This is a genomic window from Pseudomonas sp. S3E12 (assembly GCF_001702295.1).
Lineage (GTDB): Bacteria > Pseudomonadota > Gammaproteobacteria > Pseudomonadales > Pseudomonadaceae > Aquipseudomonas > Aquipseudomonas marginalis.
Genome location: NZ_MBDT01000022.1, coordinates 173,015 through 230,685, shown reverse-complemented (window position 1 = coordinate 230,685; position 57,671 = coordinate 173,015). Strand labels below are relative to the sequence as shown.

The window sequence follows — 57,671 nt, the reverse complement described above, 5'->3', positions numbered from 1 at the left end:
TGCTGATGACCGCCCACGGTGCAGTGGAACGTGCCGTGGACGCGATGCGCCAGGGCGCCGCGGATTACCTGGTCAAGCCCTTCGAGCCTAAAGCCCTGATCGAGCTGGTGGCACGTCACGCCCTGGGGGTGATCCCGGCCAACGAAGGCGAGGGCCCGATCGCCTTCGAGCCGGCCAGTGCACAATTGCTGGAGTTGGCGGCCCGTGTGGCGCGCAGTGACTCCACCGTGCTGATCTCCGGCGAGTCCGGCACCGGTAAAGAGGTGCTGGCGCGTTATATCCACCAGCAGTCGACCCGCGCCCAGCAACCGTTTATCGCCATCAACTGCGCGGCGATCCCCGACAACATGCTTGAAGCCACTCTGTTCGGTCATGAGAAAGGTTCGTTCACCGGGGCCATCGCGGCCCAGGCGGGCAAGTTCGAGCAGGCCGATGGCGGTACCATTTTGCTGGATGAAATCTCGGAAATGCCCTTGGGCCTGCAAGCCAAATTGCTGCGGGTGCTGCAAGAGCGCGAAGTGGAGCGGGTGGGTGCGCGTAAGCCGATCCAGTTGGACATCCGTGTGGTCGCCACCACCAACCGGGATCTCGCCGGCGAAGTGGCGGCGGGGCGCTTTCGGGAAGACCTGTTCTACCGCCTCTCGGTGTTCCCCCTGGCCTGGCGCCCGCTGCGTGAGCGCCCGGCAGACATCATTCCGCTGGCCGAGCGCCTGCTGAACAACCACGTCAAAAAAATGAAGCACGCCCAGGCGCGGCTATCAGCGCAGGCCCAGGCCTGCCTGGTGAGTTATCCATGGCCCGGCAACGTGCGGGAATTGGACAACGCCATCCAGCGCGCGCTGATCCTGCAGCAGGGCGGCCTGATCCAGCCCCAGGATTTCTGCCTGTCCATGGGCAGTGGCGCGGCGCCATTGCCGACGTTGGCGCCCGCGCCGGTGGTTGCAGAGGCTGAATCGGCCGGTGCCCTCGGCGACGACCTGCGTCGCCGCGAATTCCAGATGATCATCGACACCCTGCGCGCCGAGCGCGGCCGGCGCAAAGAGGCCGCCGAGCGCCTGGGCATCAGCCCGCGCACCCTGCGCTACAAGCTGGCGCAGATGCGTGACGCAGGAATGGATGTGGAAGCGTATCTATTCGCCACGTAACCGGTAAGAAGGTCGACAATGTTTGTCGCCTTTTCTTACGAGCTGATGCGGATCTGGCACCCTTGTTGCTACCTCCCCTAGTAATCGCTGCGTAGTGTCAAAAAATTGCAGGTTGGAGAGAGAAGGTCATGAGCCAGGGTATTGAGTTCAATCGGTTGATGTTGGATATGCGCGCCATGCAGATGGATGCCATGGCTCAACCGAAATCCGTCGCGCCAGCGCCGGAATTGGGCCAAAGCAGCTTCGCCGACATGCTCGGCCAGGCCATCAACAAAGTCAGTGATACCCAGCAAGCGTCCAGCCAGTTGGCCAATGCGTTCGAGATCGGCAAAAGCGGCGTGGACCTCACCGATGTGATGGTCGCCTCGCAAAAGGCCAGCGTTTCCTTTCAGGCCCTGACCCAAGTGCGTAACAAGCTGGTTCAGGCCTATCAAGACATCATGCAGATGCCGGTTTAAGGGCGAGATTTAAGTCATGGCAGAAGCAGTCTCCGACAACGTACCCGCCAAGACAGACGGCAAGCCGCCGCTGTTTGGCCTGTCGTTCCTGGAAAACCTCTCGGAAATGACCATGCTGCGTCAGGTGGGCCTGATGGTCGGCCTGGCTGCCAGCGTGGCGATTGGTTTTGCCGTGGTGTTGTGGTCGCAGCAACCCGATTACCGGCCGTTGTACGGCAGCCTGGCGGGCATGGATTCCAAGCAGATCATGGAAACCCTTGCCGCCGCCGACATCGCCTACACCGTGGAGCCCAACTCCGGCGCCCTGCTGGTCAAGGCCGACGATGTGGCCCGTGCGCGCATGAAGCTGGCCGCCGCCGGCGTGACCCCGTCCGACAGCAATATCGGTTTCGAGATCCTCGACAAGGACCAGGGCCTGGGGACCAGCCAGTTCATGGAAGCCACCCGCTACCGTCGTGGCCTTGAAGGCGAGCTGGCGCGCACCATTTCCAGCCTGAACAACGTCAAGGGTGCCCGCGTGCACCTGGCGATTCCGAAAAGCTCGGTGTTTGTGCGCGACGAGCGCAAGCCAAGTGCGTCGGTATTGGTCGAGCTGTTTTCCGGCCGCTCCCTGGAGCCTGGCCAGGTCATGGCGATCATCAACCTGGTGGCCACCAGCGTTCCCGAACTGAGCAAGTCGCAAATCACCGTGGTCGACCAGAAGGGCAACCTGCTCTCCGACATGGCCGAAAACTCCGCGCTGACCCAGGCCGGCAAGCAGTTCGACTACAGCCGCCGCATGGAAAGCATGCTCACCCAGCGCGTGCACAACATCCTGCAACCGGTGCTCGGCAATGACCGCTACAAGGCGGAAGTGTCTGCCGACGTGGACTTCAGCGCCGTCGAGTCGACCTCCGAGCAGTTCAACCCGGACCAGCCGGCCCTGCGCAGTGAGCAATCGACCAGCGAACAACGTACCGCCAGCAATGGCCCGCAAGGTGTGCCGGGTGCCTTGAGCAACCAGCCGCCGGCCCCTGCCTCGGCGCCGCAAACCACCGGTGGCGCCGCAGCCACCGCGGGCGCGATCCAGCCTGGCCAGCCACTGTTGGATGCCAACGGCCAGCAGATCATGGACCCGGCCACCGGCCAGCCGATGCTCGCGCCGTACCCGGCGGACAAGCGTAACCAGTCCACCAAGAACTTCGAACTGGACCGTTCCATCAGCCACACCAAGCAGCAGCAGGGTCGCGTCAATCGCCTGTCGGTGTCGGTGGTGGTGGATGACCAGGTCAAGGTCAACGCCGCTGACGGTGCTGTAACACGTGCACCGTGGAGCGCCGACGAATTGGCGCGCTTCACACGCCTGGTGCAGGACGCCGTTGGTTTTGACGCCAGCCGGGGTGACAGCGTCAGCGTGATCAACATGCCGTTCTCCGCCGAGCGTGGCGAAGTGATCGCCGAAGCGGCGTTCTACACCCAGCCGTGGTTCTGGGACATCGTCAAGCAAGTGCTGGGTGTGTTGTTCATCCTGGTGCTGGTGTTCGGCGTGCTGCGCCCGGTGCTCAACAACATCACCGGCAACGGCAAGAAACAACTGGCGGCCTTCGGTGGCAGCGATGTCGAGTTGGGTGGCATGGGCGGCCTGGACGGCGAACTGGCCAACGACCGCGTCAGCCTCGGCGGCCCGCAAAGCATCCTGTTGCCGAGCCCGAGCGAAGGCTATGACGCGCAGTTGAACGCAATCAAAAGTCTGGTAGCAGAAGACCCGGGCCGTGTGGCCCAGGTCGTGAAAGAGTGGATTAACGCAGATGAGTGATCGAGCCGCTGTTGCCAAGCTCTCCCGGGTCGACAAAGCCGCAGTCCTGCTGCTGTCGCTGGGGGAAACCGACGCCGCCCAAGTGCTGCGCCACATGGGCCCCAAAGAGGTCCAGCGGGTGGGCGTGGCCATGGCGCAAATGCGCAATGTGCACCGCGAGCAAGTCGAACAGGTGATGAGCGAGTTCGTCGAGATCGTCGGCGACCAGACCAGCCTGGGCGTCGGCTCCGACAGCTACATCCGCAAGATGCTCACCTCGGCCCTGGGCGAAGACAAGGCCAACGGCCTGATCGACCGCATCCTGCTGGGCGGCAACACCAGTGGCCTGGACAGCCTCAAGTGGATGGAACCGCGCGCGGTCGCCGACGTGATCCGCTACGAGCACCCGCAGATCCAGGCAATCGTGGTGGCCTACCTCGACCCGGACCAGGCCGGTGAAGTGCTTGGCCACTTCGACCATAAGGTGCGCCTGGACATCATCCTGCGCGTGTCGTCGCTGAACACCGTGCAGCCGGCGGCCTTGAAGGAACTCAACACGATTCTCGAGAAACAGTTCTCGGGTAACTCGAACGCCTCGCGCACCACCTTGGGTGGTATCAAGCGCGCGGCCGACATCATGAACTTCCTCGACAGCTCGGTCGAAGGCCAGTTGATGGACTCGATCCGCGAGATCGACGACACCCTGTCCGGCCAGATCGAAGACCTCATGTTCGTGTTCAACAACCTCTCCGATGTCGACGACCGTGGCATCCAGGCGTTGCTGCGCGAAGTGTCCTCCGACGTGCTGGTACTGGCCCTCAAGGGCTCGGACGAAGGCGTCAAGGAGAAGATCTTCAAGAACATGTCCAAGCGTGCCTCCGAGCTGTTGCGCGACGACCTGGAAGCCAAGGGGCCGGTGCGCGTCAGCGACGTGGAAACCGCCCAGAAAGAAATCCTCACCATTGCCCGCCGTATGGCCGAAGCCGGAGAAATCGTTCTCGGTGGGAAGGGCGGCGAAGAAATGATCTAAGGCGCTCCCCATGTCGAACAAAGATGAGGCGCCCAGCGATCTGATTCGCGCACGGGACGTCGGTGGGTTCGACATCTGGTCGTTGCCCAGCTTCGATCCGCATGTGCCCGAGCCCGAGCCGGAACCGGTTGAAGAGCCGCCGGTGGAAATGGAAGAAGTGCCGCTGGAGGAAGTCCAGCCACTGACCCTGGAAGAGTTGGAAAGCATCCGTCAGGAGGCCTACAACGAAGGCTTTGCCGCTGGCGAGAAAGACGGTTTTCGCAGCACTACCCTCAAGGTGCGCCAGGAGGCCGAGGCGGCGCTGAGCGTAAAGCTGGAGAGCCTGGAGCGTCTGATGGGGACGTTGTTCGATCCCATCGCCGAGCAGGATTCGCAAATCGAAAAATCCATGGTCGGCCTGGTACAGCACATCACCCGCCAGGTGATCCAGCGCGAACTGGTGCTGGATTCCAGCCAGATCGAAAGCGTGATGCGCGAAGCCCTCAAGTTGTTGCCCCTGGGCGTCGGCAATGTGCGGCTGTACATCAACCCGCAGGACTTCGAACAGGTCAAAGCGATGCGCGAGCGCCATGAAGAAACCTGGCGCATCGTCGAAGATGCGGCGCTGCAGCCTGGCGGTTGCCGGGTCGAGACCGAACACAGCCGCATCGATGCCACGGTGGAAACCCGCATCAGCCAGATCATGGCCAAGCTGCTTGATCAACAACACGAGCAGGCACTGAACCCGGCCGAGCCGGACCTGAGCGTGGACCTGGACGCCCCCGATGCGCCTTGATCGCACCAGCTTCGCCAAGCGCCTGGGCGGCTATGCCGAGGCCACCGAATTGCCCGGCCAGCCAATCCTCGAGGGGCGCCTGTTGCGCATGGTCGGCCTGACCCTCGAAGCCGAGGGCCTGCGGGCCGCCATGGGCAGCCGCTGCATGGTGATCAACGACGACAGCTACCATCCGGTGCAGGTCGAAGCCGAAGTGATGGGTTTTTCCGGCAACAAGATTTTCCTCATGCCCGTCGGCAGCCTGGCCGGCATCGCCCCCGGCGCCCGTGTGGTGCCCCTGGCCGACACCGGTCGCCTGCCCATGGGCATGAGCATGCTCGGCCGGGTGCTGGACGGCGCCGGTCGCGCGCTGGACGGCAAGGGCAGCATGAAAGCCGAAGACTGGGTGCCGATGGACGGCCCCACCATCAACCCGCTCAACCGCAACCCCATCAGCGTGCCGCTGGACGTGGGGATTCGCAGCATCAACGGTTTATTGACGGTCGGCCGCGGCCAGCGTCTGGGCCTGTTCGCGGGTACGGGGGTGGGTAAGTCGGTGTTGCTCGGCATGATGACGCGCTTTACCGAGGCCGACATCATCGTGGTGGGCCTGATCGGCGAGCGGGGCCGCGAGGTGAAGGAGTTCATCGAACACAGCCTCGGCGAAGAAGGCCTCAAGCGCTCGGTGGTGGTCGCATCCCCTGCGGACGATGCGCCGCTGATGCGTCTGCGCGCGGCCATGTACTGCACACGCATCGCCGAATATTTTCGCGACAAGGGCAAGAACGTCCTGTTGCTGATGGACTCCCTCACCCGTTTCGCCCAGGCCCAGCGGGAAATCGCCCTGGCCATCGGCGAGCCCCCGGCCACCAAGGGCTACCCGCCGTCGGTGTTCGCCAAGCTGCCCAAACTGGTGGAGCGCGCCGGTAATGCCGAGGCCGGTGGCGGCTCGATCACCGCGTTCTACACCGTATTGTCCGAAGGCGATGACCAGCAGGATCCCATCGCCGACTCGGCGCGGGGCGTGCTCGACGGCCACATCGTGCTGTCACGGCGTCTGGCGGAGGAGGGGCACTACCCGGCCATCGACATCGAAGCATCCATCAGCCGGGTCATGCCGGCGGTGGTCACGCCGGAGCATATGGCCCGCGCGCAGCAGTTCAAGCAGTTGTGGTCGCGTTATCAACAGAGCCGCGACTTGATCAGCGTCGGCGCCTACGTGGCCGGCGGCGACCGCGACACCGACCTGGCGATCGCCCTGCAACCGCAGTTGGTGACTTATTTGCGCCAGGGCCTCAACGACAAGATCAGCATGGGTGAAAGCGAAGCGCACCTGGGTTCGATCTTCGCTCCTGCGCCGGGCGGCTAAGCCATGGCCAACAGCCGCGCTGCACGCCTGGCCCCGGTGGTGGACATGGCCGAGAAGGCCGAGAAAACCGCGGTCCAGCGCCTGGGGTATTTCCAGGGCCAGGTGCGCTTGGCGGAAAGTAAGCTGGGCGACCTGGAGCGCTTTCGTGGCGAGTACCAGCAGCAATGGATCGAGCGCGGCACCCAAGGTGTGTCGGGCCAATGGCTGATGAGCTACCAGGGCTTTCTCAATCAGCTCGAGACGGCCGTCGGCCAGCAGCGCCAAAGCCTGGCCTGGCACCAGAACAACCTCGACAAGGCCCGCGAGAGCTGGCAGCAAGCCTTCGCCCGCGTCGAGGGCCTGCGCAAACTGGTGCAGCGCTACATCGACGAAGCGCGGGCATTGGAAGACAAGCGCGAGCAGAAATTGCTCGACGAATTGTCCCAGCGCCTGCCGCGCCAATCACAATACTGACGGTTGCCCGCCTGCCACATTTGGTCTGTCGTGTTGCTGGTATCCCATTCGCCTGCTACACCTTGTGTCTATGCCTATGACAAGGAAGCAGTCGCATGTCAATTGAGTCAGAAGTATCCCTGGACGGGAAGAAGTTGACGATCGCAATCAAGGGTCGGTTCGATTTCAGCAGCCACCAGACGTTTCGTGATGCTTACGAGCGTTTCTACAAGGTGCCTGAGTCGTATGTGGTCGACCTGAAGGAAACCACTTATATGGACAGTTCGGCCCTGGGCATGCTCCTGCTGTTGAGGGACCACGCCGGCGGCGAGGAGTCGGAGGTCCAGGTGATCAACACCAACCCCGATGTGCGCAAGATCCTCGCTATTTCCAACTTCGACAAATTGTTCGACATCAATTGAGCGCCCTGGCCCCCGCGGTTGAGCCGCTGACGATCCTGATCGCCGAAGACAGTGCCGCCGACCTGCTGTTGCTGTCGACCATTGTGCGACGCCAGGGGCACCAGGTGCTCACTGCAACCAATGGCGAGGAGGCCGTTGAGCTATTTGCGCGCGAGCGCCCGCAACTGGTGTTGATGGATGCGATCATGCCCGTGATGGATGGCCTGACCGCCGCGCGGTGGATCAAGCAGTTGGCGGGGGAGGAGCTGGTGCCGATCATCTTCCTCACGTCCCTGCGCGAGAGTGCCGCCCTGGCCGAGTGCCTGGATGCCGGCGGTGATGATTTCCTGCCCAAGCCCTATAACCAGTTGATCCTGGCGGCCAAGATCAATGCCATGGACCGCCTGCGCCGGCTGCAGGCGACGATGCTGCAGCAGCGCGACCAGATCGCCCGGCACCATGATCACTTGCTGCATGAGCAGCGGGTGGCCAAGGCGGTGTTCGATAAAGTCGCCCATTCCGGCTGCATCAACGCGGCGCCGAATATCCGCTACCTGCAATCGCCCTATGCGCTGTTCAACGGCGACCTGCTGCTGGCGGCGTATACGCCGTCGGGCGACATGCACGTGCTGCTCGGCGATTTCACCGGCCATGGCCTGCCGGCGGCGGTGGGCGCCATGCCCCTGGCGGAAGTGTTCTACGGCATGACTGCCAAGGGCTACGGCCTGGCGCAGATCCTGCGGGAGATGAATGCCAAGCTCAAGCGCATCCTGCCGGTGGACATGTTCTGCTGCGCCACCTTGCTGTGCCTGAGCACGCAGCGGCGGGTGGTGGAGGTGTGGAACGGCGGCATGCCCGAAGGCTATGTGCATGAAGTCGCCAGCGGCAGGCGCACGCCGCTGCAGCCGCGGCATTTGCCGTTGGGGGTGCTGTCGGCTGAGGCGTTTGATGATCGCACCGAGGTCTGGCCCATGGCGCTGGGTGACCGCGTGTTCCTGCTCTCCGATGGTGTGCTGGACACCGCCGACGCCAATGACCAGCTGTTTGGCGTCGAGCGCTTGCAGCAGGTGTTTGCCGCCAACCGTGAGCCCGACCGGCTCTTCGACGACATCGAGCGCGCCCTGGCGGCTTTTCGCGGGGAGGCGCGGGACGATGTCAGTCTGGTGGAAATCATCCTGCAACCCGGGCAGCCGCTGCGTGCGACCGGGCTGCTGTATGCCGACAGCGGCCAGACATGCCCGCTCGATTGGTCGGTGAGTTTCGAATTTCGGGCCGAGACCCTCAAGCGTTACAACCCCTTGCCCTACCTGCTGCAACTGCTGCTGGAGATCCAGGGGCTGCGCGAGCAGAGCGGGGCGCTCTACAGCGTCATGGCCGAGTTGTATTCCAATGCGCTGGAACATGGCGTGCTGGGCCTGGACTCGCGGCTCAAGCGCGATGCCCAGGGGTTTGCCGAGTATTATCGCCAGCGCAATGACCGCCTGGCTCAGTTGAACAGTGGCTATGTGCGCGTGCATGTGCAGGTGGTGCCCACCGAGGCGGGCGGCAAGATGACCCTGCGCCTTGAAGACAGTGGGCCAGGGTTTGACGTGGAGCAGGTGCTGGCCCGGCCGCTGGACATCGACGGCCTGTCCGGTCGAGGCCTGAGCCTGGTGCGTCAACTGAGCAGCCAGGTGCGCTGGTCCGACGGAGGACGCAGTGTCTGCGTAGAGTTTTGCTGGGGGGCTCTGGCATAATCCGCCGATTCTTGATCAAGGAGCGAGCAAGTGGCTGAGATTCATATGGACCCGGACGTGTTGTCGGGTTTGCAGGAGGTCATGGAAGGCGAGTATCCCAAGTTGCTCGATACCTTCCTCGATGACTCCCAGAAACGCGTCGAAGCGCTGCGCAAGGCGCGGGACGACGCCAAGGCACTGGGGCGTATCGCCCATAGCTTCAAGGGCAGCAGTGGCAACCTCGGCGCAGTGCGGTTGGCGCACCTGTGCCAGCGCTTGGAGGCGGAGTCCGCTGAGGCCGCGGCGGACCTGGGGGCGCTGGTGGACCAGATCGATCATGAGTTTGCCTTGGTGAAGCCGATGTATGAGTCGGAGCGGCAGCGGTTCCAGATTTGATTCCATCCGTGTGAAAACCTGGCCCGACTCTTGCTCTACCTCCTGATACTGCATCCCCGATCCCCATGCAGTGGAGACCTTTATCTATGCCAGTCGCCCCGAATTCGCTTCTCCAGGCTGCCCCTGCGGCCAAGCCTCAAGCGCCTGCCGTCAATCCACCGGCAGTGGCTGCTGACCCACGGGACAAGGGCCCTGGCTTCGCTCAAGTGTTCGCCAGCCAAGGTTCAAAACCTACGGTCAAGGCTGATGACAACTCGGCCAAGCCCACGCGGGACAAGCCTGCCGATGCCAGCGCCAAGCCTGCGGCGGGCAACGACAAACCTGCCGCCGCCACGCCAGCGGTTGCCGATAGCGGCAATACCTTGCCTGCCAAGCCTGCGGCATCGTCCGACGACACTGCCAGCAAGGATGACGCAGCACCTGTGGATCCGGCCCTGGCGCAGCAGCCTCCCGTGGACCCGGTGGTCGACCCGGCATTGATTGCCACGGTCACCCCAGTGGTGGTGCCAGTGCCGGTGGAAACTCCGGCCCCCGCAGCCGCTGCCAAGGATGACAAGGCCGCACCCGTGGTTGCAGCGCCAATCGCAGCGACCGAGGACGCCACCCCGGCCTTCGACCCTGAGGCCGACCCCCTGGACGCCATGCCGGCCGTACGCCTGGCAATGGAGCAGGGCGGGCATGTGTCGGCCAGCAGCCAGGCACCGGCCAAAACCGCCCCGACGACCACCCAGGACCAGCCAACCGCCGCCCAGAATTTTGCCGTCGGCCTGGCCACCATGGTCGACCAGCAAGCCACCAAGGACAGCACGGACCAGGGCGGCGACAAGGCCTTCAGCGGCTTGATCGAAGGCGGCCTCAAGGACTTGAAGGAGGCCAGCAGCGACACCCGCGTCGATGACTTCGCCAACCGCCTGGCCGCATTGACCCAGGCGGCCACGCCGAAAACCGCGAATGCCTTGCCGCCGGTGACGAATGCGCCGCTGGCCATGCACCAGAGCGGCTGGACCGACGAGATCGTCAACCGCGTGATGTATCTCTCCAGCGCCAACCTCAAGTCGGCGGAGATCCAGTTGCAACCGGCCGAACTCGGGCGCCTGGACATCAAGGTCAACATGACCGCCGACCAGCAGGCCCAGGTCAACTTCATGAGCGCCCACCCGGTGGTGCGTGAAGCCCTGGAAAGCCAGTCCGGTCGCTTGCGCGAGATGTTCGCCCAGCAGGGCATGGGCCAGGTGGATGTGAACGTGTCCGACCAGTCCCGTGGCCAGGAGCAGCAGCAACAGCAGGCGCAGACGGGGGGCGTTAGTCGCAGCGGGCGGGGTGGCGACAGCGGCGACAGCGGCAGCCACATTGATGTGGCCGAAGCCGTGGCGCCGGTGACTTCGACGGTGATCGGCTCCAGCGCCGTCGACTACTACGCCTGATGTGAGCCTGGCATAGGCCAAAATGTGGGAGCGGACTTGCTGTGGTGGGTAGGCTTGCTGTGGTGAGCGGGCTTGCAGTGGTGAGCGGGCTTGCCCCGCGCTGGACTGCGCAGCAGTCCCATTGTCGGTGAACAAGCCCACCCACCACAGCACCCTCCCTTCCACATTTTTTGTGGCGTTCCTCTGTCTGCGTTCAGCCAGACAACTCTGGCATAACACTTGCTCTTGCCTTTCCGTAGATCTATGAATCCCCGAATAGTGACGGATTATTGGCATGGCGAAGAGCGACGACGCAGCAAAAGCACCCGCACCCGCAGGCAAAGGCAAGCTCAAGCTTATCCTGATGATTGTCGTAGGCCTGCTCCTGGCCATCGGCGCCTCGGTGGGCGGCACCTGGTACATCATGCACAGCAGTGCCAGCAAGCCGGCACCTGCCGCCGAAACCGCCACTAACGCCAAGCAACCGGCAATCTTCGAGCCGATGCTTCCGGCCTTTGTCGCCAACTTCAACCAGAACGGTCGTCAACGCTACCTGCAGGTGAGCATCACCTTGCTGGCGCGTAACCAGTCGGACCTGGATGCCCTCAAGGTGCATATGCCGGTGATCCGCAATAACCTGGTGATGCTGTTCTCCGGGCAGAGTTTCGACACCCTGGCCACCCCGGTGGGCCAGGAAATGCTGCGCCAGAAGGTCACTGCCAGCGTGCAGGAAGTGGCCCAGAAGGAGCTCGGCAAAGTCGTGATCGAGCAGGCGCTCTTCACTAATTTCGTATTGCAGTAGGATCACCCCATGGCCGTGCAGGACCTGCTGTCCCAGGATGAAATCGACGCGCTGTTGCATGGCGTCGACGACGGTCTGGTACAGACTGAAATGGCTGCCGAGCCCGGCAGCGTCAAAAGTTATGACCTGACCAGCCAGGATCGCATCGTCCGTGGACGCATGCCGACCCTTGAGATGATCAACGAACGTTTCGCCCGTTACACCCGGATCAGCATGTTCAACATGCTGCGCCGCTCGGCGGACGTGGCGGTGGGCGGCGTGCAGGTGATGAAGTTCGGCGAGTACGTGCACTCGCTGTACGTGCCCACCAGCCTCAACCTGGTCAAGATCAAGCCATTGCGCGGTACCGCGCTGTTCATCCTCGACGCCAAGCTGGTGTTCAAGCTGGTGGACAACTTCTTCGGCGGTGACGGCCGTCACGCCAAGATCGAAGGCCGTGAATTCACCCCCACCGAATTGCGCGTGGTGCGCATGGTGCTGGAGCAGGCCTTCATTGACTTGAAGGAAGCCTGGCAGGCGATCATGGAAGTCAATTTCGAGTACATCAACTCGGAAGTGAACCCGGCCATGGCCAACATCGTCGGGCCGAGCGAGGCCATTGTGGTGTCCACGTTCCACATCGAGCTCGATGGCGGTGGCGGCGACCTGCACGTGACCATGCCGTATTCGATGATCGAGCCGGTGCGCGAAATGCTCGACGCCGGTTTCCAGTCCGACCTGGACGACCAGGACGAACGCTGGGTCAAGGCCCTGCGCGAAGACCTGCTGGATGTCGACGTGCCGCTGAGCGCCACCGTGGCCCGGCGCCAGTTGCGCCTGCGGGATATTTTGCACATGCAGCCGGGGGACATTATTCCGGTCGAATTGCCGAACGAAATGATCATGCGCGCCAACGGCGTGCCGTCGTTCAAGGTCAAGCTGGGGTCCCACAAGGGCAACCTCGCTTTGCAAGTGGTTGAGCCGATCAACCGTCGCTGATCCCTATTTATGAATGTTTGCTCCGCCGAGGACATGTAATGGCTACCGAACACGAAAACACTTCCGCCGAAGACCAGGCCCTGGCTGACGAGTGGGCTGCGGCCCTGGAAGAGACCGGCGATGTTGGCCAGGACGATATCGACGCACTGCTGGCCGCTGATGCCGCCACAGCACCAGCGGGTAATCGCCTGCCCATGGAAGAGTTCGGCAGCGTGCCGAAGAACAACGACCCGGTGACCCTCGATGGGCCGAACCTCGACGTGATCCTCGACATCCCGGTGTCGATCTCGATGGAAGTGGGCAGTACCGACATCAACATCCGCAACCTGCTGCAACTCAACCAGGGCTCGGTGATCGAGCTGGATCGCCTGGCCGGTGAGCCGCTGGACGTGCTGGTCAACGGCACTCTGATCGCCCACGGCGAAGTGGTGGTGGTCAACGAAAAGTTCGGCATCCGCCTGACCGACGTGATCAGCCCAAGCGAACGCATCAAGAAGTTGCGCTGATATGAAACGGCTGATGGTGGGACTGTTCGCCGCGCTGCCATTGGCGGCGTGGGCGGCGGAGCCGGTGGCCCAGGTTGCCGCTGCGCCCGTCGGCGGCAGTGTCGGCGGGCAACTGACGCAGCTGGTGCTGGGCCTGTTGCTGGTGGTCGGCTTGATCTTCGTGTTGGCCTGGCTGATGCGTCGCGTGCAGAGCATCGGCCCGGGCAATGCCCAGGTCATCGAAATGATCGGCTCGCGCGCCCTTGGCCCGCGAGACCGACTGGTGCTGGTGCAAGTGGGCGAGGAACAGATCCTGCTGGGCATTACCCCCGGCCGAATCACGCCGCTGCACGTGCTCAAGACCCCGGTGCCAACCACCCAATCCCAGCCCGCCACGCCAGAATTCGCCCAGCGCCTGATGGAATTGCTGGGCAAGGATCAGAAGGATAAGAAGTAATGCGCGTTTTATTGACGCTCATGCTGTTGCTGGCCGCGCCATTGGCGCTGGCCGCCGACCCGTTGTCGATCCCGGCGATTACGCTGGGTACCAACGCGGCGGGGGCCCAGGAGTATTCGGTCAGCCTGCAGATCCTGCTGATCATGACCGCGCTGAGCTTTATCCCGGCGTTTGTCATGCTGATGACCAGCTTTACGCGGATCATCATTGTGTTCTCGATCCTGCGTCAGGCCCTGGGCCTGCAGCAGACGCCGTCGAACCAGATCCTCACCGGCATGGCGTTGTTCTTGACAATGTTCATCATGGCGCCGGTGTTCGACAAGGTGAACCAGCAAGCCCTGCAGCCGTACCTGGCCGAGACCATCACGGCTCAGGTCGCGATTGACCGGGCGCAAGGGCCGATCAAGGATTTCATGCTGTCGCAGACCCGCTCCAGCGACCTTGAGCTGTTCATGCGCCTGTCCAAGCGTACCGACATCGCGACGCCGGACCAGGCGCCGCTGACCATCCTGGTGCCGGCGTTCGTCACCTCGGAACTGAAGACCGCGTTCCAGATCGGCTTCATGATCTTTATCCCGTTCCTGATCATCGACCTGGTGGTGGCGAGCGTGCTGATGGCCATGGGGATGATGATGCTGTCGCCGCTGATTATTTCATTGCCGTTCAAGATCATGCTGTTTGTGCTGGTGGACGGTTGGGCGCTGATTATCGGCACGTTGGCCGGCAGTTTCGGAGGGGTGTGATGTGTTAGGTGAAGCAGCATGACCCCAGAAGTTGCCGTCGACCTGTTCCGTGAAGCACTGTGGCTGACCACCGTGATGGTTGCCGTGCTGGTGGTGCCGAGCCTGTTGGTGGGCCTGCTGGTGGCGATGTTCCAGGCCGCGACCCAGATCAACGAACAGACCTTGAGCTTCCTGCCGCGTCTGCTGGTGATGCTGATCACCCTGATTGTCGCCGGCCCGTGGCTGGTGCAAACCTTCATGGAATACATCCTGCAGCTGTACGGCAGTATTCCGCAGTTGATCGGCTGACCCGATGCAGTCCTTGCTGGCATTGACCGACACCCAGATCAGCACGTGGGTAGCCTCGTTCATCCTGCCGTTGTTCCGGGTGACGGCGGTGCTGATGAGCATGCCGGTGTTCGGTACTACCTTGGTGCCACGCCGTATCCGCCTGTATTTCGCCGTGGCGATCACCGTGGTGCTGGTGCCGGGCCTGCCGCCGATGCCCCCGGTCAACGCACTCGACCTCAGTGCCTTGATGCTGATTGCCGAGCAAATCCTGATCGGCTCGCTGCTGGGCTTTTCCCTGCAACTGTTCTTCCAGGCGTTTGTGATTGCCGGGCAAATTATCTCGATCCAGATGGGCATGGGCTTCGCGTCCATGGTCGACCCCACCAACGGCGTGTCGGCAGCGGTGATAGGGCAATTCCTGACCATGCTGGTGACCTTGTTGTTCCTGGCCATGAACGGCCACCTGGTGGTGTTCGAGGTGTTGACCGAAAGCTTCACCACCTTGCCGGTAGGCTCCGGGCTGGTGGTCAATCACTTCTGGGAGCTGGTGGGGCGTCTCAGTTGGGTGCTCGGTGCCTCGCTGTTGCTGGTACTGCCGGCGATCACGGCCTTGCTGGTGGTCAACATCGCGTTTGGCGTCATGACCCGCGCGGCGCCACAGCTGAATATTTTCTCCATTGGTTTCCCCTTGACCCTGGTGCTGGGCATGGGGATTTTCTGGGTCGGCCTGGCTGACATTCTCAATCAGTATCAACCGCTGGCGACCGACGCCTTGCAGTTCTTACGTGATCTGGCACGGGCGCGCTGAGCCATGGCCGAGAGCGAGAGTGGTCAGGACAAGACAGAAGACCCCACGGAGAAACGTAAAAAGGACTCCAGGGAAAAGGGCGAGATTGCTCGCTCCAAGGAACTCAACACCGTTGCGACCATGATGGCCGGGTCCGGTGCCTTGCTGATCTATGGCGGTGGCCTGGCGCTGGACTTGATGGAGCTGATGAAGCACAACTTCACCTTGCCCCGCGATGTGTTGCTCAACCCCGGCTCCATGGGCCAATACCTGCTGCACTCGGGCAAGATCGCGATATTGGCGGTGCAGCCGATCCTGATCACCCTGCTGCTGGCCGCACTGATCGGCCCGGTCGCCCTCGGCGGCTGGCTGTTCGCCGCCGGCAGCATGGCACCCAAGTTCAGCCGCATGAACCCCGCGGCGGGGCTCAAGCGCATGTTTTCCGCCAAGGCCCTGGTGGAGCTGCTCAAGGCCCTGGCCAAGTTCATCCTGATTCTGTTCGTGGCGCTGATGGTGTTGTCGGCCGACATCGACGACCTGCTGCGCATCGCCCATGAACCCCTGGAGTCGGCGATCATCCACAGCGTGCAGGTGGTGGGCTGGAGTGCGCTGTGGATGGCCGCCGGGCTGATCATCATCGCGGCGGTGGATGCGCCGATCCAGTTGTGGGAAAGCCACAAGAAACTGCTGATGACCAAGCAGGAAGTGCGCGACGAGCACAAGGACCAGGAAGGTCGCCCCGAGGTCAAGCAACGCATCCGCCAGCTGCAGCGGGAAATGTCCCAGCGCAAGATGATGGCCTCGGTGCCCGACGCCGACGTGGTCATCACCAACCCGACCCACTATGCCGTGGCCCTCAAGTACGACCCGGAGAAGGGCGGCGCACCGATGCTGCTGGCCAAGGGCAGCGACTTTACCGCGTTGAAAATCCGCGAAATCGCCGTGGCCCACGACATCCTGCTGCTGGAATCGCCGGAGCTGGCGCGGTCGATCTTCTACTCCACCGACCTCGACCAGGAAATCCCGGCGGGGTTGTACCTGGCCGTGGCCCAGGTGTTGGCATATGTCTATCAGATTCGCCAGTACCGTGCAGGGAAGGGCAAACGCCCGGATCCACTCAGGGATCTGCCGATTCCGCCGGAGTTGCGCCGCGATTCCTGATCTCCTACCACTCGTCACTAACTGCCGTCTACCTGTCAACTTTGACAGTAGTCAATCTTATTTCCAGCGCGTTTGATAAGGCTCAGGTCTTAAAACAAGCAGGGTGGAGAAGGTTAATGGCAACCGGCATCGTAAAGTGGTTCAACGCAGAAAAGGGGTTTGGTTTCATCAAGCCGGACGACGGTTCTGAAGATGTATTTGTGCATTACTCGGGGATCGTTTCCGGCGGTTTCAAAAGCCTGGATGAAAACCAAAAGGTCGAATACGAGCTTGTCAACGGTCCCAAGGGACTGCAGGCAACTGAAGTTAAAACTGTGAGCTAGCCCGTGGGCGCTAGTTTCGCTGTCGGCAATGGATGTACACATACCCGACTATGGGAGGGGGCTTTTCCCCTCCCGCAGTTGGAGTGTTTACATCCGATAGAACTCGGGCGCCTGTAGCGATCCACCTCCTCAAAAGCAAAGTTGGAAGGCTTCTTGCAATACCGCCTCCAGGACGCCTCCCGGCGTCAAAAGTTTGCTTCAAGGAAACGAGGAATACCGGTGGTGGATCGCTCTCAAATGTTCAGCACGGCCCGTGGCACCCTGACTGACCTCTCGCGGGGCAATCTGGGTGTGCCGTTGTTGCTGCTGGTCATGCTGGCAATGATGATGTTGCCGATGCCGCCGTTCCTGCTGGACGTGTTCTTCACCTTCAACATCGCCCTGTCCGTCGTCGTGCTGCTGGTGTGCGTCTACGCCTTGCGGCCGCTGGATTTCGCGGTGTTCCCGACGATCCTGCTGGTGGCCACCCTGCTGCGCCTGGCGCTGAACGTGGCGTCCACCCGTGTGGTGATGCTCCACGGCCAGGACGGTCACGCCGCTGCCGGTAAGGTGATCCAGGCCTTCGGTGAGGTGGTGATCGGCGGTAACTACGTGGTCGGTATCGTGGTGTTCGCGATCCTCATGATCATCAACTTCGTGGTGGTGACCAAGGGCGCCGGGCGGATCTCCGAGGTGAGCGCACGCTTTACCCTCGACGCCATGCCCGGCAAGCAGATGGCTATCGACGCCGACCTCAACGCCGGCCTGATCGACCAGAACCAGGCCAAGACCCGCCGCTTGGAAGTCGCCCAGGAAGCCGAGTTCTACGGTTCCATGGACGGTGCCAGCAAATTCGTGCGCGGTGACGCCATCGCCGGCCTGCTGATCCTGTTCATCAACCTGATCGGCGGCATGGCGGTCGGGATCTTCCAGCACGGCATGACCTTCGGCGATGCGGGCAAGGTGTACGCCCTGCTGACCATCGGTGACGGTTTAGTGGCGCAATTGCCATCACTGTTGTTATCTACAGCTGCCGCCATCATGGTGACCCGTGCGTCGGGCTCCGAAGACATGGGCAAGCAGATCAGCCGCCAGATGTTTGCCTCGCCCAAGGCCCTGGCCGTGGCGGCCGGCATCATGGCGATCATGGGGATCGTGCCGGGCATGCCCCATGTGTCGTTCCTGAGCATGGCAGCCATGGCGGGCGGTGGTGCCTACCTGTTCTGGAAAAAGCAGAATGCGGTCAAGGTCCAGGCCCAGCAAGAGATCGCCCGCCAGCAGGAACTGCTGCCATCCCCGGCCCGCGCCCAGGAAACCAAGGAGTTGGGCTGGGACGACGTGACCCCGATCGACATGATCGGCCTGGAAGTTGGCTACCGCTTGATTCCGCTGGTGGACCGCAACCAGGGAGGCCAGTTGCTCGCGCGGATCAAGGGCGTGCGTAAGAAGCTGTCCCAGGACCTGGGCTTCCTGATGCCCACCGTGCATATCCGTGACAACCTCGACCTGGCCCCGAGTGCCTACCGCCTGACCCTGATGGGCGTGATCCTGGCCGAAGCCGAGATCTACCCGGACCGCGAGCTGGCAATCAACCCCGGCCAGGTGTTCGGCACCCTCAACGGCATTACCGCCAAAGATCCGGCTTTTGGCCTGGAGGCGGTGTGGATCGAAGTCAGCCAGCGCAGCCAGGCGCAGTCCCTGGGCTACACCGTGGTGGACGCCAGTACCGTGGTCGCCACCCACCTCAACCAGATCCTGTACAAGCACTCCCACGAGCTGATCGGCCACGAAGAAGTCCAGCAATTGATGGGTTTGCTGGGCAAGGCCTCGCCAAAACTGGCAGAGGAGCTGGTGCCGGGCGTGCTGTCGTTGTCGCAATTGCTCAAGGTGCTGCAGGCGCTGCTGGCCGAACAGGTGCCGGTACGCGACATTCGCAGCATTGCCGAGGCTATCGCCAACAATGCCGCCAAGAGTCAAGATACTGCCGCGCTGGTGGCGGCGGTGCGTGTCGGATTGTCCCGCGCCATCGTGCAAAGCATTGTAGGGCTTGACTCCGAGCTGCCTGTGATCACCTTGGAACCAAGGTTGGAACAAATATTGCTCAATAGTATTCAGAAGGCAGGACAAGGCCAGGAAGAGGGCGTTCTGCTGGAGCCAAGCATGGCTGAGAAACTGCAGCGTTCGTTGATCGACGCCGCACAGCGCCAGGAAATGCAGGGCCAACCGGTGATTCTGCTGGTGGCGGGTCCGGTCCGGGCGATGTTGTCGCGGTTTGGACGTCTGGCAGTACCGAATTTGCACGTTTTGGCTTATCAGGAAATTCCTGACAACAAGCAAGTGACTATCGTCGCGACAGTAGGGCCCAACGGCTGAGGGTAGTGGGTTATGCAAGTTAAGCGTTTTTTCGCCGCCGATATGCGTCAGGCCATGAAACTGGTCCGCGATGAGCTGGGCGCCGATGCCGCGATTATCGGTAACCGTCGTATTGCCGGCGGTGTCGAGCTGACGGCTGCCCTGGACTACACCCCCTCGGCATTGGCGCCGCGTGTGCCGAACATGGAGCTCGAAGACGAGCTGCGCAAGACCGCTTCGCGCATCGTCTCGGCCCAGGCTGAACTGAGCATGCGTGGCGACAGCGATGCCTCCACCAATCGCCAGTTGTTCGCCGGCCTGCCGCTGACCGCCGCCGAGCCGCTGGTTGAGCCAACGTTCATCGAACCGCCGCGTCCTGCCGCGCCAGCCCCGGCTGCAGCAGTCGACCAGCGTGTCTTCGATTCCATGCGTTTTGAACTCAACGGCCTGCGCGAGCTGCTGGAAGTGCAACTGGGTTCGCTGGCCTGGACCCAACTGCAAGGCAGCAAACCGCACCAGGCCAACCTCTGGCGCCGCCTGCAACGCATCGGCCTGTCCGGCCCGTTGTCCCGCGACCTGCTGGCCCTGACCACCGAAATCGAAGAGCCTCGCCAGGCCTGGCGCATGTTGCTGGCCCACCTGGCGCGGATGATCGCCACCCCGGAAATCGAACCCCTGGAAGAGGGCGGTGTGATCGCCATGGTCGGCCCTGCCGGCATGGGCAAGACCACCACCCTGGCCAAGCTGGCGGCGCGCTATGTGCTCAAGTACGGCGCGAACAACATCGCACTGGTGAGCATGGACAGCTACCGCATCGGCGCCCAGGAACAGCTCAAGACCCTGGGCCGTATCCTCAATGTACCGGTCACCCACGTCGACCCGGGCCAGTCCCTGGCCAACGCGCTCGATCCGTTGCTGCGCAAGCGCGTGGTGCTGATCGACACCGCCGGCCTGCAGGCCAGCGATCCGGCGTTGCGCCTGCAACTGGAAAGCCTGGCCGGGCGTGGCATCAAGTCGAAAAATTACCTGGTGCTTGCAACCACCAGTCAGAAACAGGTACTTACCGCTGCGTACCATAGCTACAAGCGTTGCGGTCTGGCCGGCTGCATCCTGACTAAACTGGATGAAACCGCCAGCCTGGGCGAAGTGTTGAGCCTGGCTATCAGCCATGAACTACCGGTTGCCTATCTGACCGACGGGCCGCGGATCCCGGATGATTTGCATCTGCCGCGCCGTCATCAGCTGGTCAGCCGCGCCGTCAGCGTGCAAATGCAAGAAGAGCCTAGCGAGGAAGCGATGGCCGATATGTTCGCCGACCTTTACCACAACCCGGCAAAACGGGTGGGTTGAGGTGCGATGAACACCGTGAAATGTACCTACATCGATGGTCTGCAAGCGATTCACGCGGCCAAGCCATGTAGCCTGCGTCTAAGCAAGACAAGGTAAAGAAATAAAATGGGCAGCATGCATCCCGTACAGGTGATCGCGGTGACCGGCGGCAAAGGTGGCGTCGGGAAAACTAACGTGTCAGTGAATTTGTCCCTGGCCCTGGCAGAGCTTGGCCGTCGCGTCATGCTGCTGGATGCTGACCTGGGGCTGGCGAACGTCGACGTTCTGCTGGGACTGACGCCCAAACATACCCTGGCCGATGTGATCGAGGGGCGCTGTGAGCTGCGCGACGTGCTGCTCCAGGGCCCTGGCGGGATCCGCATCGTGCCGGCCGCCTCCGGTACCCAGAGCATGGTGCACCTGAGCCCGGCGCAGCATGCCGGCCTGATCCAGGCATTCAGTGACATCGGCGACAACCTCGACGTGCTGGTGATCGACACCGCCGCCGGGATCGGCGAGTCCGTGGTCAGCTTCGTGCGCGCGGCGCAGGAAGTCTTGCTGGTGGTCTGCGATGAACCCACCTCGATCACCGACGCCTACGCCCTGATCAAACTGCTTAACCGTGACTACGGCATGAACCGCTTCCGCGTCCTGGCCAACATGGCCCAGAGCCCGCAGGAAGGCCGCAACCTGTTCGCCAAGTTGACCAAGGTCACGGATCGCTTTCTCGATGTCGCCTTACAATACGTCGGTGCAGTTCCCTACGACGAGTGTGTGCGCAAGGCTGTGCAAAAGCAGCGTGCAGTCTACGAAGCGTTCCCTCGTTCCAAGTGCGCATTGGCGTTCAAGGCTATTGCCCAGAAGGTCGATACCTGGCCGTTGCCTGCCAACCCTCGGGGGCATCTGGAGTTTTTCGTCGAGCGATTGGTGCATCAGACGAGTGCAGGACCGGTGCTATGACAGCGAACGGCTATAACGCGTACAAGAAATCTGCCCGTGACAGCCAGGGCGAGTTGATCGAGCGCTATGCGCCACTGGTCAAGCGCATTGCCTATCACCTGCTGGCACGCCTGCCCGCCAGCGTCCAGGTCGAAGACCTGATCCAGGCGGGCATGATCGGCCTGCTCGAAGTGTCGACCAAGTACGATGCGAGCAAGGGCGCGAGCTTCGAGACGTATGCGGGGATCCGCATCCGTGGCGCGATGCTCGACGAAGTGCGCAAGGGTGACTGGGCGCCGCGTTCGGTGCACCGCAATACACGCATGGTCAGTGACGCAATTCGTGCAATTGAAGCAAAAACCGGTCGCGACGCTAAAGATCACGAAGTTGCGGCCGAACTCCAATTGAGTCTCGACGATTATTACGGGATTTTGAACGATACCTTGGGCAGCCGCCTGTTCAGTTTCGACGACCTGTTACAGGACGGCGAACACGAAGGGCTGCATGAGGACGGCGCGAGCACGCATATGGAGCCGTCGCGTGACCTGGAAGATGAACGTTTCCAGGGGGCGTTGGCGGACGCCATTGCCAACTTGCCGGAGCGCGAGCGGTTGGTGTTGGCGCTGTACTACGACGAAGAGCTGAACCTCAAGGAAATCGGTGAGGTCCTGGGGGTCAGCGAATCTCGTGTCAGCCAGTTGCACAGCCAGTGCGCGGCCCGCTTGCGGGGGCGTCTGGGAGAGTGGCGAGCGCGCTGACAGGCAGTGTGGGGAGCATTGCAAAGCGATACCGCGAAGGTGATAGGCCTTCGCGGGCTCGGGCCGTGGTGCCCTCGGCAGTCCTTTTTGTGTAATGCCTGTTGATTGAAATGGCGCGTCCAGGTGCTGGGCGCGTTTAAGACTGCTTGGAGGTCGAATTGGACAAGAACATGAAAATCCTCATCGTTGATGACTTCTCAACGATGCGGCGGATCATAAAAAACCTGTTGCGTGACCTTGGGTTCACAAACACGGTCGAGGCGGATGACGGCCTGACGGCGATTCCGATCCTCAACAGCGGGAGCATCGACTTTCTGGTAACGGACTGGAACATGCCGGGCATGACCGGCATCGACTTGTTGCGCCACGTGCGTGCCGACGAAAAATTGCGCAGCCTTCCCGTGTTGATGGTGACCGCCGAAGCCAAGCGTGAACAGATCATCGAAGCCGCCCAGGCCGGGGTCAACGGTTACGTGGTCAAACCATTCACTGCACAGGCCTTGAAAGAGAAGATCGAAAAGATCTTCGAACGCATCCACGGCTGATGCCATCGCGGGGGAGCTATGGAGCATAAAGAAACGTCACAGGGAGACTTTGAGTCGACCCTGAAAAAGCATGCTCACCAGTTGGTTGACAGCCTTGAAAAAGGCCAGTTCGGCGACGCGGTGCAGTTGATCCATGAGCTCAACCAGACCCGTGACCGAGGCCTGTACCAGGAAGTGGGCAAGCTCACACGCGAGCTGCACAGCGCGATCGTCAATTTCCAGATTGACCCGCACATGCCCCAGGCCGAAGAGATTTCGCAGATCACCGACGCCACCGAACGCCTGTCCTATGTGGTCAGGCTGACCGAGGCGGCGGCTAACCGCACCATGGACCTGGTGGAAAACGCCACGCCCCTGGTCAACGGCATGGCCACGGAAGCCCACGCCCTGAGCGTTGACTGGGGCCGCTTCATGCGCCGTGAAGTCGGTGCGGAAGAGTTTCGTGAGCTGGCCCGTCGGGTCGAAGGGTTCTTGTCACGCAGCGAGCAGGAAAACCGCATGGTTTCCAGCAACCTCAATGACATTCTGCTCGCCCAGGATTACCAGGACCTGACCGGTCAGGTGATCAAGCGTGTGACCCAGTTGGTCACCGAAGTGGAAAGCAACCTGCTCAAATTGGTACTCATGGCCGGCCAGGTCGACCGTTTTGCCGGCATCGAACATGACCGCGAAGCGATCCTCTCTGAAAAAGATCCACAAAAACATCTCGCCAAGGGTGAAGGTCCGCAGATTCATGCCGATAAACGTGAAGACGTTGTGTCAGGTCAGGATGACGTAGATGACCTGTTATCCAGTTTAGGCTTCTAAGGAGCACCCACATGAGCTTCGGCGCCGATGAAGAGATCCTTCAGGATTTCCTTGTAGAGGCCGGCGAAATTTTAGAGCAACTGTCCGAACAACTGGTCGAGCTGGAAAGCCGCCCGGATGATGCGAACCTGCTCAATGCAATTTTTCGCGGTTTTCATACTGTAAAAGGGGGCGCCGGCTTCCTCCAGCTCCATGAGCTGGTGGAGTGCTGCCACATCGCCGAGAACGTGTTCGACATCCTGCGCAAGGGTGAGCGTCACGTTGATTCGGAGTTGATGGACGTGATTCTCGAAGCACTGGATGCGGTCAACGGCATGTTCAGCGAAGTGCGCGAGCGTGCCCCGATCACCGCAGCCACTCCGGAACTGCTGGCCGCCCTGGCGCGTTATGCAGAGCCGGCCGACACCTCGGTAGCGCCGGTGGTCGAAGCCGCGCCCGAGCCGGAACCGGTGGCGGAGCCTGATGTGACGGACAGTGAGTTCGAGCAACTGCTCAGCTCCCTCAGTGCCGTCAAGGCCGAAGCCGAAGCGCCGGCGGCGGTTGCCCCGGCTGCCGCGCCGACCAGCGAGGACATTACCGACGCTGAGTTCGAGTCCCTGCTCGATCAATTGCACGGCAAGGGCCAGTTCGCCGCCGACGCCGTGGCGCCTGCCGGTGCCGCCGCCGGTGCTGCGGATGCGCCTGCCGCTTCTGCCAGCACCGACATCACTGACGATGAATTCGAAGCGTTGCTCGACCAGTTGCATGGCAAGGGCACCTTCGCGGCCGATGCCTTGCCGGCCGTCGCCGCGACGGCCGCGGCCCCGGCAGCACCCGCTGCCGGCGCCAAGCCTGCGGACGATGGGTTGATCTCCGATCACGAATTCGAAGCACTGCTGGACGATCTGCACGGCAAGGGCAAGTTCACCGAAGTCGCTCCGGCCGCCGCTGCAGCCACGGCGGCACCGGTTGCCGCCAAAGCCGCCGCGCCCGCCGCCAAGCCTGCGCCTGCGCCGGCTGCTGCCCCGGCTCCAGCGCGTGCCGCTGCGGCCCCGGTCGCGGAAAAACCGGCCAGTGAAGCCGAAACCACCGTACGGGTCGATACCGCGCGGCTGGACGACATCATGAACATGGTCGGCGAGCTGGTACTGGTGCGTAACCGCCTGGTGCGCCTGGGCCTGAGCAGCGGCGATGAGGCCATGCAGAAGGCCGTGTCGAACCTCGATGTGGTCACCGCCGACCTGCAGACCGCGGTGATGAAAACGCGGATGCAGCCGATCAAGAAAGTCTTCGGTCGCTTCCCGCGCCTGGTTCGCGACCTCGCGCGCCAGCTGAAGAAAGAGATCAATCTGGAACTGGTGGGTGAAGAAACCGACCTCGACAAGAACCTTGTCGAGGCCCTGGCCGACCCGCTGGTCCACTTGGTGCGCAACGCTGTCGACCACGGTGTCGAAACCCCGGAAGAACGCGAAGCCTCGGGCAAGTCCCGTGGCGGCAAAGTGATCCTGGCGGCGGAGCAGGAAGGCGACCACATCCTGCTGTCGATCACCGATGACGGCAAGGGCATGGACCCGACCATCTTGCGCAATATCGCGGTCAAGCGTGGCGTGATGGACAAGGACGCCGCCGACCGCCTGACCGACACCGAGTGCTACAACCTGATCTTCGCCCCTGGCTTCTCGACCAAGACCGAGATTTCCGACGTGTCGGGCCGTGGCGTGGGCATGGACGTGGTGAAGACCAAGATCAGTCAGCTCAACGGCTCGATCAACATCTACTCGACCAAGGGCCAGGGCTCCAAGATCGTCATCAAGGTGCCGTTGACGCTGGCGATCATGCCGACCCTGATGGTGATGCTGGGCAACCAGGCGTTCGCCTTCCCGCTGGTCAACGTCAACGAGATCTTCCACCTCGACCTGTCGCGCACCAACGTGGTCGACGGCCAGGAAGTGGTGATCGTGCGGGACAAGGCGTTGCCCCTGTTCTACCTCAAGCGCTGGCTGGTTGCATCGGCCGCCCATGAAGAGCAGCGCGAAGGCCATGTGGTGATCCTCTCCGTGGGCACCCAGCGTATCGGCTTTGTCGTCGATCAACTGGTGGGCCAGGAAGAAGTGGTCATCAAGCCTTTGGGCAAAATGCTGCAGGGAACCCCGGGCATGTCGGGCGCGACTATCACCGGTGACGGTCGGATCGCGCTGATTCTCGATGTTCCGAGCATGCTCAAGCGTTACGCCGCTCGGCGTATTTGATTCTGGTGGGGCAGGGCGGTATTGCCCGCCCCACCTAACGGAGTGTTTATGGCAGTCAAGGTCCTGGTGGTGGACGATTCGGGTTTCTTCCGCCGCCGCGTCTCGGAAATTCTTTCCGCCGATCCAAGCATCCAGGTGGTCGGCACGGCCACCAACGGCAAAGAGGCGATTGATCAAGCCATTGCGTTGAAGCCGGACGTGATCACCATGGACTACGAGATGCCGATGATGGATGGCATCACGGCAGTCCGGCACATCATGCAACGCTGCCCGACCCCGGTATTGATGTTCTCCTCGCTGACCCACGAAGGCGCCCGAGTGACCCTCGACGCGCTGGATGCGGGGGCGGTGGACTTCCTGCCGAAGAATTTCGAAGACATCTCGCGCAACCCCGAGAAGGTCAAGCAACTGCTGTGCGAGAAAGTCCACAGTATTTCCCGCAGCAACCGCCGCAGCCTGTTCAGCGCGCCAGCCCCTGCGCCGGCACCGGTGGCTGCGCCGGCTGCCCCCACCAGTTCCTCGTTCAGTCGCCCCGCGCCAGCGCCGCTTGCACGGCCTGCCACGCCACCGGTACGAACGTCGGCACCGGCGGCGGCCCATTCGCCTGCGCCCAAGCGCAAGGCCTATAAACTGGTCGCCATCGGCACCTCCACCGGCGGCCCGGTCGCCTTGCAGCGCGTGTTGACCCAATTGCCGGCCAACTTCCCGGCGCCGATCGTGTTGATCCAGCACATGCCCGCCGCGTTCACCAAGGCCTTTGCCGAGCGCCTGGACAAGCTCTGCCGCATCAGCGTCAAGGAAGCCGAGGATGGCGACATCCTGCGTCCTGGCCTGGCGTTGCTGGCTCCGGGCGGCAAGCAGATGATGGTCGACGGCCGTGGCGCGATCAAAATCCTGCCGGGCGATGAGCGCCTTAACTACAAGCCGTGCGTGGACATCACCTTCGGTTCGGCGGCCAAGTCCTACGGCGACAAAGTTCTGGCGGTGGTGCTCACCGGCATGGGCGCCGACGGCCGTGAAGGCGCGCGCCTGCTCAAGCAGGGCGGCAGTGCGATCTGGGCCCAGGACGAAGCCAGCTGCGTGATCTATGGCATGCCCATGGCCATCGTCAAGGCTGACCTGGCCGACGCCGTCTACAGCCTGGACGACATCGGCAGGCATCTGGTGGAGGCCTGCCTCTGATGGATGTATTGAGCCTGATCGGCATCATCCTGGCGTTTGTCGCCATTATTGGCGGCAACTACCTCGAAGGCGGTCACCTGGGCGCCCTGGCCAACGGCCCGGCGGCGCTGATCGTGATTGGCGGCACGGTGGGCGCCGCGTTGCTGCAGTCACCGATGAGTTCGTTCAAGCGCGCGATGCAAATCCTCATCTGGATCATTTTTCCGCCGCGTGTCGACCTGGCCGGTGGCATCGATCGCGTCGTCAACTGGAGCCTCACCGCGCGCAAGGAAGGCCTGCTGGGCCTCGAAGGCGTGGCCGATGCCGAACCCGACAGCTATTCGCGCAAAGGCCTGCAATTGCTGGTGGACGGCGCCGAGCCGGAAGCGATCCGCAGCATCCTCGAGGTGGATTTCTACACCCAGGAAAGCCGCGACATCAACGCCGCCAAAGTGTTTGAAAGCATGGGCGGCTACGCGCCAACCATCGGCATCATCGGCGCGGTGATGGGCCTGATCCACGTGATGGGCAACCTGGCCGATCCGTCGCAACTGGGCAGCGGCATTGCCGTGGCGTTCGTTGCCACCATCTACGGGGTGGCCAGTGCCAACCTGGTGCTGTTGCCGGTGGCCAGCAAGCTCAAGTCGATTGCCATGCGCCAGTCGCGCTATCGCGAGATGCTGCTCGAAGGCATCCTGTCGATTGCCGAGGGCGAGAACCCGCGCTCCATCGAATTGAAGCTCCAGGGCTTCATGGATTGATGGTCATGCACCCTGTAGGAGCGAGCTTGCTCGCGAAAATCGTCAACGATAACGCGGGCATCCTGGATGAACGCGTTGCTCTCGGGTTTTTCGCGAGCAAGCTCGCTCCTACAGTTGATTTGTTTTGCGGAGGTAATCGCCTGTGAGCCGTCGCCGTCGCGAGCCTGAAGAACACGTCAACCACGAGCGGTGGCTGGTGTCCTATGCGGACTTCATCACCTTGTTGTTCGCCTTTTTCGTGGTGATGTACTCCATCTCGTCGATCAACGAAGGCAAGTACAAAGTCATTTCCCAGGCGTTGATCGGCGTGTTCAACGATGCCGACCGTTCGCTCAAGCCGATCCCTATTGGCGAAGAACGGCCCAAGACCGTGACCCCGGCCAAGCCGCTGGTCAACGACAGCGACGAAACCGCTGCCGGCGTGGGCGGCACCAGTGATCCGCTGAAAAGCATCGCCGATGACATCAGTGCCGCGTTTGGCGACCTGATCAGCTCCAACCAGATGACCGTGCGCGGCAATGAGTTGTGGGTGGAGATCGAGCTCAATTCCAGCCTGCTGTTCGCCAGTGCCGATGCATTGCCCAGCGACCAGGCGTTCACCATCATCGACAAGGTGGCGGCGATCCTCAAACCGTTTGAAAACCCGATCCACGTTGAAGGCTTTACCGACAATGTGCCGATCAGTACCGCGCAGTACCCGACCAACTGGGAGCTGTCATCGGCCCGTGCCGCGAGCATCGTGCGCATGCTCGCGATGCAGGGCGTGAACCCTGGGCGCCTGGCGTCGGTGGGGTATGGCGAGTTCCAGCCGGTGGCCAATAACGCCACGCTCGAAGGCCGCGCACGCAACCGTCGGGTGGTGCTGGTGGTGTCTCGAAACCTGGAAGTGCGCCGTAGCCTGACCGGCACCGGTACCGCCAATGCAACACCGGATGCGGCCTTGAAGCGCGCTGGCACACAAACTGCACCGGCCCCTGCAAAGCCGCCGGTTCAGCAGAGTGCCGTCAATTCTCCGTCGCCGGCTCAATAACCTTATGCAATGTCTCGGTCGCGCGCGTGCCCACCGGGAGGAACCATCCGAATGAGAGTCTGGGCAGTTGCCAATCAAAAAGGTGGAGTCGGCAAGACCACCACCTCCATCGCTTTAGCCGGCTTGCTGGCCGAGGCGGGCAAGCGTGTGGTCGTGGTCGACCTCGACCCCCACGGCTCGATGACCAGCTATTTCGGCTACGACCCGGATGCGCTGGAGCACAGCAACTACGACCTGTTCCTGCACAAAGGCAACGTACCGGCCGACCTGCCCGGGCAATTGCTGCTGCCCACCAGTAACGAAAGCATTTCCCTGCTGCCGTCGAGTACCGCGCTGGCCACCCTGGAGCGCCAGTCGCCGGGGCAGAGCGGCCTGGGCCTGGTGATCGCCAAGACCCTGGCGCAACTGTGGCAGGACTTCGACTACGCCATCATCGACAGCCCGCCGTTGCTCGGCGTGCTGATGGTCAACGCTTTGGCGGCCAGCCAGCAACTGGTGATCCCGGTGCAGACCGAGCACCTGGCGGTCAAGGGCCTGGAGCGCATGGTCAGCACCCTGGCGATGATCAACCGTTCGCGCAAACAGGCGTTGCCGTACAGCATCGTGCCCACCCTGTTCGACCGCCGCACCCAGGCGTCCCTGGGCACCTTGCGCGTCCTGCGCGATGCCTACCCGGAGACTATCTGGAACGGCTACATCCCGGTGGACACCCGCCTGCGTGATGCCAGTCGGGCCGGGCTCACGCCGTCGCAGTTCGACGGCAAAAGCCGCGGTGTGCTGGCCTACCGGGCGTTGCTCAAGCACCTGCTGTCCCAGCAGCTTGTGGCGCAGGTGGCCTGATGATGAACCGTCCCGTCGAACTCAAGGTCAAGACCCGCCCGCAACTGGCACTGGAATCCTACCTGGATGCCTTGCTGCAGGACGCGACCGCGGAAGAATTACAGGAGCCTATCCTGGTGCTGGAGCCGGCGGTCGAAGTGCCGTCCTCAAGCAGCCTGGATGAGTTCCAGTTGGCTGTATTGGAAGAGCAGGCCCGCGATGCACTCGTCGTCCCGGTCAGCGTCCCGGTGGTCGCGCCCGTCGTACCTGCGGTGGTCGAGCCGGTCGTGGAAGTGCACCTGCCACCGAGCATCACGCCACCGCCGGTGAGCGGCGATGATCGGCCGGCCTGGGCGGCCGAGCCATTTGAATGTTTGCTGTTCGACGTCGCCGGGTTGACCCTGGCGGTGCCTTTGGTGTGCCTGGGCTCGATCTATTCGTTGGAAGGCCAGGAATTGACGCCATTGTTCGGGCAGCCGGAATGGTTCCTGGGCATCCTGCCGAGCCAGGCCGGTAACCTCAAGGTGCTGGACACCGCGCGCTGGGTGATGCCCGACCGCTACCGCGATGACTTCCGCCAAGGCCTGCAATACGTGATCTCGGTGCAGGGCTACGAATGGGGGCTGGCGGTGCATCAAGTCAGCCGTTCGCTGCGCCTGGACCCGAATGAAATCAAATGGCGCAGCCATCGGGGCCAGCGGCCCTGGCTGGCAGGCACCGTGATCGAACACATGTGCGCGTTGCTGGACGTTGCCGAACTGGCCGAGTTGATCGCCAGCGGTGCGGTTAAAGCGATGCCGGTGAACAAACGCAGTTGATGGGACAACAAGGGCCGCACGAGTGTGCGGCCAAAAGAAGTACACACGCCGCCTACATCGGCATTTGAAGGGGTCAGAGATATGAACAAGTCAGCGTCCGCACAAGGTTTGGATGATCCGATCCTGCAATGGGTTACCTTCAAACTGGACAACGAAACCTACGGTATTAACGTGATGCGCGTGCAGGAAGTGCTGCGCTACACCGAGATCGCTCCGGTTCCCGGTGCGCCAAGCTATGTGCTGGGCATCATCAACCTGCGCGGCAACGTGGTGACGGTGATCGACACCCGCCAGCGTTTTGGCCTGGACACGGTCGAAGTCAGTGACAACACGCGTATCGTCATCATCGAGGCCGACAAGCAAGTGGTCGGGATCATGGTCGACAGCGTCGCGGAAGTGGTCTACCTGCGCCAATCGGAAGTGGAAACCGCGCCGAACGTGGGCAACGAGGAATCGGCCAAGTTCATCCAGGGCGTGTGCAACAAGAACAACGAACTGTTGATTCTGGTTGAGCTGGACAAAATGATGAGCGAAGAAGAATGGTCGGAACTGGAGAGCATCTGATTGTTCCTTGAGGTCGCGGTGATTGTCCTGGCCCTGTTGTGGGCCGGGACCCTGGGTTTTCTGCTGCGCTATATACGCCAGCAGCGCGAATTGGCGATGCAGCAGGCCGAGCGCGATGCGGTGCGTGATCGACGGGTGCTGGAGCTGGTCAAGCGGGTCGATCACTTCCAGCAGAGTGCGGTGAAGGTCGGGGACGAGGTGCATGAACTGCGCGCCATTCTCGCGCCGTTGCCGGACAAGCTGGCGCAGATCGAGCAGCGTGACCCTTCCAGCCTGTCATTTGCCCAGGCGGCGAAGCTGGTGGGCATGGGCGCTACCGTGGATGAACTGACCCAATCGTGTGGCTTGACCCAGGCTGAGGCGCAGTTGATGAGTAAATTACACAAAAGCTGATTGCGCTGTGTAAACCCTGAAATACCTCTGTATGCCTTGAGCTAGAGCCTTCAGGCTTGAGGCTCAAGGGTGTCGGCTGTGGCCGATTGTGTCGAATGTGTCACATTGCCATGCTTTTCCATGGCACTTTTACGTCTTTGTGATGACCAACCTGCGCATGTAGGAAGTTTCATTCACAAGGATGCGAAATGCCTGTCGACGCTCTCTCTCGAACAAAACCCTCTGTTTTGCTGCAGTCTTGCGTCGCCGCCTGCTCCTTTGTTGGTTTCTTTACCAGTGTTGCGGTGCTGGCGGCTGAGCCCCAGGCGCCTGCGCAACAATTGCTGTTGCAGCAACAACGTGAGCGCGCCCAGCGCGAGCAGTTGGAGCCGTCTCCCGACGTACGCCTGCAAGCGCCACAAGACAACGCCGGTGGCCTGCGTTTGCCGCGTAACGAAACGCCCTGCTTCAAGATCGACCGCGTGGTGCTCACTGGCGACCAGTCCGAGGATTTCCAGTGGGCCCTGCGTGCCGCCAACCCGGCCGATGATCCTGTGCAAGGACGTTGCGTCGGTGCCGGCGGCATCAACCTGACGATGAAGCGCATCCAGAACGCGATTATCGCCAAGGGCTTCATCACCACCCGCGTACTCGCCCAAGCCCAGGACCTGAACCAAGGTACCCTGTCGCTGGTGCTGGTGCCGGGCCGGATCAAGCACATCCGTTTTGCCGAAGGCACCTCCGCACGCGCCCACTATTGGAACGCCATGCCCGCGTCCGCCGGCGACGTGCTCAACCTGCGCGATATCGAACAGGCGCTGGAGAACTTCAAGCGCGTGCCCACCGCCGAAGCGGATGTGCAGATCACCCCGGCCGAGGGTAACGACGCGCAGCCTGGAGAAAGCGACGTGGTCATCGCCTGGAAGCAGGCCATACCGGTGCGGGTCAGCTTGTCGGTGGACGACTCCGGCAGCAAGCAGACCGGCAAGTACCAGGGTAACGTCGCCTTGTCACTGGACAACCTCGCCACCCTCAACGACCTGTTCTACATCAGCTTCAACCACGACCTGGGCGGCGGCCAGAGTGGCGACCGCGGTTCCAAGGGCCACACCGTGCATTACTCGGTGCCCTACGACTATTGGCAACTGAGCCTGACCTCCAGCGAGTACGACTACCACCAGACGATTGCCGGGGTTAACCAAGCGTATTCCTACAGTGGCCGCAGCCGTACCAACGAAATCCAGCTGTCGCGGGTGATCTATCGCGATGCGGTGCGCAAGACCACCGTGTCTGTCGGCGGCTGGAGCCGCACCTCCAGCAACTATATCGAAGACACCGAAATTGAACTGCAGCGCCGGCGCATGGCGGGCTGGATGGCCGGGATCAACCACCGTGAGTTCATCGGTGCCAGCACCCTCGACCTCGGCGTCGGCTATCGCCGGGGCACCGGTGCCCGTGACGCGTTGCGTGCGCCCGAGGAAGAGAACGGCGAAGGTACCTCGCGCTCGCAGGTGATTTCCGCCAACGCGCAACTGCAACTGCCGTTCACCCTGGGCGAGCAGCGGCTGCGCTACATCGCCGGCTGGCGCGGACAGTGGAACCGCACGCCGCTGATCCCGCAGGATCGTTTTTCGATCGGCGGGCGCTACACCGTGCGTGGCTTCGACGGCGAGCAGATCCTGTCCGCCGAGCGCGGCTGGACGTTCAGCAACGACCTGGGCCTGAGCCTGGCCAATACCGGTCAGGAGCTGTACCTGGGCGTGGACTACGGCGAAGTCGGTGGCCACTCCACCCAGTACCTCTCGGGGCGACGCCTGGCCGGTGCGGTGGTGGGCCTGCGCGGCGGCTACAAGCAGTTTTCCTACGACCTCTACACCGGCAAACCCCTGGAAAAACCCAAGGGGTTCCAGACCGCCGACGTGACCAGTGGCTTCAGCGCCAACTGGTCATTTTGAAGGAGACCACCATGCGCTACGACACCCTGCACGTGCTGGCCCCCGAACGGGCCGACAGCCCCATCGACGAAGCCCAGGTGCTGGGCTCGGCGGTCTGGCTGTGGATGCACTCCACTGCACACCGGGATGCGCCGTTGCACAGCCTGTCGACCCTGTTGCTGCCCGCCATCAAGCAGCGCCAGTTCATTTTGATCAGCGAAGACGGGCGCCCGGTGTTTTTCCTGTCGTGGCTGAACCTCAGTGCCGAGGCCGAAGCGCGTTACTTGCGCGAGCCGGCGGTGTGCCTGCCGCCGGAGGACTGGAACAGCGGCGAACGCACCTGGGTCAACGACTGGGTCGCGCCGTTTGGTCACACCCCGCGTGTCATGAGCTTGCTACGTCGGCGCCTGTGGCCCAATCGCATCTGCCGTTCGCTTTACCACCGAGGCGATGAGCGCGGTTTACGCGTCATGAATTTCCAGGGGATCGCCGTCCTGGATCTGGAGGCGAAAGCCTGGTTTGCCACTCACCCGTTACCCAGCGACGCGCTCTGATCAGCCTCCGCGCAAAGGACTTGCATGAATAAGCATCTATTTCGAATTGTATTCAACAAGGCTCGCGGCCTGCTGATGGTGGTGGCCGAGAACGTCAAGAGTGCGTGCAAGGCACCCGGCACCACGAGCGCCGTGTCCCGGGCCGGTACCGCCGTGGTGACCCTCACACCGCTGCGGTTTGCGCTGATGGTGGGGATGGGCTGGGTCGCGCTGGTGATGCCGGCGCAGGCCCAGGTGGTGGCCGACGGTTCTGCGCCGGCCGGTCAACGCCCGACGATTGGCGCCGCCGGCAACGGCGCGCCCGTGGTGGACATCACCACGCCGAGCGGGGCGGGGGTGTCGCGCAATACCTATACGCAGTTCGATGTGGACAAGCGCGGCGTGATCCTCAACAACGGCGTGACCAACAGCCAGACCCAACTGGGCGGTTGGATCGAAGGCAACCGCGCGCTGGCCAACGGCAGTGCACGGGTGATCCTCAACGAGGTCAACTCCAGCAACCCCAGCCAATTGCGCGGGTTTGTCGAAGTGGCAGGCTCCAAGGCCCAGGTGGTCATCGCCAACCCGTCCGGGATTGCCTGCGACGGTTGCGGCTTTATCAACGCCGACCGGGCGACACTGACCACGGGCCGCGCGCAGTTCGAGAACGGCCTGATCAGCGGCTATCAAGTCTCCGGGGGCAAGGTCAGCATCGGCGGCGATGGCATGGACAGTACTCGGGCCGACTACACCGAGATCATCGCGCGCACGGTTGAAGTCAACGCGGGGATCTGGGCGAAGGACTTGAGCATCAAGGCAGGGGCCACGGATAAAACCCAGGCCGACGCCCCCGCAGTCGCCATCGATGTGGCGCGGTTGGGCGGCATGTATGCCGGCAAGATCACCCTGGTGGGCAACGGCGCCGGCGTCGGCGTGCGCAACGCCGGGCAGATCGGTGCCAGCGCCGGCGAAGTGGTGATTGGCAGCGACGGCCGCATCGAGAACAGCGGCCGGGTCAGCAGCGCCACCCAACTGACTGCCCAGGCGGACAAGGGCATCGACAACAGCGGTACGCTGTTTGCCCAGGGCGACCTGGCACTGAGTGCTGCCGGGGATATCGACAACAAGGGTATTGTGTCCGCCCAAGGCAATACGCGCCTGACCACCACCGGCGCGCAGTCGGCGATTCGCAGCCAGGCCGGTTCCGCACTGGCCGCCGGCGTCGACAGCAGCGGCAAGTTGGGCAGCAGCGGCTCGCTGACCCTGACGTCTGCCGGCACCTTGACGGCCAAGGGGCAGAACCTTGCGGCGCAACACTTGAGCGCCACCGCCGCAACGGTCGACCTCAGTGACAGCCAGACCTCGGCCCAGAGCGTGGCGTTGACCAGCACCGCCGGCGACCTCGATGTGCGCCGCAGCCGCGTCACCGCCGGCCAGGGCCTGACCGCCGACGCCAAGCAAACCTTGCTCAGCGATGCCGCGCAGGTGGGCGCGGCGCAGATCACCGCCACGGCGCTGGACCTGTCCAACGTCGGCGGCAAGTGGGTGCAGACCGGCAGTGCGGGCATGCGCATGACCGTCTCGCACAGTCTCGACAACAGCCGTGGCACCCTCGCCAGTGGTGGCCGCCTCGACGTCAGTGCCGACACCCTGGGTAACCAGCATGGCCTGGTGCAATCCGGCGGGCTCGGCGACTTGCACGTCACGGCTCGTGAGCACCTGGACAACCAGCAGGGCAAGCTGGTCACGGCTGCGCAGCTGTTCCTCGACGGCGGCAGCCTCGATAACCGTAACGGCCAGATCACCGCCGGCGGTGCGCTGGACGTCGACGCCGGGCAGTTGAATAACGCCCAGGGCACGGTCGCGGCGACACAGACGCTGACGGTCAATGCCGACAGCATCCTCAACCAGGGCGGCACCCTCGGTTCGGTCGCCGCCGACCTGATCCTCAACAGTCGCGGGCAACAGCTCGACAATCAGGGCGGCCGCCTTGAGGCCGCCAAAGCCTTGACCGTCAACGCCCAGGGTTTGAACAACCAGAGCGGCGTGGTGACCGGCGCGCAGTTGCTGATCGACACCCACGGCCAGCAGTTGGATAACGGCCAGGGCATGCTCAATGCCAGCGATACGCTGACGGTCGACAGTGGCGTGCTGAACAATGACGGCGGCACCGTGCAGGCGAAGTCGGCGCTGACCCTGGACACCCATGGCCAGTTGCTGAGCAATCGTAATTCCGGCACCCGCGGCGGCATTCTTGGCCAGGCTGCGGTGACGGTGCGCGCCGGGCAATTGCTCAACGACCAGGGCTTTATCGGCAGTGCCAAGACCCTGCAAGTCAATGCTCTGCAGGTGAGTAACCAGGCGGGCCTGTTGCGTGCCGACGGCCATCTGGCGCTCACGGCTGCGCGTGTCGATAACAGCTCGACCCAGGGCGCCAACCAAGGCGTCAAGGGGCAGTCGGTGGCCATCGACGCTGATGACGTGACCAACCGCGGCGGCTCGATCGTCTCCGATGCGGCACTGAGCATCACAGGCAGCGGCACCCTGGATAACGAGCAAGGCATTGTTTCCGCCGGCAGTGCGCTGACCGTGGCCGACCGTGACCTGGCCCAGAAACGCCAGGCGGTGAGTAACACGGCGGGCACACTGATTGCCGGGCAATCCCTGCTGCTCGACAGTGCCCGTTACAGCGGCAGCGGCAAGGCCTTGAGCCTGGGCGACCTGACGTTTCGGCTGACCAACGACTTCGTCAACAGCGGCCTGTTCCAGGCCAACGGCGGCCTGACGGTAGAGACCGGCGGGCGCTTGACCAACCAAGGCAGCTTCCAGGCCGGTGACCTGCTGCGCCTGAACGTCAACGCCCTCGACAACGCCGCCAGCGGTTTGATCAGCGCGCGTCAGGTCGAGGTCAATGCGGGCAGCCAACTGGATAACCGTGGCTTGATCGACGCTGAGGTCACGCGGATCAACACCGCGACGCTGAACAACCTGGGCACCGGGCGTATTTACGGCGATCACCTGTCCATCGCCGCCGCGACCCTGAACAACACCCTCGAAGGCGGTGTCGCCGCGACGGTTGCAGCGCGCAACCGCCTGGATATTGCCAGCCAGGTCGTGAACAACCGCGAGCACGGCCTGATCTTCAGTGCCGGCGATTTAGCGATTGGGGCGACCCTGGATACCAACGGCAACGCCAGCGGCCAGGCGCAGGAATTGAATAACGCCAGTGCAACCGTCGAGGCGCTGGGCAGCCTGAATGTGAACGCCAGGGTTATCCGCAACACCAACGAGCACTTTGCTACCGAGCAGGTGGTGGCGTCCCGTGATGTGCTGCAGGAGTTCCAGCTGTCTGGCTCCACCAACCGCTATACGCCGGAGCAGGTCTCGACCTACAACAATGAGGTCCTGCACCTGGTCACCCCGGAGGGCTATGACGATCGCTGGAACCGCTACGACTACACCCGTGAGGTGACTGAAACGCGGATTACCCAATCCGACCCCGGACAACTACTGACGGGCGGCAACCTCACCCTGATCGCTGATCAGGTGGTCAACGACAAGAGCCGGATCATTGCTGGTCAGGCCCTCAACGCCAACGTCGGCAGCGTGATCAATACCGAGGTGGATGGCCAGCGCATCACCACCGATAAAGGCACGCTGAGTAATTTCTATCGTATCCAGCGCAAGGGCCGCGACCGTCAGGGCCGCAGCGTCACCACCTATACGCCGGCACCGCTGATTCAGCAGATCAAGCTGACACCGACCATGTTTACCGAGTACGCGGCCATCAATGGCACCGGTACGCAGGTCGGCGCGCTGGTGTTGGCCAAGGTCGCGGATAACACCGCCGGCACCGGCGATCTCTCGGGTGTTGGCAGAACCTACGCCGTCAGCCCGATCAGCCAGGTCGAAGCACTGACCAAGCAGAATGCCGCTGGCGCGGTGGAGCAGATCCGGACCGGTGGCTTCAACCCGGACCTGCCCAACAGCAGCCTGTTCCACACCAACCCCGGCAGCACCGCCGGCTACCTGGTGGAGACCGACCCGCGTTTTGCCAACTACCGTCAGTGGTTGTCGTCGGACTATATGCTGCAACGCCTGAACCTTGACCCGGCGGCGACCCAGCAACGTCTGGGTGATGGCTTCTACGAGCAGAAGCTGATCCGCGAGCAGGTGGCACAACTTACCGGGCGGCGGTTTGTCGACGGCTACGCCAGTGACGAAGAGCAGTATCGCGGCATGATCGACAGTGCCGTGACCCTGGCCGATCAGTGGAAGTTGATTCCGGGTGTGGCGCTGACCGCCGAGCAAATGGCGCAGCTGACCAGCGACATCGTCTGGCTGGTGGCCAAGGACGTCACCCTGGCCAGTGGCGAAGTCCGCCAGGTGCTGGTGCCGCAGGTGTATGTGCGGGTCCGTGAGGGCGACATGGATGGCTCCGGTGCCTTGATGGCCGGACGCACGTTGAACCTCGACGTGCGCGGTGACCTGGTCAACGCCGGTAGCCTGTCCGGGCGCGATGGCGTCAACATCAGCGTGCAGAACCTCAATAACCTTGGCGGCCGGATCCAGGGCAACGAGGTGGCGCTCAGTGCCAGCCAGGACATCAACAACATCGGTGGCCTGATCAGCGCCAACAGCCGCCTGTCCCTGAGTGCCGGCAATGACCTGAATGTGCGGTCCACCACCACCGACAGCCAGAGCGAGCAGGGGACCCGCACCGGCCTGTCGCGCGTGGCCGGGCTCTATGTCTCGGCCCCTGCGGCCAACCTGATAGCCACCGCCGGCAACAACATCAACCTGCAAGGCGCCGAGGTCAAAAACACCGGTGTGGGCGGTAAGACCGCGTTGGTGGCGGGTAACGACATTACCCTGAGCACCGTGAGTGAATCCTATACCCAGGCCAACCAGTGGGACGGAGATAACTGGCGCAAGGAAGCCGGGCGTAATGAAGTCGGCAGCGCCGTGCAAGGCGCCGGCGATATTCGCCTGGGGGCCGGGCGTGACGTGAATGTGCGCGGCGCGCAAGTCGGCAGTGATGCCGGTGCCGTGGTCGTCAGCGCCGCGCGGGACATTAACGTAGAGGCCGGCGAGCGCTTCAACAGCGCCGATGAAGCGCACAAGGTTACCGGCAGCAACGGCATGTTCTCGAAAAAGACCATCACCACTCGCGATACGGTGAGCCAGACCAGCGCACAGGCGGCGACACTGAGCGGTGAACAAACGGTGCTGCAAGCCGGCAACAACATTGCGATCACCGGCAGCAATGTGGTCTCGACCTCGGGGACGCTGCTTTCGGCAGGCAATGACATCAAGGTGCAAGCCGCCACCGAGCACCTCAGCGAAGAACACAGCAAGGACGTGAAAACCAGCGGCATGTTCAGCGGCGGCGCCATTGCCGTCACCATCGGCTCGCAGCGCCAGACCAATGAGGAGCGTTCGCGCCAGAGCACGGCGGCGGCCAGTAATATCGGCGCCACTGACGGCAATGTGCTGGTCAGTGCGGGCGGCGAGTACCGCCAGGTGGGCAGTAACGTCAATGCGCCCAAGGGGGACGTGTCGATCGACGCGTCCGAGGTCAACATCCTCGAAGCGCGCAACCTCAGCTCGATGCAGACAGAGCAGCGCTTCAAGCAGACGGGCGTCAGCCTGACCCTGACCAACCCGATCGTGAATGCGGTGCAGACCGGCCAGCGCATGAACAAGGCCGCCGAACGTACCGACGACAAGCGCATGAAAACCCTGGCGGCGTTGAATACCGCTTGGGCGGCCGATGATGCCCACACCCAGGTGATGAAAGATCCGGCCGCCATGGGCGGGATCAACCTGAGTATTTCCCTGGGCACCAACCAGAGTTCGAGCAAGAGCGAACAAAATGGCAGCACCGCGGCCGGCTCGACCATTGCGGCGGGTGGGGATGTATCGATTGTGTCCAGTGGTGGTACACGTAACAACGACCTGACGGTGCAGGGCAGCCAGATCACGGCGGGCAACGATGCGTTGTTGAAAGCCGACGGCAATATCCTGCTGGTGGGCGCCCAGAACACCATGGAGCAGCACAGCACCAACAAGAGCATCAGCGGCAGCATTGGCATCGGCATCTCCTTTGGCGGCGAGAAAAATGGCCTGAGCTTCAATGCATCGGCGTCCCAGAGCCGTGGCAATGCCGATGGCAACGACCTGGTCTGGAGCAATACCCACCTGACGGCCGGCAATCAGGTCAGCCTGATTTCCGGCAAGGACACCACGATTCGCGGCGCCGTGGTGTCGGGTGACAAGGTCAAGGCTGACGTCGGCGGCGACTTGAATATCGAGAGCCTGCAGGACACCAGCACCTTTGCGTCCCAGCAGAAAAGCATGAGCGCCGGTATCAGCATCTGCATCCCGCCGGTCTGCGCCGGCGCCGCTACGGCGAGCTTCAGCTCGACTAACACTAAGCAGAAGTCCAACTTTGCCAGCGTGATCGAGCAATCGGGCATCCGCGCCGGCGACGGTGGTTTCGACATCAACGTGCGCGGCAATACCGACCTCAAGGGCGGTGTGATCGCCAGTTCCGACAAGGCCATCGCTGACGGTAAGAACAGCCTGACCACCGGTACGCTGACCGTGTCCGACATCCACAACTTTTCCGAAGCCAGCGCCAAGACGTCAGGGGTCGACCTGAGTTCGGACATGCTCGACGGCAAACTGGGCACGGCCAAGGCACTGCTCGCCAACAGCCTCAACAATGGCTCGGATTCCGACTCCGAATCCAGCGACACCCGCAGCGCGATCAGCGCCGGTACCCTGGTGATCACCAACGCCGAGCGCCAGCGCGTGGTCGGCGGCATGACCGTCGACCAGACAATTGCCAACCTGAACCGCAACACCGAAGCCGCCCATGCCGCCGTGGAGCGCCTGGATGTGGCGGAAATGGGGCGCAAGGTCGAGGCCGAGCAGGAGATCAAGCGTGAGTTCTATCATCAGGTCTCGTTGTTGGCGGATGAGGCGTATCGCAAGATCTTTATCGAGAAGGCGCGGGTGTATGAGGTCTTGAAGGACAAGGATGGCAAGGCGTTGATTGATAAAGACGGCAAGGTTGAACGTCGCGAGTTGAGCGACGAAGAGAAACAGCACCTCAAGAAAGGGCCAGACGGCAAGGTGCATATCGCTAACAACGGCATTTTCAATGACATCGATGGTGCCGCTAAATATGCTAACCAGCACAGCACCGCCGATACCGGGCCGCAATATTTGATCCACTTTGAGAAAGCCAACAATTTCACGTCCGAGCTGATGATCGCGGCGTATCAGAAAAACCTTGAAAATGACTTCTGGGGTTTATCCAATGCCACCGTGCAAACCAAGGACTACATGGTCCAGTTCGGTCAGAGCGGGTTGCATATCGACGGGCACAGCCGGGGCACGCTGACCACCGGCAGTGCGATGGAATCATTGGCCCGTGATCCGGCCAACGCTGGCGTTCTGGGTCAGACGTCGATGAACTTCTTTGGTGCAGCCTACGGGGTGCAAAAGGCTGACTCGCTGTTGGGGATATTGCAGAACCGCTCAACGTTCAGTTCTGAGGAGCAACGCGAGGCGATGGCGCTGCAGTACCAGAATCATAATTTCGACCCCGTTGCGCGAACACCCGGCGTAGGGTTTAACGCTGGCACAGGCGGTACGATCCCGGAGGGAAGCGTTCGTGTATGGGAGTGGCTGAAGGTGCTGGGCGGCGAAAACACCGTGCACAACTGCTATGGCGATGGCGGACCAGCCTGCCAGCCTTTCTGGCGGGATTCACCCGACGGTGTCTCACACTTTGTTCGAGTTAAACCATGAGGAAGAACGCCATGTTCAGTCGGTGTCTGCTGTTAAGTTTTTGCGCGGTGTTAACGACCGGCTGCACGGGCAGGGGCTTTCAACCTCCGCCGCCTGATTTTACCTATTGGCAAAAGAGCGGGGTGTCGGTTGAAGGCGTCAAGAGCAGCATGCTCGCGTGCGGGTACGCCAATGTGGCGGGCACGGGCGGCGGCTCAATCGATGAGAAACTGAAGCACTTCTATTGCATGAAGGACGCTGGCTTTACCCGCAAGGATAATCTGGACCTGTGCAAGCTTGGCCGCATTGGCGAATCTCCAGTGTGCGAAGGCCGTCGCTGAACCATCACTAAAAGGAAGCAAGGCATGAACGATCTACGCAATGGACTGTACGGCGTCGCGCTGGCATTGGCGGTGGCAGGGCTGGGCGGTTGCGCCTCGTCGATGACGGTCACCGGCGAGCCGGGGGTGAAGATGGGCCAGAGCTACGCCCAGGTGCTCGCGGTGGTCAGCCGAAACAACGCTGTGACCAAGCAGGTCGATGGCCAAGGCTTCCGGGCTGAGGGTTATTCGCCGATGTTCAAGGACTGCCGGATCAAGTACTTCATCTTCCAGGGCGCTGATGGCTTGCAGCAGGTGAAGTACGAGCCGGCGCCAGAGCTGTCGGTCAACCAGAATTGCCGTCAGCCGTAAGCGGCCCTTTATTCCTCTGCGAGTTGACTGCTGATGAGCTTTTTACGTGTGGTTCCCGTGGCGTTGCTGGTACTGCTGACCGGCTGCGGCCAAGTGGCGAACATCCGCTCCCTGTCCACCGGCTACGTTGCACCGCAGACCGGCGAGACCGCCCGCGTGCGGTTGATCACCGATGGTCTGGTGCGCGCGGTGCCGGGGCGTGATTGCCTGGACTGGAACGTGCCGGGCGCCGGGGTGATGGCGTCGACGAAAGCGGGCTTCCCCGATCACAACGGTGAAAGCCTGGGCATGCCTGGGCCGATTTATTCGTGGGCGGCTGCGGTGTCGTCGGAATTGGTGGTGCCGGCGAACAAGCCGATCGCCTTTCATTACCTGGGGCAATTGCAATATTCCCGGCAATGCTCCGCCAGCATGGCCTTCGTGCCTCGGCCCGGGGTGGATTACATGGTGCAGGCGTCCATGTATGCCAATTGTTCGATCCAGTTGCATGAACTGCCGGCGGGCGCCAAGCAATGGGTCGCTGTGGAGCCTGCGTCCAAGGGCAAGCTGTCGATGTGCAACGCGATGGATAACCTCTAATCAGTCGCTGGATTAATTTTCAATATTCATGGCTTTTTTTCGGTTGCCCAAGGTCCACATCCTTCAAGCACCTTTGAATCCAGGAGTAAGCCACCCATGACCACCCCCAAGGCACTGTTGATCCTCCACGGCAAGCAGGCCCTCAACGAGGACGTGCGCAGCGCCGTGCTGGCGCGGCGCGAGCAGGGTTGGGAGCTGGCGGTACGGGTGACCTGGGAGGGCGGTGACGCGAAGCGCCTGGTCAAGGAGGCCTTGGAGGGCGGCTACACCCACATCATTGCCGGCGGCGGCGATGGCACCTTGCGCGACGTGGCCGAGGCCATGGCGCAGGCCAAGGGTGAGGCCAGCCTGGTGCTGATGCCTCTGGGGACCGCCAACGATTTCGCCAAGGCTGCCGGCGTGCCATTGGAGCCCGCCCGGGCCCTGGCGTTGCTGGATGTGCCGCCCCGTGCGATCGACCTCGGCCAGGTCGGCGGGCAAATCTTCCTGAATATGGCCACCGGCGGCTTCGGCAGCCAGGTCACCGCCAATACTTCCGAAGACCTGAAGAAAGTCCTGGGTGGCGCCGCCTACCTGTTCACCGGCCTGACGCGCTTCAGCGAGTTGAAGGCCGCCTATGCCGAGCTGGACGGGCCGGATTTCCACTGGAAGGGCGAGCTGCTCGCCCTGGGCATCGGCAACGGTCGCCAGGCGGGCGGTGGGCATGTGCTGTGCCCTGGCGCATTGGCCGACGATGGCTTGCTCGACATCAGTATCCTGCCGGCGCCCCAGGAAGTGGTGGGCACCTTGCGCGAGCTGATGGGTAACGGTTGGGAGCTGGACGCGATGTTCGTGCGGGCACGCCTGCCGTGGGTCAACATCAAGGTCGCGCAGGGCTTGTACATCAACCTCGATGGCGAGCCGCTGGAAGGTGACGACCTGCACTTCGAGGCCTTGCCCAAGGCCCTGCGCGTGCATCTGCCGGTGGGTTCGCCCCTAGTCGTCCAGGCTGATGATCTGCTCGCGCACGGCAAATAACACCAGGCCCGCCACATCGAATATCTGCAGGCGCTTCATGATTTGTGAGCGGTGGGCTTCGACGGTCTTGATGCTCAGGCCCAGGCCGTGGGCGATCTCGCGGGTGGATTTGCCGCGCACGATCAGGCGCAGGATTTCCAGTTGGCGGGCCGTGAGGTTATGGCTGTGGCGTGCGGGCGTGGCGGGTTCCTGGCTGCGCACCAGCGCCTGGTTGATCACGGTATGGGCGATCGCCGGGCTCAGGTAGCGCTCGTTGTTGCGCAAGGCCAGCAATGCGTGTTCCAGCTCGTTGGCAGTGGTGTCCTTGAGCAGGTAGCCGTGGGCGCCTGCCTCCAGCGCGCACATGATCAGCTCCGGGTCGGTGTGCATCGACAGGATCAGCACCTTGCTCCTGGGGTGCGCACGCTTGAGTTGCTGTAGCGCGTCGAGGCCGCTGGTGTGCTTCATGGACAGGTCCAACAGCACGATATCCGGCAGCAAGGTATTGAACTGCTCCAGCAACTGCGCGCCATCGCTGGCTTCGCCGGTCACTGTGTAGCCGGGAATATCCTGGATCAGCGCACGTACGCCGGCCCTGATCAGTGCATGGTCATCCACCAGGAGTAATGTGCAGGTCACTCGATAACCTTAGGGGCGCTGGCCCGTTCGAGAGTGCGGGGCGCCCAGGGGAAAAGCGCGTCGATCCGTGTGCCGTTGCCTGGTTGGCTGCTGACGGACAATGAACCGCCAAGCTGGTCAATGCGCTCGGACATGCCAGCCATGCCCCGTTGACCTTCCAGGCCGGGGTTGATGGCGGGCGAAAAGCCCTGGCCGTCATCACAGATGGTCAACGACAGGCCCTCGGGCAGGCGTTGCAGGCGCACCAGCAGATTGCGCGCCTGGGCGTGGCGCAGCATGTTGGTCACGGCTTCCTGGGTAATGCGAAAGGCCGCCACGGCCATTTCTTCAGGGATGCCGGTCAGTCGTTGCTGGCATTCGAGGCTCCAGTGCACCGGGGTGTTTTCCAGGGTCTTGAGCAGGTGCGCGCGCAGGCTGGCTTCCAGGCCCAGGCTGGCGAGCTGCCGGGGGTTGAGGATGGCGGATACATCGCGCACCTTGGCCAGGGTCTCGTTCAAGGTGTTGCACAGCACAGTGCACTGGCTTTGCAATTCATCCGGCAGGCGGCGCTTGAGCCATTCGCTTTGCAGCTTGGCGGCGGTCAGCAACTGACCGATATCGTCATGCAGTTCACGGCTGAGGCGATGACGTTCGTTTTCCTGCACTTGCAACAGGCGATCGGCCAACTCCTGGGGCTGGAACTTGATGGATTTACGCGAGCGCCACTGTTGCAGGCCAACCACCACCAAGATGGCCAGGTTGAGCAGCAGCACCAGCAGCGGCAGCGGCGCGGAGCGGCTGTAGGCCCACAGGCTCAGCAGCAGCGAGCCGAGGCACAGGGCGAGGATCAAACGGCGTGCGTTGCTGCGGGACGCGGACCTTGCGATGAATGTCTTGAGGCTGGCATGCATAGCGGATGGAGCCAATGAAGGTTCGCTGCGGGAAGACCGGTCGCGGCTGACCGGGCTCTGTTTGGAATACGTTCTTGAATCGTTCTCAAGCAGGCTGAAGTTGAGTCACTTCAAGCGGGGGCATAGTACCACCACTCTTACCGTTGGTCGCCAGGTGCCGTGCCTGGCGGCCTATTTAAACGCGCAAGAACGCGGGGAATGATAATCCCTGCGTTAATGAAGTGAGGTTGTATTATTTCAAAGGGTTTGTATCGTTAATAGCTAATTGATGTTAAATCGCCATTTTGCTCCAGCGAGTTAGTTGGCGCTGTCGTTTTTAGATAACCCCGTGCTTGAATGCGACCTGAGAGCGCCTCAAGACAAATGATGCATACGTTGTTGCGGATTGTAACTGAAACCCTTTTGCGGAATTTGCAGGGTGACGGTGTCAATCAACTTGGTCTGTTCTTCTTTATCCAGGGTCAGTTGGCCTGTTTTTGCATCGATCAATTCCAACTGCCAGGCCAGCAATGTCAGGCAGTCATGCAGGGCCCCCAGGGCTTGATCATGTAACTGCAACGGGTTTTCGGCGTTGGCGATCACGTCCTGGATATGCCGCGAGAACTCGCTGATCGCTTGCAGGGCCAGGCAATCGGCCTTTTCGGCGAGCTTGATCAGGCTGATTTTCATGCAGTCGATGGCGTCACTGTCGTTGCGAATCAGATGCAGATGGCTCAGGCATTCTTCCGACTTGGCCAGCAGCTTTTCAGCCTCGCGCAGGAACTCAGGAAGTGCAAGTTGCCACTCGTTACCGTCGTTCATCATGCAAGTCTCCACAACATAAGGTCGGGTGATGAGAGGTCGCACCGGGTGAATGGCGTAAAACTACCGCTGAAAGATAACGGGAATCTGTAGGTCGCTTCTGAGTTTTCAGTAGGACGTTTATTTGAATGACGGCGACGGCTGCGCGTGGCCCTCGTGAGTGGGCTCGATTGCACACCTTCAGTTGCCGCGACGTGAGCGTCTGGAAAACCCATAAGACGAGGGCTGTGGATGGCAAACAAAAGCCTGACTCCATTCATGCAATGAGAATGGCGTCACATTAATGGCTATTAGATATTGCGAATATCAGGTTGGGCCTGATTGTGTATAGGGGAATCCCTTACATGGCGGAACCTTGCGTCGATTTGAGTGTCGCGCAATGTCGTTGCACCGCCATATGAACAGCCTCAGCAGTAAAGCATGATGTCAGTGTGACATCAATGAATTTACGTGGCATTTTACCGGGGTCAAGGTCCGGCATTTGCCGCCGATAACAAGCTAACTGCACAAACACTTCGCGCATTACTTTCCAGCGCACACCAGGAGCTCTTAATGGCCGGCATTCTCGACACGGTAGACCAACGCACGCAACTGGTGGGTGAGAATCGCCTGGAGATCCTCATGTTCCGCCTGGCCGGGCGGCAGCTGTTCGCCATCAACGTGTTCAAGGTGCAGGAAGTCCTGCAACTGCCCAAGCTGACCCTGATGCCCCAGCGCCACCCCTTCGTGTGCGGCGTGGTCAACCTGCGGGGCCAGACCCTGCCGGTGATCGACTTGTCCCAGGCCATCGGCATGCGTCCGCTGGTGCCGGGCCCCAACAGCACCATTATCGTCACCGAGTACAACCGCTCGGTGCAGGCGTTCCTGGTGGGTGGCGTGGACCGCATCGTCAACATGAACTGGGAAGCCATCCTGCCGCCGCCGACCAGCGCCGGGCGCCAGCATTACCTCACCGCCATCAGCAAGGTCGACGACCAGTTGGTGGAGATCATCGACGTGGAAAAAGTCCTCGCCGAGATCGTGCCGTACAACGCCAAGGTCTCCCGCGAAAAACTCGACGACCCGGTGCTGGAGCGCGCCCGTGGCCGCGAAGTGCTGCTGGTGGACGACTCCAACGTGGCCCTGTCGCAATTGCGCGACACCCTCGGCCAACTGGGCGTGAAGATGCACATCGCCAGCGACGGTCTCAAGGCGCTGAACATGCTCAAGGCCTGGGCCGACGCCGGCCATGTCATGACCGACAAGCTGCTGATGATCTTCACCGACGCCGAAATGCCCGAGATGGACGGCTACCGCCTCACCACCGAAATCCGCAACGACCCACGCCTGCGCAAGCTCTACGTGGTACTGCACACCTCGCTGTCGGGCAGCTTCAACGACTCGATGGTGAAGAAGGTCGGCTGCGACAACTTCCTGTCCAAGTTCCAGCCGGACAAGCTGGTGGATGTGGTGCGTCAGCGCCTGATGCTGGACGAAGCGTCCGCTTGACCTTAGGGTGACGGCTTTGCCCCTCAGGAATGTTGGCCCATGCTTCGTCTCAGCGCGTTGTACCGTTACCCCTTGAAGTCCGGCAAGGCCGAAACCCTGCAACAGGTCGGCCTGGATAAACTGGGGTTGGACGGCGATCGACGCTGGATGCTGGTGGATGAGGCCAGCGGGCGTTTCCTCACCCAGCGCGCCGTGGCGAAGATGAGCCAACTGTCGGCGCTGTGGAACAGCAGCGGCGGCCTGACCCTGAGTTCGCCTGGCTACGCGCCGCTGGACGTGGCGCTGCCCGGCAGTGCGGCCGAGCTACGTGGCGTGACCATCTGGCGCGACACCTTGCGTGTGCCGGACGCCGGCGACGAAGCCGCCGCCTGGGTCAGCGCCTTTATCGGCAAGCCGACGCGGCTGGTGCAGATCCCCCTTGAACGGGCGCGTACCACCCAGGCAGGTTACGGCCGCGATGATGACCAGGTCGCGTTCGCCGACGGTTATCCGTTGCTGGTGATCGGGCAAGCGTCCCTCGACGATCTCTCGCAAAAAGTCGGCCGTCCCATGGACATGCTGCGCTTTCGCCCCAACCTGGTGATCGAAGGCAGCGACGCCTTCGCCGAAGACGGCTGGAAGCGCCTGCGCATCGGGGATGTGGAGTTCCGTGCAGTCAAGCCCTGCTCACGCTGCATTCTCACCACCATCGATCCGCACACCGGCGAGCGCAGTTCCGACCGTGAGCCTTTTGTGACGCTGGAGGCCTACCGCAAGACCGAGGACGGCGCGATTTTTGGCCAGAACCTGGTCAACGATGGCGTGGGCCGCCTGGAAGTGGGCATGCCGGTGATCATCCTCGAATAAGCCATGGGCCCATAAAAAATGCCCGTCTCCTGGGAGACGGGCATTTTTTTTGCGGCGCAGCGATCAGCCGCGGTATTCGCACAGGTAAGCGGTGTCCACCGCGACCTTCAGCTGGAACTTGCTGTTGGCCGGTACGTTGAACTGGCTGCCGGCGGCGAAGGTTTCCCAGTCGTTGGCGTCGGGCAGCTTGACGCTCAGGGCGCCGGACACCACGTGCATGATTTCACGCTGGGCGGTGCCGAATTCGTATTCACCCGGGGCCATCACGCCGATGGTCGCCGGACCTTCTGCGGTGCCGAAAGCGATCGACTTGACGGTGCCGTCGAAGTACTCGTTGACTTTGAACATGGGCGAATCCTCGGAAAAAGTTGATGCTTTACGCTCATCCTGTAGGCGCGAGCTTGCTCGCGAAAAACCTGAGAGCGCCGCTGGGTGCCAGGTTTACCGCGTTATCGTTAACGACCTTCGCGAGCAAGCTCGCTCCTACAGTTGAGCAGCAAGGAAAAGGGGGAGTCAGTATGCCCAAGGCTTCGGGCGCTGCCTAGACCGGCAAAATCAGCGGCAGCAGGCGCGCGGTGTTGCGTGCATCTTCCAGCGCTCGATGTTGCTGGCCCTGGAACTGCATCCCCGCCAATTGCAGGGCGCCATTGAGCCCCAGGGGCTTGTCCAGGCGCCGGGCCTTGGCGAAGCGTTGCTTGAGGTTGACATGGGGCGTGGGGGCCATGGCGCTGGCCAGGCCATGGCGCTGCCATTCGAGCTCCAGCTGCACGCGGTCGTAGTCACCCCAACTGGCCCAGCCTTCCAGGCGCGCCTGATGCTGGCCCAGCCAGCGCTCGAACAGCGGCCACACCTCGGTGAACGGTGCAGCGCCGTCGATGTTTGCCTGGGTGATATGGGTCAGCTGGCGACAAAAGGGCGTGAGCAATGGGCGGCGCAGCGGCCGCACAAAGCGCTGGAAGTGGTCCAGCTCGCGGCCCTGGCGGTTCACCAGGCTCGCGCCGATCTCGATGACTTCCATCTCCGTCACGGGCCAGCCGCCTTCATCCGTTGTGGCTTCAAGGTCAATAATCAGCCAATGAGGCATCGCGCAGGTTCCCGTACTCGTCCTTTCCCGTTGGGGATAGAGCGTAGACCGGCCTTGTAGTTCCGACTAGGGGGTTATTCGATCTCCAGCAGAACCTGGCGATTGCGTACCTGATCGCCCGCCATCACCTGCACGGCCTTGACCACGCCGTCCCTGTCGGCCTTGAGTGGATGCTCCATTTTCATGGCTTCGAGCACCAGCAGCAGTTGGCCTTTAGTCACCTGTTCACCGGTGCTGACGCGGACGTCGACGATGGCACCGTCCATCGGTGCCTTGACCGTGCCGCTGCCGGCGTCGGCCTGGCGCCCGGCAACCTGCTGGGTGCGGTTGGTGACGGTAAGGCCAGGCAGCCACAGCCGGGAGCCCTCAAGGTGATAGGCGATACGCCGGCGAACGCCGTTGAGCACCACGGTGGCGTGACGGCCATCGGTGCTGAGTAGCAGGGGGGCGGCGGTGACAGTATGGATTTCGCCGTCGACCTCCAGGCGAAAGGTGCAGGGAACACGGGCGTTGTTGCGCCATCCCGCGAGGCCGTGGGGATGCTGGTCGGCGCTGTGTTGGTAAAACAGCGCGGCGGCCAGGGCGAGTTGATCACTTGTCGCGGCCGGGCGCGGTATTTCGCCGAAGTGCTCGGCGATAAAGCCGGTGTTGAAATCACCGTCGATAAAGCCTGGGTGCTTGAGCAATTCAGCCAACAAGCGCTGATTGGTCGTCACCCCCAGCAACAACGTGTCTTCCACCGCCCGCAGCAGTTTGCGCCGGGCTTCTTCGCGGGTGGCGCCATGGGCGATGAGCTTGCCGAGCATCGGGTCATAGAACGGGCTGATGGTTTCGCCTTCGTACAGCCCATGGTCAACCCGTACGCCCACGGCCGGTTCCCAGCGCAGCACCTCACCGGTTTGCGGTAGGAAGCCCTGGGCCGGGTCTTCGGCATAGAGGCGCACTTCCATGGCGTGGCCGCTCAGGCTCACCTGCGCCTGCTCGAGCGGCAGCGGCTGGCCGGCGGCGACCTGCAGTTGCCAGGCCACCAGGTCGAGGCCGGTGATCAGCTCGGTGACCGGGTGCTCCACTTGCAGGCGGGTGTTCATTTCCAGGAAGTAGAACCGGCCGTTGCGGTCGAGCAGGAATTCCACGGTACCGGCGCCGAGGTAATTCACTGCGCGCCCGGCCTTGAGCGCGGCTTCGCCCATGGCCTGGCGCAGTTCGGGCGTCATCACCGGGCAGGGCGCTTCCTCGATGACTTTTTGATGGCGGCGCTGGATCGAGCAGTCCCGTTCGCCGAGGTAAATCAGGTTGCCGTGGCGGTCGCCGAACAGTTGGATCTCGACGTGGCGCGGCTCGATCAGCGCCTGTTCGAGGATCAGTTCGTCACTGCCGAACGCATGCCTGGCCTCCGAGCGGGCGCTGTGCAGGTTGTCCAGCAGCGCCTCCGGCTGGTGGACCAGACGCATGCCACGGCCACCGCCGCCGGCGCTGGCCTTGATCATCAGCGGGTAGCCGATGCGCTCGGCTTCACGTTGCAGGCAGGTGTCATCCTGGGCGCTGCCCTGGTAGCCGGCGATGCAAGGCACGCCGGCCTCGAGCATGGCGAGCTTGGACCGGCGCTTGCTGCCCATCAGTTCGATGGCCTCGGCGCTGGGGCCGATGAATGTCAGGCCGGCGTCCTGGCAGGCGCGGGCGAAGCCGGAGTTTTCCGAGAGGAAGCCGTAGCCGGGGTGGATGGCATCGGCGCCGGTTTTTTCCGCGGCCTCGAGGATGGCCTGGATATTGAGGTAGGACTGTTGTACCGCAGCGGGGCCGATGCACACGGCTTCGTCGGCCATCTGCACGTGCAGGGCCTCGGCGTCGGCGTCGCTGTAGACGGCGACGGTGCGGTAGCCCAAGGCCTGGGCCGTGCGCTGGATGCGGCAGGCGATTTCGCCGCGGTTGGCGATGAGGATTTTTGTGAACTGCGGCATTTTTTGCTCCGTGTGCATATCCGTTATTTAGGTAACGGCCACTTATGGTTCCGCCCTTACGGCGGCTCACTTTTGGAAAGACCCAAAAGTAAGCAAAAGGTCTTCGCCCCAACACTCGGCACCTCGCCTAGGCTCGGTGTGCCCTCACTCCGGCTTTGGAGCGTGGGCCGCCGCAATGGGCCATCCTTGGCCCAGTGCGGCTAACCCGGCGTCCTGCCGGGTTACCCACGCTCCAAAGCCTGCGTTCGGCCAGCGTGTTTGACGGGGCGATCCCAGATCAAAAACAAAGCGAGGCGGCCTTAAAGCCGACCTGATCTTTGAAGCGTACGCGGTGTGGCTTCTACTTCCTTAACCGCTGACGAAGTCAGCAATCTTTTGATCTGCTCTGGCTCTTGATCTGCTTTTGATTTTGATCTTAGGCGCCCCGTTAACCACGCTGGCCGAACGCAGGCTTGAATCCGTGGGTAACCCGGCAGGACGCCGGGTTAGCCGTCCTGGGCCAGGGATGGCCCATGACGGCGGCCCACGGATTCAAGCCTGCGTTCGGGCATACCGAGCCTAGGCGAGGTACCGAGTGGTGGGGCAAGAGCCCTTTGGTTACTTTGGGGCTTTTCCAAAGTGACCCGCCGTAAGGGCGGAACCAATAGCCGCCGTTACCGCAGCAACGGATATGTACTCGCTCAAAGCCAACGACATGGTCGGCCCGAAGGCCGCCACAGCAGCAAGCGCCCTCGCCACAGACCACAGAAAATTGTGTAGATACCCATGCTCAGCGGACGTCACTTGCACCACCGAGGCTTTCTCTTCTGCACAAACGCCTGCGTCCCCTCGATCCCTTCTGCACTGGTCACTGCTTCGGCAAACCACTGCGCTGCCTGGTCCAGCAGCGGCCCCAGGGGCTGCTCCACGCTGGCCAGCAGCAGCGCCTTGGTGCGCGCATTGGCGCCTGGGGCGCAGCGCAGCACCTGCCCCAGCACCTCATCCAGACGTTCGGCCAACGCCTGCGGATCGGTCTCGGTGAAGTGCACCAGCCCCAGCCGTTGAGCTTCCAACCCATCGAACCGCGCCGCCGTCAGCGCCAGTCGCCGCGCCTGGGTCAGGCCGATACGCTTGACCACAAACGGCGCAATCTGTGCCGGCAGCAACCCCAGGCTGGTCTCCGGCAAACCGAACTGCGCCTGGTGATCGGCAATCGCGATGTCACTCACGCAGGCCAGGCCAAACCCGCCGCCCAGCACCGCGCCTTGCAGTACCACGATGACCACTGGCGACACGGCTTCCACCGCTTGCAGCAACGTGCCGAAGGCCCGGTTCAACGCCTGCAATTGATCGCCTGTGCTGATCAGGTCCTTCACATCGGCACCGGCGCAAAAATGCCCGCCTGCGCCGCTGATCACCACGGCGCGCACCTGGCTGTCCAACCCGGCCAGCACCGCGCGCAGTTCGTTGACCATTTCCAGGCTCATGGCATTGCGGCATTCGGGCCGGTTGAGGGTGATGTGCAACACGCCGTTGTGGGGTTCGAGCAGCAGGGTATTCATGGCTTTTTCCCCGGTAAAGTGCCCATCAACTTGCAGATGATGCCCAGCATGATTTCATCGGCGCCGCCGCCAATCGACACCAGGCGCACATCGCGATAGGCGCGGGCCACCGGGTTGTCCCACATGAAGCCCATGCCGCCCCAGTATTGCAGGCAACTGTCGCTGACTTCGCGGCCGAGGCGCCCGGCCTTGAGCTTGGCCATGGAGGCCAGGCGGGTCACGTCCTGGCCCTTGATGTACTGTTCGGTGGCCTGGTAGACCAGTGCGCGCAGGCATTCGATTTCGGTGGCCAGTTCGGCCAGGCGAAAGTGAATCACCTGGTTGTCGATCAGCGCCTTGCCGAAGGTCTGGCGCTCCTTGCAGTACTCGACGGTACTGTCGATGCAGTACTCCAGGCCCTTGATCATATTGGCCGCGCCAAACAGGCGTTCTTCCTGGAACTGCAGCATCTGCATCATGAACCCCGCGCCTTCGTGGCCGATGCGATTGCGCTGGGGCACGCGCACGCCGTCGAAGAACACCTGGGCGGTCTCGGAGCTGTGCATGCCGAGTTTTTCCAGGGGCGGGCTGACGCTGATCCCTGGGGTGTTCATCGGCACCATGATCAGCGACTTGTTGATATGCGGCTTGTCGTCGGAGGTGTTGGCCAACAGGCAGATAAAGTCGGCGCTGGGCGAGTTGGTGATCCACATTTTGCTGCCGTTGATCACATAGTCGCTGCCGTCCTTGCGCGCATGGGTTTTCAACCCGGCCACGTCGGAACCGGCGCCGGTTTCCGAGACGCCGATGCAACCGACCTGCTCGCCGCTGATGGCCGGGCGCAGGAATTCGTCGCGCAATTCATCGGAACCGAAGCGGGCGAGGGCGGGGGTGCACATATCGGTCTGCACGCCGATGGACATGGGGATGCCGCCGCAGCGGATGGTGCCGAACTCTTCGGCGGCGACGATCGAGTAGCTGTAGTCCAGGCCCATGCCGCCGAATTGTTCCGGTTTGGAAATGCCCAGCAAGCCGAGGTCGCCGGCCTTGCGGAAGATGTCGTGGATGGGGAAGCGCCCGGCCTTTTCCCATGCGTCCACATGGGGGTTGATCTCGCGGTCGACGAAGGCACGGACGGTGCGGCGCAATTCCTGGTGTTCCTGGGTGAAGATCATTGTTCTTGTTCTCCGGTTAGAAGCGCGCGATGCCGAAGCTGTTGGGCTGCAACTCGCGGACGTCGGCCTCGTGACAGATATCCAGCAGAAAGCCGAGTAAGGTACGGGTATCCCGTGGGTCTATCAGCCCGTCATCCCACAGGTTCGCGCTGCCATAGAGTGCGGTGGACTGGCTGTCGAGTTTTTGCGCGGTGACCTGTTCGAGCATGTCCAGCACCTTGGGATCCGGCACCAGGCCGTCTTTCAACTGCTTGGCCTCGGTGACGATCCGCAGCACCTTGCCCGCCTGGGCTCCGCCCATCACCGCCGTGCGGCTGTTGGGCCAGGCGAAGATAAAACGCGGGTCCAGGCCGCGACCGCACATTGCATAGTTGCCGGCGCCGTAGGAGCCACCGACCACCACCGTGAGTTTAGGCACCCGTGCGTTGGCCACCGCCTGGATCATCTTCGCGCCATGCTTGATCACCCCTTGCTGCTCCGCTTCGGTACCCACCATGAAGCCGGTGGTGTTGTGCAGGAACAGCAGCGGTGTGCGGCTCTGGTCACACAGCTGGATAAACTGCGCCGCCTTGCTCGCGCCCTTGGGCGTGATCGGGCCGTTGTTGCCGATCACGCCGACCGCGCGGCCCTGGATGTGCAGATGGCCGCAGACGGTATGGGCGTCGAGCGCTGCCTTGAACTCGAGGAACTGCGAGCCGTCGGCCAGGCGCGCGAGGATTTCGCGCACGTCGTAGGGCTTTTTCGGGTCAGCGGGGATCAGCCCCAGCAGGTCGTCGATGGGGTACAGCGGCTCGGCGTAAGTGCGTTTGGGCGTCAACGGCAGGCGCTCATCCCAAGGCAACAGGCTGACGATTTCACGCACGATACGCACGCCATCGGCGTCGTTTTCCGCCAGGTATTCGGCGGTGCCGGCGATCTGTGCATGCATTTCGGCGCCGCCCAATTCTTCATCGGTGGCGACTTCACCGGTCGCCGCCTTGAGCAGCGGCGGGCCGGCTAGGAACAGCTTGGCCTTGCCGCGCACCACCACCACGTAATCCGACAGCCCTGGCTGGTACGCGCCCCCCGCCGTGGCCGAGCCGTGCACCACGGTGATCTGCGGCAAGCCCATGGCGGACATGCGCGCCTGGTTGGCAAAGCTGCGCGCGCCTTCGACGAAAATCTGCGCGGCGTAGTTGAGGTTGGCGCCACCGCTTTCGGCGAGGGTCACCACCGGCAGTTTGTTGTCCATGGCGATCTGTTGCAGGCGCAGGGATTTTTTCAGGCCGGAGGGCGAAACGGTGCCGCCCTTGATCGCGCTGTTATTGGCCACCACCAGCATGCGTACGCCGCTGACGTAGCCGATACCGGCGATCAACCCACCGCCGGCGGCGCTGCCGTCCTTGTCATCATGCAGCTTGTAGCCGGCCAGGCTCGCCAGTTCCAGGAACGGCGCGCCCGGGTCCAGCAGTAGGTTGAGGCGCTCGCGGGGCAGCAGTTGGCCGCGTTTTTCGAACTTGGGCCTGGCTTCCTCGGCCTTGCCCAGCAGGGTCTGTTCCAACTGGCGCAGGTGTTGGATGCCTTCCAGCATGGCGGCGCGGTTCTGGGCGAACTGCGGGCTATGGGGATCGATCAGGCTGTCAATCAGCGGCATGGTTTATTGCTCCGCCTTGTGTCGCGGCCGCTGACGATCACGGTGTGACCCTGGAACAGGCCGGCTTTGAAGATCGAGTCGAAGGCCACGGCGACGCTCCTTTATGTGAGTTGATCGGCGATGTGTTGCGGCACGGCGATGGGGATTTCCAACAGCTGCTGGGCGAAGGCCTTGCCCTGGGGGTCGATGCGCAGGCTGGCGATGCCGCCGCCGCCCAGGGCGTTTTCCAGCAGGAAATTGAGGCTGTGGCTGCCGGGCAAATACCAGCGTTCAACGCGGCCGTGCACGGGGTCGAGCACATGGCCCATCCAGTCGACGAGCACCTCTGGCGTCAGCGCTTCGGCAATCCACGGCAGGTACTCGGGGGCGCGGGCGATGACCCCGATATTGCTGTGGTTGCCCTTGTCGCCGGAGCGCGCCACGGCGAGTTTCACCAGCGCCACGCTGGCGTCGGCGCGGCCTTGGGGCTGGGGCGGATCCATCGGCGCGGCAGGCAGGATCGGCGCGTCGACGATGGGCAGCGTGCAGACGTGGCGTTGACCCTGGAAGTCGACTACCACCTCGCAGGCGGCCTTATCGATCAGGAACGAGAACAAGCGGATCAGCGGGTACACCGTCGGCCGCCCGCCGACAATCCCGGTCAGCCCCGGCGCCATGCCCGTGGCCGCCTGGGCGATCTCGCGGGCGAACAGCACCAGCGCCGGCTTGCTCGGGTGGCGCACCGCCAGCTTGACCACCACCTCGCGGCAGTCGTGGCGCAGGGCGCGGGGGCCATACGTCGCTTCGCTGCCCAGCAGTTCGATATTCACGTCGGTGTAGGGCGCCCAGCCGCGCTGGCTGAACAGTTCCGAGGTCTTGTTGATGATCGCCTGGCTGACCCGCTCGGCCTTGGCCACCGCGTCTATCCCGGCGATCAGGCAACTGGCGGTGCAGCGAAAGCCCTCCGGGTAAGTGGCGCTGACCTTGTACTGATGCGTTGGCGGCAACCCCTTGGCGCCGTGCAGGCGTACGCAGTTTTTGCCTTGCTGCTGCAGCTTCACCTGGCTGAAATCGCAGATCACATCGGGCAGCAGATACGCGTGTGGGTCGCCGATTTCATACAGCAGCTGTTCGGCCACGCTCAGTTCGCTGATCAGGCCACCGCTGCCCTCGACTTTACTGACCGTGAACTGGCCGTCAGCGCTAACCTCGACGATGGGGAAGCCGATGTGCTCGTAGTCGGGCACGTCACGCCAGTCGGTGAAGTTGCCACCGGTACACTGTGCGCCGCATTCGATGATATGCCCGGCCAACGCGGCCTGGGCCAGGCGGTCGTAGTCCTGCCATGACCAACCGAATTCATGCACCAGCGCCGCGCTGACCACCGCGCTGTCGACCACCCGGCCGGTGATGACGATGTCCGCGCCCAGTTGCAGCGCCTGGGCAATGCCCGGTGCGCCGAGGTAGGCATTGGCCGATACGCACAGGGGCGGCAGCGGTACGCCGTTGAACATGTCGGTGATGCCGTGCAGGTGCTTGAGCCGGGGGTGCAGGTCATCGCCCAGCAGCACGGCGATTTTCAACGGCACCTGGGCTTTATCGCAGGCAGCTTGCAGGACGGCGGCGCAGGCCTGGGGGTGGATGCCGCCGGCATTGCTGATCACGCGGATGCCCTGGCGCTGGATCTCGGCCAGCAGCGGTGTGAGCACCTCGACGAAATCCGTGGCGTAGCCGGCCTGGGGATCTTTCATCCGTGCACCGGCGAGGATCGACATCGTG

53 protein-coding genes (2 of these 53 running past the window's edge) are annotated in these 57,671 nt (G+C 62.6%); 43 read left to right on the top strand and 10 right to left on the bottom strand.

Annotation, left to right across the window (positions count from 1 at the left end):
• The 41 genes from BB029_RS20415 to yegS all read left to right on the top strand — a co-directional run.
• A protein-coding gene (locus BB029_RS20415) for a sigma-54 dependent transcriptional regulator (RefSeq protein ID WP_065940564.1) crosses the window boundary here: on the top strand, positions 1 to 1,145 show its 3' portion. 232 nt of this gene lie to the left of the window's left edge; the window shows 1,145 of its 1,377 coding nt (coding positions 233-1,377); its start codon lies off the left edge, out of view; it ends in the stop codon at positions 1,143 to 1,145.
• Between the two features lie 128 nt (positions 1,146 to 1,273).
• The gene (gene fliE, locus BB029_RS20410) at positions 1,274 to 1,603 is read left to right on the top strand and encodes a flagellar hook-basal body complex protein FliE (RefSeq protein WP_010208741.1); all 330 of its coding nucleotides are present in this window, start codon (positions 1,274 to 1,276) and stop codon (positions 1,601 to 1,603) included.
• A 16-nt stretch (positions 1,604 to 1,619) separates the two neighbouring features.
• Positions 1,620 to 3,398 (top strand): flagellar basal-body MS-ring/collar protein FliF, encoded by a 1,779-nt coding sequence (gene fliF, locus BB029_RS20405; RefSeq protein WP_027603850.1) that lies wholly within the window; start codon positions 1,620 to 1,622, stop codon positions 3,396 to 3,398.
• Entirely contained in the window at positions 3,391 to 4,407 is a 1,017-nt protein-coding gene (gene fliG / locus BB029_RS20400; RefSeq protein WP_017527617.1) for a flagellar motor switch protein FliG, read from the top strand. The genes fliF and fliG overlap by 8 nt, the downstream gene beginning before the upstream one ends.
• Positions 4,408 to 4,417: 10 nt before the next feature.
• Entirely contained in the window at positions 4,418 to 5,182 is a 765-nt protein-coding gene (gene fliH, locus BB029_RS20395) for a flagellar assembly protein FliH (RefSeq protein WP_065940563.1), read from the top strand.
• Positions 5,172 to 6,530 carry a flagellar protein export ATPase FliI gene (gene fliI / locus BB029_RS20390; protein ID WP_065940562.1) on the top strand — a complete coding sequence of 453 codons (1,359 nt, stop codon included), beginning with the start codon at positions 5,172 to 5,174 and terminating at the stop codon, positions 6,528 to 6,530. The genes fliH and fliI overlap by 11 nt, the downstream gene beginning before the upstream one ends.
• Positions 6,531 to 6,533: 3 nt before the next feature.
• A complete protein-coding gene (gene fliJ / locus BB029_RS20385; RefSeq protein WP_065940561.1) occupies positions 6,534 to 6,983 on the top strand; it encodes a flagellar export protein FliJ in 450 nt (149 codons plus the stop codon).
• A gap of 95 nt (positions 6,984 to 7,078) precedes the next feature.
• Positions 7,079 to 7,384 carry an STAS domain-containing protein gene (locus BB029_RS20380; protein ID WP_065940560.1) on the top strand — a complete coding sequence of 102 codons (306 nt, stop codon included), beginning with the start codon at positions 7,079 to 7,081 and terminating at the stop codon, positions 7,382 to 7,384.
• A complete protein-coding gene (locus BB029_RS20375; RefSeq protein ID WP_065940559.1) occupies positions 7,381 to 9,099 on the top strand; it encodes a fused response regulator/phosphatase in 1,719 nt (572 codons plus the stop codon). Before BB029_RS20380 ends, BB029_RS20375 begins: the two co-directional genes overlap by 4 nt.
• Positions 9,100 to 9,129: 30 nt before the next feature.
• The gene (locus BB029_RS20370; RefSeq protein WP_065940558.1) at positions 9,130 to 9,474 is read left to right on the top strand and encodes an Hpt domain-containing protein; all 345 of its coding nucleotides are present in this window, start codon (positions 9,130 to 9,132) and stop codon (positions 9,472 to 9,474) included.
• Positions 9,475 to 9,560: 86 nt separating this feature from the next.
• Positions 9,561 to 10,898, top strand: coding sequence for a flagellar hook-length control protein FliK (locus BB029_RS20365; RefSeq protein WP_065940557.1), 1,338 nt, complete (start codon positions 9,561 to 9,563; stop codon positions 10,896 to 10,898).
• A 274-nt stretch (positions 10,899 to 11,172) separates the two neighbouring features.
• Positions 11,173 to 11,679 carry a flagellar basal body-associated protein FliL gene (fliL, locus tag BB029_RS20360; RefSeq protein ID WP_065924962.1) on the top strand — a complete coding sequence of 169 codons (507 nt, stop codon included), beginning with the start codon at positions 11,173 to 11,175 and terminating at the stop codon, positions 11,677 to 11,679.
• 9 nt (positions 11,680 to 11,688) lie between these two features.
• On the top strand, positions 11,689 to 12,657 hold the full coding sequence (gene fliM / locus BB029_RS20355; protein ID WP_065924963.1) for a flagellar motor switch protein FliM: 969 nt from the start codon (positions 11,689 to 11,691) through the stop codon (positions 12,655 to 12,657).
• 38 nt (positions 12,658 to 12,695) lie between these two features.
• Positions 12,696 to 13,163, top strand: coding sequence for a flagellar motor switch protein FliN (gene fliN / locus BB029_RS20350; RefSeq protein ID WP_027603860.1), 468 nt, complete (start codon positions 12,696 to 12,698; stop codon positions 13,161 to 13,163).
• A gap of 1 nt (position 13,164) precedes the next feature.
• Complete coding sequence (fliO, locus tag BB029_RS20345; protein ID WP_065940556.1) at positions 13,165 to 13,599, top strand: flagellar biosynthetic protein FliO; 435 nt, start codon at positions 13,165 to 13,167, stop codon at positions 13,597 to 13,599.
• Positions 13,599 to 14,342, top strand: coding sequence for a flagellar type III secretion system pore protein FliP (gene fliP / locus BB029_RS20340; protein WP_065940555.1), 744 nt, complete (start codon positions 13,599 to 13,601; stop codon positions 14,340 to 14,342). The genes fliO and fliP overlap by 1 nt, the downstream gene beginning before the upstream one ends.
• Before the next feature lie 18 nt (positions 14,343 to 14,360).
• Positions 14,361 to 14,630, top strand: a complete 270-nt coding sequence (gene fliQ / locus BB029_RS20335; RefSeq protein ID WP_027603863.1) for a flagellar biosynthesis protein FliQ — start codon at positions 14,361 to 14,363, stop codon at positions 14,628 to 14,630.
• A gap of 4 nt (positions 14,631 to 14,634) precedes the next feature.
• Positions 14,635 to 15,420, top strand: coding sequence for a flagellar biosynthetic protein FliR (gene fliR / locus BB029_RS20330; RefSeq protein WP_027603864.1), 786 nt, complete (start codon positions 14,635 to 14,637; stop codon positions 15,418 to 15,420).
• A 3-nt stretch (positions 15,421 to 15,423) separates the two neighbouring features.
• Positions 15,424 to 16,560 carry a flagellar biosynthesis protein FlhB gene (gene flhB, locus BB029_RS20325; RefSeq protein WP_065940554.1) on the top strand — a complete coding sequence of 379 codons (1,137 nt, stop codon included), beginning with the start codon at positions 15,424 to 15,426 and terminating at the stop codon, positions 16,558 to 16,560.
• A 116-nt stretch (positions 16,561 to 16,676) separates the two neighbouring features.
• Entirely contained in the window at positions 16,677 to 16,883 is a 207-nt protein-coding gene (locus BB029_RS20320; protein WP_065940553.1) for a cold-shock protein, read from the top strand.
• Positions 16,884 to 17,120: 237 nt separating this feature from the next.
• Positions 17,121 to 19,235, top strand: a complete 2,115-nt coding sequence (flhA, locus tag BB029_RS20315; protein WP_301294696.1) for a flagellar biosynthesis protein FlhA — start codon at positions 17,121 to 17,123, stop codon at positions 19,233 to 19,235.
• Positions 19,236 to 19,247: 12 nt separating this feature from the next.
• Entirely contained in the window at positions 19,248 to 20,564 is a 1,317-nt protein-coding gene (gene flhF, locus BB029_RS20310) for a flagellar biosynthesis protein FlhF (protein ID WP_065940552.1), read from the top strand.
• A 105-nt stretch (positions 20,565 to 20,669) separates the two neighbouring features.
• Positions 20,670 to 21,503: a flagellar synthesis regulator FleN gene (gene fleN / locus BB029_RS20305; RefSeq protein WP_003192912.1), complete on the top strand. Its 834-nt coding sequence runs from the start codon at positions 20,670 to 20,672 to the stop codon at positions 21,501 to 21,503.
• A complete protein-coding gene (gene fliA, locus BB029_RS20300) occupies positions 21,500 to 22,240 on the top strand; it encodes an RNA polymerase sigma factor FliA (RefSeq protein ID WP_065924972.1) in 741 nt (246 codons plus the stop codon). The genes fleN and fliA overlap by 4 nt, the downstream gene beginning before the upstream one ends.
• A 170-nt stretch (positions 22,241 to 22,410) precedes the next feature.
• The gene (locus tag BB029_RS20295; protein ID WP_160385018.1) at positions 22,411 to 22,785 is read left to right on the top strand and encodes a chemotaxis response regulator CheY; all 375 of its coding nucleotides are present in this window, start codon (positions 22,411 to 22,413) and stop codon (positions 22,783 to 22,785) included.
• A gap of 18 nt (positions 22,786 to 22,803) precedes the next feature.
• Positions 22,804 to 23,592 carry a protein phosphatase CheZ gene (locus BB029_RS20290; RefSeq protein WP_027603869.1) on the top strand — a complete coding sequence of 263 codons (789 nt, stop codon included), beginning with the start codon at positions 22,804 to 22,806 and terminating at the stop codon, positions 23,590 to 23,592.
• An 11-nt stretch (positions 23,593 to 23,603) separates the two neighbouring features.
• Positions 23,604 to 25,820, top strand: coding sequence for a chemotaxis protein CheA (locus BB029_RS20285; RefSeq protein ID WP_065940551.1), 2,217 nt, complete (start codon positions 23,604 to 23,606; stop codon positions 25,818 to 25,820).
• A 48-nt stretch (positions 25,821 to 25,868) separates the two neighbouring features.
• Positions 25,869 to 27,002, top strand: coding sequence for a chemotaxis response regulator protein-glutamate methylesterase (locus tag BB029_RS20280; protein ID WP_065940550.1), 1,134 nt, complete (start codon positions 25,869 to 25,871; stop codon positions 27,000 to 27,002).
• The gene (locus BB029_RS20275; RefSeq protein WP_027603872.1) at positions 27,002 to 27,742 is read left to right on the top strand and encodes a flagellar motor protein; all 741 of its coding nucleotides are present in this window, start codon (positions 27,002 to 27,004) and stop codon (positions 27,740 to 27,742) included. The genes BB029_RS20280 and BB029_RS20275 overlap by 1 nt, the downstream gene beginning before the upstream one ends.
• A gap of 142 nt (positions 27,743 to 27,884) precedes the next feature.
• Positions 27,885 to 28,772, top strand: coding sequence for a flagellar motor protein MotD (gene motD / locus BB029_RS20270; protein ID WP_065924143.1), 888 nt, complete (start codon positions 27,885 to 27,887; stop codon positions 28,770 to 28,772).
• A gap of 51 nt (positions 28,773 to 28,823) precedes the next feature.
• Complete coding sequence (locus tag BB029_RS20265; RefSeq protein ID WP_065924144.1) at positions 28,824 to 29,612, top strand: ParA family protein; 789 nt, start codon at positions 28,824 to 28,826, stop codon at positions 29,610 to 29,612.
• 2 nt (positions 29,613 to 29,614) lie between these two features.
• Positions 29,615 to 30,409 carry a CheW domain-containing protein gene (locus BB029_RS20260; protein ID WP_027603875.1) on the top strand — a complete coding sequence of 265 codons (795 nt, stop codon included), beginning with the start codon at positions 29,615 to 29,617 and terminating at the stop codon, positions 30,407 to 30,409.
• A gap of 81 nt (positions 30,410 to 30,490) precedes the next feature.
• Entirely contained in the window at positions 30,491 to 30,973 is a 483-nt protein-coding gene (locus BB029_RS20255) for a chemotaxis protein CheW (RefSeq protein ID WP_005790025.1), read from the top strand.
• Positions 30,974 to 31,366: a DUF2802 domain-containing protein gene (locus BB029_RS20250; protein WP_065924146.1), complete on the top strand. Its 393-nt coding sequence runs from the start codon at positions 30,974 to 30,976 to the stop codon at positions 31,364 to 31,366. It begins immediately after the preceding gene.
• A 188-nt stretch (positions 31,367 to 31,554) separates the two neighbouring features.
• Positions 31,555 to 33,300, top strand: a complete 1,746-nt coding sequence (locus BB029_RS20245) for a ShlB/FhaC/HecB family hemolysin secretion/activation protein (protein WP_253491629.1) — start codon at positions 31,555 to 31,557, stop codon at positions 33,298 to 33,300.
• An 11-nt stretch (positions 33,301 to 33,311) separates the two neighbouring features.
• The gene (locus tag BB029_RS20240) at positions 33,312 to 33,833 is read left to right on the top strand and encodes a toxin-activating lysine-acyltransferase (protein ID WP_065940548.1); all 522 of its coding nucleotides are present in this window, start codon (positions 33,312 to 33,314) and stop codon (positions 33,831 to 33,833) included.
• Between the two features lie 24 nt (positions 33,834 to 33,857).
• Positions 33,858 to 41,633, top strand: coding sequence for a hemagglutinin repeat-containing protein (locus tag BB029_RS20235; protein WP_065940547.1), 7,776 nt, complete (start codon positions 33,858 to 33,860; stop codon positions 41,631 to 41,633).
• An 11-nt stretch (positions 41,634 to 41,644) separates the two neighbouring features.
• Entirely contained in the window at positions 41,645 to 41,953 is a 309-nt protein-coding gene (locus BB029_RS20230; RefSeq protein WP_053133393.1) for a hypothetical protein, read from the top strand.
• A gap of 24 nt (positions 41,954 to 41,977) precedes the next feature.
• Positions 41,978 to 42,304 (top strand): hypothetical protein, encoded by a 327-nt coding sequence (locus BB029_RS20225; RefSeq protein WP_065940546.1) that lies wholly within the window; start codon positions 41,978 to 41,980, stop codon positions 42,302 to 42,304.
• 33 nt (positions 42,305 to 42,337) lie between these two features.
• The gene (locus BB029_RS20220) at positions 42,338 to 42,883 is read left to right on the top strand and encodes a hypothetical protein (RefSeq protein ID WP_065940545.1); all 546 of its coding nucleotides are present in this window, start codon (positions 42,338 to 42,340) and stop codon (positions 42,881 to 42,883) included.
• 96 nt (positions 42,884 to 42,979) lie between these two features.
• On the top strand, positions 42,980 to 43,900 hold the full coding sequence (gene yegS / locus BB029_RS20215; RefSeq protein WP_027603880.1) for a lipid kinase YegS: 921 nt from the start codon (positions 42,980 to 42,982) through the stop codon (positions 43,898 to 43,900).
• Here the strand turns inward: yegS and BB029_RS20210 are convergent.
• From BB029_RS20210 to BB029_RS20200, 3 genes are all read right to left on the bottom strand, one after another.
• On the bottom strand, positions 43,859 to 44,518 hold the full coding sequence (locus BB029_RS20210; RefSeq protein WP_065940544.1) for a response regulator transcription factor: 660 nt from the start codon (positions 44,516 to 44,518) through the stop codon (positions 43,859 to 43,861). The two genes, yegS and BB029_RS20210, sit on opposite strands and share 42 nt — an antisense overlap.
• Positions 44,515 to 45,408, bottom strand: a complete 894-nt coding sequence (locus BB029_RS20205; RefSeq protein ID WP_065940543.1) for a sensor histidine kinase — start codon at positions 45,406 to 45,408, stop codon at positions 44,515 to 44,517. Before BB029_RS20205 ends, BB029_RS20210 begins: the two co-directional genes overlap by 4 nt.
• Positions 45,409 to 45,762: 354 nt before the next feature.
• Positions 45,763 to 46,212, bottom strand: a complete 450-nt coding sequence (locus BB029_RS20200) for a hypothetical protein (protein ID WP_174557005.1) — start codon at positions 46,210 to 46,212, stop codon at positions 45,763 to 45,765.
• Positions 46,213 to 46,761: 549 nt separating this feature from the next.
• Here BB029_RS20200 and BB029_RS20195 point away from each other — a divergent pair.
• Together BB029_RS20195 and BB029_RS20190 are read left to right on the top strand one after the other, a co-directional pair.
• Complete coding sequence (locus BB029_RS20195; RefSeq protein WP_027603884.1) at positions 46,762 to 47,697, top strand: chemotaxis protein CheV; 936 nt, start codon at positions 46,762 to 46,764, stop codon at positions 47,695 to 47,697.
• Between the two features lie 39 nt (positions 47,698 to 47,736).
• Entirely contained in the window at positions 47,737 to 48,543 is an 807-nt protein-coding gene (locus BB029_RS20190) for an MOSC domain-containing protein (protein ID WP_065940542.1), read from the top strand.
• A 63-nt stretch (positions 48,544 to 48,606) separates the two neighbouring features.
• Here the strand turns inward: BB029_RS20190 and BB029_RS20185 are convergent, their stop codons facing one another.
• The 7 genes from BB029_RS20185 to BB029_RS20155 form a co-directional block, all read right to left on the bottom strand.
• Positions 48,607 to 48,891: a pyrimidine/purine nucleoside phosphorylase gene (locus BB029_RS20185; protein WP_027603886.1), complete on the bottom strand. Its 285-nt coding sequence runs from the start codon at positions 48,889 to 48,891 to the stop codon at positions 48,607 to 48,609.
• A 193-nt stretch (positions 48,892 to 49,084) separates the two neighbouring features.
• Positions 49,085 to 49,627, bottom strand: a complete 543-nt coding sequence (locus BB029_RS20180) for an exonuclease domain-containing protein (protein ID WP_065940541.1) — start codon at positions 49,625 to 49,627, stop codon at positions 49,085 to 49,087.
• 74 nt (positions 49,628 to 49,701) lie between these two features.
• Entirely contained in the window at positions 49,702 to 51,585 is a 1,884-nt protein-coding gene (locus tag BB029_RS20175; protein WP_065940540.1) for an acetyl/propionyl/methylcrotonyl-CoA carboxylase subunit alpha, read from the bottom strand.
• Between the two features lie 779 nt (positions 51,586 to 52,364).
• Positions 52,365 to 53,126: an enoyl-CoA hydratase/isomerase family protein gene (locus tag BB029_RS20170; RefSeq protein WP_065940539.1), complete on the bottom strand. Its 762-nt coding sequence runs from the start codon at positions 53,124 to 53,126 to the stop codon at positions 52,365 to 52,367.
• Positions 53,123 to 54,280, bottom strand: coding sequence for a citronellyl-CoA dehydrogenase (atuD, locus tag BB029_RS20165; RefSeq protein ID WP_065940538.1), 1,158 nt, complete (start codon positions 54,278 to 54,280; stop codon positions 53,123 to 53,125). Before atuD ends, BB029_RS20170 begins: the two co-directional genes overlap by 4 nt.
• A 16-nt stretch (positions 54,281 to 54,296) precedes the next feature.
• Positions 54,297 to 55,913, bottom strand: coding sequence for an acyl-CoA carboxylase subunit beta (locus tag BB029_RS20160; RefSeq protein ID WP_065940537.1), 1,617 nt, complete (start codon positions 55,911 to 55,913; stop codon positions 54,297 to 54,299).
• A 101-nt stretch (positions 55,914 to 56,014) separates the two neighbouring features.
• Positions 56,015 to 57,671 carry the 3' portion of an acyclic terpene utilization AtuA family protein gene (locus BB029_RS20155; RefSeq protein ID WP_065940536.1) on the bottom strand. Its footprint extends 122 nt past the window's final position, so the window shows 1,657 of its 1,779 coding nt (coding positions 123-1,779); the start codon falls outside the window, past its right edge; the stop codon is at positions 56,015 to 56,017.

Bases quoted from the DNA above. Each gene is read 5' to 3' on its own strand.
- BB029_RS20230 (WP_053133393.1), top strand. From the start codon at position 41,645: ATGTTCAGTCGGTGTCTGCTGTTAAGTTTTTGCGCGGTGTTAACGACC.
- fliM (WP_065924963.1), top strand. From the start codon at position 11,689: ATGGCCGTGCAGGACCTGCTGTCCCAGGATGAAATCGACGCGCTGTTG.
- fliH (WP_065940563.1), top strand. From the start codon at position 4,418: ATGTCGAACAAAGATGAGGCGCCCAGCGATCTGATTCGCGCACGGGAC.
- BB029_RS20255 (WP_005790025.1), top strand. From the start codon at position 30,491: ATGAACAAGTCAGCGTCCGCACAAGGTTTGGATGATCCGATCCTGCAA.
- flhB (WP_065940554.1), top strand. From the start codon at position 15,424: ATGGCCGAGAGCGAGAGTGGTCAGGACAAGACAGAAGACCCCACGGAG.
- BB029_RS20180 (WP_065940541.1), bottom strand. From the start codon at position 49,627: ATGCCTCATTGGCTGATTATTGACCTTGAAGCCACAACGGATGAAGGC.
- flhF (WP_065940552.1), top strand. From the start codon at position 19,248: ATGCAAGTTAAGCGTTTTTTCGCCGCCGATATGCGTCAGGCCATGAAA.
- BB029_RS20265 (WP_065924144.1), top strand. From the start codon at position 28,824: ATGAGAGTCTGGGCAGTTGCCAATCAAAAAGGTGGAGTCGGCAAGACC.
- BB029_RS20295 (WP_160385018.1), top strand. From the start codon at position 22,411: ATGAAAATCCTCATCGTTGATGACTTCTCAACGATGCGGCGGATCATA.
- fleN (WP_003192912.1), top strand. From the start codon at position 20,670: ATGGGCAGCATGCATCCCGTACAGGTGATCGCGGTGACCGGCGGCAAA.
- BB029_RS20290 (WP_027603869.1), top strand. From the start codon at position 22,804: ATGGAGCATAAAGAAACGTCACAGGGAGACTTTGAGTCGACCCTGAAA.
- BB029_RS20160 (WP_065940537.1), bottom strand. From the start codon at position 55,913: ATGCCGCTGATTGACAGCCTGATCGATCCCCATAGCCCGCAGTTCGCC.
- fliQ (WP_027603863.1), top strand. From the start codon at position 14,361: ATGACCCCAGAAGTTGCCGTCGACCTGTTCCGTGAAGCACTGTGGCTG.
- atuD (WP_065940538.1), bottom strand. From the start codon at position 54,280: ATGATCTTCACCCAGGAACACCAGGAATTGCGCCGCACCGTCCGTGCC.
- fliO (WP_065940556.1), top strand. From the start codon at position 13,165: ATGAAACGGCTGATGGTGGGACTGTTCGCCGCGCTGCCATTGGCGGCG.
- BB029_RS20320 (WP_065940553.1), top strand. From the start codon at position 16,677: ATGGCAACCGGCATCGTAAAGTGGTTCAACGCAGAAAAGGGGTTTGGT.
- BB029_RS20175 (WP_065940540.1), bottom strand. From the start codon at position 51,585: ATGCCGCAGTTCACAAAAATCCTCATCGCCAACCGCGGCGAAATCGCC.
- fliA (WP_065924972.1), top strand. From the start codon at position 21,500: ATGACAGCGAACGGCTATAACGCGTACAAGAAATCTGCCCGTGACAGC.
- BB029_RS20205 (WP_065940543.1), bottom strand. From the start codon at position 45,408: ATGCATGCCAGCCTCAAGACATTCATCGCAAGGTCCGCGTCCCGCAGC.
- fliI (WP_065940562.1), top strand. From the start codon at position 5,172: ATGCGCCTTGATCGCACCAGCTTCGCCAAGCGCCTGGGCGGCTATGCC.
- BB029_RS20285 (WP_065940551.1), top strand. From the start codon at position 23,604: ATGAGCTTCGGCGCCGATGAAGAGATCCTTCAGGATTTCCTTGTAGAG.
- BB029_RS20185 (WP_027603886.1), bottom strand. From the start codon at position 48,891: ATGTTCAAAGTCAACGAGTACTTCGACGGCACCGTCAAGTCGATCGCT.
- fliF (WP_027603850.1), top strand. From the start codon at position 1,620: ATGGCAGAAGCAGTCTCCGACAACGTACCCGCCAAGACAGACGGCAAG.
- fliJ (WP_065940561.1), top strand. From the start codon at position 6,534: ATGGCCAACAGCCGCGCTGCACGCCTGGCCCCGGTGGTGGACATGGCC.
- BB029_RS20280 (WP_065940550.1), top strand. From the start codon at position 25,869: ATGGCAGTCAAGGTCCTGGTGGTGGACGATTCGGGTTTCTTCCGCCGC.
- fliE (WP_010208741.1), top strand. From the start codon at position 1,274: ATGAGCCAGGGTATTGAGTTCAATCGGTTGATGTTGGATATGCGCGCC.
- BB029_RS20170 (WP_065940539.1), bottom strand. From the start codon at position 53,126: ATGAATACCCTGCTGCTCGAACCCCACAACGGCGTGTTGCACATCACC.
- fliG (WP_017527617.1), top strand. From the start codon at position 3,391: ATGAGTGATCGAGCCGCTGTTGCCAAGCTCTCCCGGGTCGACAAAGCC.
- BB029_RS20275 (WP_027603872.1), top strand. From the start codon at position 27,002: ATGGATGTATTGAGCCTGATCGGCATCATCCTGGCGTTTGTCGCCATT.
- BB029_RS20220 (WP_065940545.1), top strand. From the start codon at position 42,338: ATGAGCTTTTTACGTGTGGTTCCCGTGGCGTTGCTGGTACTGCTGACC.
- BB029_RS20245 (WP_253491629.1), top strand. From the start codon at position 31,555: ATGCCTGTCGACGCTCTCTCTCGAACAAAACCCTCTGTTTTGCTGCAG.
- BB029_RS20260 (WP_027603875.1), top strand. From the start codon at position 29,615: ATGAACCGTCCCGTCGAACTCAAGGTCAAGACCCGCCCGCAACTGGCA.
- yegS (WP_027603880.1), top strand. From the start codon at position 42,980: ATGACCACCCCCAAGGCACTGTTGATCCTCCACGGCAAGCAGGCCCTC.
- BB029_RS20200 (WP_174557005.1), bottom strand. From the start codon at position 46,212: ATGATGAACGACGGTAACGAGTGGCAACTTGCACTTCCTGAGTTCCTG.
- fliR (WP_027603864.1), top strand. From the start codon at position 14,635: ATGCAGTCCTTGCTGGCATTGACCGACACCCAGATCAGCACGTGGGTA.
- fliN (WP_027603860.1), top strand. From the start codon at position 12,696: ATGGCTACCGAACACGAAAACACTTCCGCCGAAGACCAGGCCCTGGCT.
- BB029_RS20190 (WP_065940542.1), top strand. From the start codon at position 47,737: ATGCTTCGTCTCAGCGCGTTGTACCGTTACCCCTTGAAGTCCGGCAAG.
- BB029_RS20235 (WP_065940547.1), top strand. From the start codon at position 33,858: ATGAATAAGCATCTATTTCGAATTGTATTCAACAAGGCTCGCGGCCTG.
- BB029_RS20240 (WP_065940548.1), top strand. From the start codon at position 33,312: ATGCGCTACGACACCCTGCACGTGCTGGCCCCCGAACGGGCCGACAGC.
- BB029_RS20380 (WP_065940560.1), top strand. From the start codon at position 7,079: ATGTCAATTGAGTCAGAAGTATCCCTGGACGGGAAGAAGTTGACGATC.
- flhA (WP_301294696.1), top strand. From the start codon at position 17,121: ATGTTCAGCACGGCCCGTGGCACCCTGACTGACCTCTCGCGGGGCAAT.
- BB029_RS20225 (WP_065940546.1), top strand. From the start codon at position 41,978: ATGAACGATCTACGCAATGGACTGTACGGCGTCGCGCTGGCATTGGCG.
- BB029_RS20195 (WP_027603884.1), top strand. From the start codon at position 46,762: ATGGCCGGCATTCTCGACACGGTAGACCAACGCACGCAACTGGTGGGT.
- fliP (WP_065940555.1), top strand. From the start codon at position 13,599: ATGCGCGTTTTATTGACGCTCATGCTGTTGCTGGCCGCGCCATTGGCG.
- fliL (WP_065924962.1), top strand. From the start codon at position 11,173: ATGGCGAAGAGCGACGACGCAGCAAAAGCACCCGCACCCGCAGGCAAA.
- BB029_RS20365 (WP_065940557.1), top strand. From the start codon at position 9,561: ATGCCAGTCGCCCCGAATTCGCTTCTCCAGGCTGCCCCTGCGGCCAAG.